General features: G+C 73.9%; 49 protein-coding genes. 15 read left to right on the top strand and 34 right to left on the bottom strand.

The genetic code is table 11. From position 1 onward, the window contains the following. Window positions 1-140: 140 nt before the first annotated feature. Window positions 141-740: a mycothiol-dependent nitroreductase Rv2466c family protein gene (locus DLJ47_RS22995; RefSeq protein WP_396775804.1), complete on the bottom strand. Its 600-nt coding sequence runs from the start codon at window positions 738-740 to the stop codon at window positions 141-143. Window positions 741-984: 244 nt separating this feature from the next. On the opposite strand from DLJ47_RS22995, the gene pepN reads away from it, so the two are divergent. Together pepN and DLJ47_RS22985 are read left to right on the top strand one after the other, a co-directional pair. Then, entirely contained in the window at window positions 985-3,534 is a 2,550-nt protein-coding gene (gene pepN / locus DLJ47_RS22990) for an aminopeptidase N (protein WP_109902610.1), read from the top strand. An 82-nt stretch (window positions 3,535-3,616) separates the two neighbouring features. After that, the gene (locus DLJ47_RS22985) at window positions 3,617-4,180 is read left to right on the top strand and encodes a Uma2 family endonuclease (protein ID WP_109902632.1); all 564 of its coding nucleotides are present in this window, start codon (window positions 3,617-3,619) and stop codon (window positions 4,178-4,180) included. Between the two features lie 101 nt (window positions 4,181-4,281). Here DLJ47_RS22985 and DLJ47_RS22980 read toward each other — a convergent pair whose 3' ends face one another. From DLJ47_RS22980 to DLJ47_RS22905, 16 genes are all read right to left on the bottom strand, one after another. Continuing rightward, complete coding sequence (locus tag DLJ47_RS22980) at window positions 4,282-4,689, bottom strand: DUF5130 family protein (protein ID WP_109902608.1); 408 nt, start codon at window positions 4,687-4,689, stop codon at window positions 4,282-4,284. Continuing rightward, the gene (gene ctaJ / locus DLJ47_RS22975) at window positions 4,676-4,984 is read right to left on the bottom strand and encodes an aa3-type cytochrome oxidase subunit CtaJ (RefSeq protein WP_446723590.1); all 309 of its coding nucleotides are present in this window, start codon (window positions 4,982-4,984) and stop codon (window positions 4,676-4,678) included. Before ctaJ ends, DLJ47_RS22980 begins: the two co-directional genes overlap by 14 nt. A 48-nt stretch (window positions 4,985-5,032) precedes the next feature. Beyond that, window positions 5,033-6,496, bottom strand: coding sequence for an amidase (locus tag DLJ47_RS22970; RefSeq protein ID WP_109902606.1), 1,464 nt, complete (start codon window positions 6,494-6,496; stop codon window positions 5,033-5,035). A gap of 50 nt (window positions 6,497-6,546) precedes the next feature. Then, window positions 6,547-6,972 carry a PIN domain-containing protein gene (locus tag DLJ47_RS22965; protein ID WP_109902604.1) on the bottom strand — a complete coding sequence of 142 codons (426 nt, stop codon included), beginning with the start codon at window positions 6,970-6,972 and terminating at the stop codon, window positions 6,547-6,549. Beyond that, window positions 6,969-7,187 carry a type II toxin-antitoxin system VapB family antitoxin gene (locus DLJ47_RS22960; RefSeq protein WP_109902602.1) on the bottom strand — a complete coding sequence of 73 codons (219 nt, stop codon included), beginning with the start codon at window positions 7,185-7,187 and terminating at the stop codon, window positions 6,969-6,971. Before DLJ47_RS22960 ends, DLJ47_RS22965 begins: the two co-directional genes overlap by 4 nt. 28 nt (window positions 7,188-7,215) lie before the next feature. Beyond that, window positions 7,216-8,274, bottom strand: coding sequence for an amidohydrolase family protein (locus tag DLJ47_RS22955; RefSeq protein ID WP_109902600.1), 1,059 nt, complete (start codon window positions 8,272-8,274; stop codon window positions 7,216-7,218). Beyond that, a complete protein-coding gene (locus DLJ47_RS22950) occupies window positions 8,274-8,798 on the bottom strand; it encodes a 3-hydroxyanthranilate 3,4-dioxygenase (protein ID WP_088992337.1) in 525 nt (174 codons plus the stop codon). The genes DLJ47_RS22955 and DLJ47_RS22950 overlap by 1 nt, the downstream gene beginning before the upstream one ends. After that, a complete protein-coding gene (locus DLJ47_RS22945; protein WP_109902598.1) occupies window positions 8,795-9,223 on the bottom strand; it encodes a RidA family protein in 429 nt (142 codons plus the stop codon). Before DLJ47_RS22945 ends, DLJ47_RS22950 begins: the two co-directional genes overlap by 4 nt. Then, complete coding sequence (locus tag DLJ47_RS22940) at window positions 9,220-9,993, bottom strand: 2-keto-4-pentenoate hydratase (RefSeq protein ID WP_109902596.1); 774 nt, start codon at window positions 9,991-9,993, stop codon at window positions 9,220-9,222. Before DLJ47_RS22940 ends, DLJ47_RS22945 begins: the two co-directional genes overlap by 4 nt. After that, window positions 9,990-11,054 carry a 4-hydroxy-2-oxovalerate aldolase gene (dmpG, locus tag DLJ47_RS22935; protein WP_109902594.1) on the bottom strand — a complete coding sequence of 355 codons (1,065 nt, stop codon included), beginning with the start codon at window positions 11,052-11,054 and terminating at the stop codon, window positions 9,990-9,992. Before dmpG ends, DLJ47_RS22940 begins: the two co-directional genes overlap by 4 nt. Continuing rightward, window positions 11,051-11,995 carry an acetaldehyde dehydrogenase (acetylating) gene (locus tag DLJ47_RS22930; RefSeq protein ID WP_109902592.1) on the bottom strand — a complete coding sequence of 315 codons (945 nt, stop codon included), beginning with the start codon at window positions 11,993-11,995 and terminating at the stop codon, window positions 11,051-11,053. The genes dmpG and DLJ47_RS22930 overlap by 4 nt, the downstream gene beginning before the upstream one ends. A gap of 50 nt (window positions 11,996-12,045) precedes the next feature. Then, the gene (locus tag DLJ47_RS22925; RefSeq protein WP_109902590.1) at window positions 12,046-12,843 is read right to left on the bottom strand and encodes a 2-keto-4-pentenoate hydratase; all 798 of its coding nucleotides are present in this window, start codon (window positions 12,841-12,843) and stop codon (window positions 12,046-12,048) included. A 76-nt stretch (window positions 12,844-12,919) separates the two neighbouring features. Further along, window positions 12,920-14,401 carry a 2-hydroxymuconic semialdehyde dehydrogenase gene (locus DLJ47_RS22920; RefSeq protein WP_109902630.1) on the bottom strand — a complete coding sequence of 494 codons (1,482 nt, stop codon included), beginning with the start codon at window positions 14,399-14,401 and terminating at the stop codon, window positions 12,920-12,922. A gap of 26 nt (window positions 14,402-14,427) precedes the next feature. Further along, on the bottom strand, window positions 14,428-15,759 hold the full coding sequence (locus tag DLJ47_RS22915) for an FAD-dependent oxidoreductase (protein ID WP_109902588.1): 1,332 nt from the start codon (window positions 15,757-15,759) through the stop codon (window positions 14,428-14,430). After that, window positions 15,756-17,054: a kynureninase gene (kynU, locus tag DLJ47_RS22910; RefSeq protein WP_109902628.1), complete on the bottom strand. Its 1,299-nt coding sequence runs from the start codon at window positions 17,052-17,054 to the stop codon at window positions 15,756-15,758. Before kynU ends, DLJ47_RS22915 begins: the two co-directional genes overlap by 4 nt. 14 nt (window positions 17,055-17,068) lie before the next feature. Beyond that, window positions 17,069-18,004 (bottom strand): tryptophan 2,3-dioxygenase, encoded by a 936-nt coding sequence (locus tag DLJ47_RS22905; RefSeq protein ID WP_396775798.1) that lies wholly within the window; start codon window positions 18,002-18,004, stop codon window positions 17,069-17,071. Window positions 18,005-18,117: 113 nt separating this feature from the next. On the opposite strand from DLJ47_RS22905, the gene DLJ47_RS22900 reads away from it, so the two are divergent. From DLJ47_RS22900 to DLJ47_RS22890, 3 genes are all read left to right on the top strand, one after another. Beyond that, window positions 18,118-18,585, top strand: coding sequence for an Lrp/AsnC family transcriptional regulator (locus DLJ47_RS22900; RefSeq protein WP_109902584.1), 468 nt, complete (start codon window positions 18,118-18,120; stop codon window positions 18,583-18,585). A gap of 85 nt (window positions 18,586-18,670) precedes the next feature. After that, complete coding sequence (locus DLJ47_RS22895; protein WP_233257964.1) at window positions 18,671-19,210, top strand: hypothetical protein; 540 nt, start codon at window positions 18,671-18,673, stop codon at window positions 19,208-19,210. A gap of 11 nt (window positions 19,211-19,221) precedes the next feature. Beyond that, window positions 19,222-20,058, top strand: a complete 837-nt coding sequence (locus DLJ47_RS22890; RefSeq protein ID WP_109902582.1) for a class F sortase — start codon at window positions 19,222-19,224, stop codon at window positions 20,056-20,058. 6 nt (window positions 20,059-20,064) lie between these two features. Here DLJ47_RS22890 and DLJ47_RS22885 read toward each other — a convergent pair whose 3' ends face one another. Further along, window positions 20,065-20,598, bottom strand: a complete 534-nt coding sequence (locus DLJ47_RS22885; RefSeq protein WP_109902624.1) for an HNH endonuclease — start codon at window positions 20,596-20,598, stop codon at window positions 20,065-20,067. A gap of 389 nt (window positions 20,599-20,987) precedes the next feature. On the opposite strand from DLJ47_RS22885, the gene DLJ47_RS22880 reads away from it, so the two are divergent. The 5 genes from DLJ47_RS22880 (at window position 20,988) to DLJ47_RS22860 (ending at window position 26,106) form a co-directional block, all read left to right on the top strand. Further along, on the top strand, window positions 20,988-21,674 hold the full coding sequence (locus DLJ47_RS22880; RefSeq protein ID WP_109902580.1) for a HEAT repeat domain-containing protein: 687 nt from the start codon (window positions 20,988-20,990) through the stop codon (window positions 21,672-21,674). Continuing rightward, complete coding sequence (locus tag DLJ47_RS22875) at window positions 21,668-22,723, top strand: HEAT repeat domain-containing protein (protein WP_109902578.1); 1,056 nt, start codon at window positions 21,668-21,670, stop codon at window positions 22,721-22,723. Before DLJ47_RS22880 ends, DLJ47_RS22875 begins: the two co-directional genes overlap by 7 nt. A 157-nt stretch (window positions 22,724-22,880) precedes the next feature. Next, window positions 22,881-23,927 (top strand): mechanosensitive ion channel family protein, encoded by a 1,047-nt coding sequence (locus DLJ47_RS22870; RefSeq protein WP_109902622.1) that lies wholly within the window; start codon window positions 22,881-22,883, stop codon window positions 23,925-23,927. Between the two features lie 235 nt (window positions 23,928-24,162). Further along, on the top strand, window positions 24,163-25,611 hold the full coding sequence (locus tag DLJ47_RS22865; protein ID WP_109902576.1) for an MFS transporter: 1,449 nt from the start codon (window positions 24,163-24,165) through the stop codon (window positions 25,609-25,611). Window positions 25,612-25,674: 63 nt separating this feature from the next. Then, window positions 25,675-26,106, top strand: coding sequence for a globin (locus DLJ47_RS22860; RefSeq protein WP_088992324.1), 432 nt, complete (start codon window positions 25,675-25,677; stop codon window positions 26,104-26,106). 121 nt (window positions 26,107-26,227) lie between these two features. Here DLJ47_RS22860 and DLJ47_RS22855 read toward each other — a convergent pair whose 3' ends face one another. From DLJ47_RS22855 to ettA, 4 genes are all read right to left on the bottom strand, one after another. Further along, window positions 26,228-26,812 (bottom strand): YbjN domain-containing protein, encoded by a 585-nt coding sequence (locus DLJ47_RS22855; protein ID WP_109902574.1) that lies wholly within the window; start codon window positions 26,810-26,812, stop codon window positions 26,228-26,230. Between the two features lie 131 nt (window positions 26,813-26,943). Beyond that, window positions 26,944-27,639 carry a hypothetical protein gene (locus DLJ47_RS22850; RefSeq protein WP_109902572.1) on the bottom strand — a complete coding sequence of 232 codons (696 nt, stop codon included), beginning with the start codon at window positions 27,637-27,639 and terminating at the stop codon, window positions 26,944-26,946. Then, a complete protein-coding gene (locus DLJ47_RS22845) occupies window positions 27,636-28,079 on the bottom strand; it encodes an acyl-CoA thioesterase (protein WP_109902570.1) in 444 nt (147 codons plus the stop codon). Before DLJ47_RS22845 ends, DLJ47_RS22850 begins: the two co-directional genes overlap by 4 nt. A gap of 1 nt (window position 28,080) precedes the next feature. Next, entirely contained in the window at window positions 28,081-29,757 is a 1,677-nt protein-coding gene (gene ettA / locus DLJ47_RS22840) for an energy-dependent translational throttle protein EttA (RefSeq protein WP_109902568.1), read from the bottom strand. 303 nt (window positions 29,758-30,060) lie between these two features. Here ettA and DLJ47_RS22835 point away from each other — a divergent pair, with 303 nt between their 5' ends. Together DLJ47_RS22835 and otsB are read left to right on the top strand one after the other, a co-directional pair. Further along, window positions 30,061-31,461 carry an alpha,alpha-trehalose-phosphate synthase (UDP-forming) gene (locus DLJ47_RS22835; RefSeq protein ID WP_088992319.1) on the top strand — a complete coding sequence of 467 codons (1,401 nt, stop codon included), beginning with the start codon at window positions 30,061-30,063 and terminating at the stop codon, window positions 31,459-31,461. Between the two features lie 41 nt (window positions 31,462-31,502). Then, window positions 31,503-34,064, top strand: a complete 2,562-nt coding sequence (gene otsB, locus DLJ47_RS22830) for a trehalose-phosphatase (protein ID WP_109902620.1) — start codon at window positions 31,503-31,505, stop codon at window positions 34,062-34,064. Between the two features lie 140 nt (window positions 34,065-34,204). On the opposite strand, the gene cobA is transcribed toward otsB, so the two are convergent. From cobA to cobC, 3 genes are all read right to left on the bottom strand, one after another. Further along, window positions 34,205-35,434 carry a uroporphyrinogen-III C-methyltransferase gene (gene cobA / locus DLJ47_RS22825; protein ID WP_109902566.1) on the bottom strand — a complete coding sequence of 410 codons (1,230 nt, stop codon included), beginning with the start codon at window positions 35,432-35,434 and terminating at the stop codon, window positions 34,205-34,207. Window positions 35,435-35,569: 135 nt separating this feature from the next. Next, window positions 35,570-36,640 (bottom strand): nicotinate-nucleotide--dimethylbenzimidazole phosphoribosyltransferase, encoded by a 1,071-nt coding sequence (gene cobT / locus DLJ47_RS22820; protein ID WP_109902618.1) that lies wholly within the window; start codon window positions 36,638-36,640, stop codon window positions 35,570-35,572. Next, entirely contained in the window at window positions 36,640-37,737 is a 1,098-nt protein-coding gene (gene cobC, locus DLJ47_RS22815; protein WP_109902564.1) for an Rv2231c family pyridoxal phosphate-dependent protein CobC, read from the bottom strand. Before cobC ends, cobT begins: the two co-directional genes overlap by 1 nt. Window positions 37,738-37,859: 122 nt before the next feature. Here cobC and DLJ47_RS22810 point away from each other — a divergent pair, with 122 nt between their 5' ends. Beyond that, entirely contained in the window at window positions 37,860-39,992 is a 2,133-nt protein-coding gene (locus tag DLJ47_RS22810) for a transglycosylase domain-containing protein (RefSeq protein WP_109902562.1), read from the top strand. Between the two features lie 129 nt (window positions 39,993-40,121). Here the strand turns inward: DLJ47_RS22810 and DLJ47_RS22805 are convergent, their stop codons facing one another. Further along, window positions 40,122-40,691 carry a GNAT family N-acetyltransferase gene (locus DLJ47_RS22805; protein ID WP_109902560.1) on the bottom strand — a complete coding sequence of 190 codons (570 nt, stop codon included), beginning with the start codon at window positions 40,689-40,691 and terminating at the stop codon, window positions 40,122-40,124. Beyond that, the gene (locus tag DLJ47_RS22800) at window positions 40,688-42,079 is read right to left on the bottom strand and encodes a cobyrinate a,c-diamide synthase (protein WP_109902558.1); all 1,392 of its coding nucleotides are present in this window, start codon (window positions 42,077-42,079) and stop codon (window positions 40,688-40,690) included. Before DLJ47_RS22800 ends, DLJ47_RS22805 begins: the two co-directional genes overlap by 4 nt. A gap of 175 nt (window positions 42,080-42,254) precedes the next feature. Between DLJ47_RS22800 and DLJ47_RS22795 the strand changes: the two genes are divergently transcribed. Next, complete coding sequence (locus DLJ47_RS22795; protein ID WP_199235973.1) at window positions 42,255-43,079, top strand: SURF1 family cytochrome oxidase biogenesis protein; 825 nt, start codon at window positions 42,255-42,257, stop codon at window positions 43,077-43,079. 81 nt (window positions 43,080-43,160) lie between these two features. Here the strand turns inward: DLJ47_RS22795 and DLJ47_RS22790 are convergent, their stop codons facing one another. The 4 genes from DLJ47_RS22790 to DLJ47_RS22775 form a co-directional block, all read right to left on the bottom strand. Further along, entirely contained in the window at window positions 43,161-44,744 is a 1,584-nt protein-coding gene (locus DLJ47_RS22790) for an ATP-dependent DNA ligase (protein ID WP_109902556.1), read from the bottom strand. A gap of 120 nt (window positions 44,745-44,864) precedes the next feature. Further along, entirely contained in the window at window positions 44,865-45,071 is a 207-nt protein-coding gene (locus DLJ47_RS22785; protein ID WP_109902554.1) for a hypothetical protein, read from the bottom strand. Window positions 45,072-45,148: 77 nt separating this feature from the next. Beyond that, entirely contained in the window at window positions 45,149-46,498 is a 1,350-nt protein-coding gene (locus DLJ47_RS22780) for a dipeptidase (protein WP_199235974.1), read from the bottom strand. Between the two features lie 74 nt (window positions 46,499-46,572). Continuing rightward, the gene (locus DLJ47_RS22775; RefSeq protein WP_109902614.1) at window positions 46,573-47,196 is read right to left on the bottom strand and encodes a uridine kinase family protein; all 624 of its coding nucleotides are present in this window, start codon (window positions 47,194-47,196) and stop codon (window positions 46,573-46,575) included. Window positions 47,197-47,384: 188 nt separating this feature from the next. Here DLJ47_RS22775 and DLJ47_RS22770 point away from each other — a divergent pair, with 188 nt between their 5' ends. Beyond that, window positions 47,385-47,786 carry a rhodanese-like domain-containing protein gene (locus DLJ47_RS22770; protein WP_109902550.1) on the top strand — a complete coding sequence of 134 codons (402 nt, stop codon included), beginning with the start codon at window positions 47,385-47,387 and terminating at the stop codon, window positions 47,784-47,786. Window positions 47,787-47,921: 135 nt separating this feature from the next. On the opposite strand, the gene DLJ47_RS22765 is transcribed toward DLJ47_RS22770, so the two are convergent. From DLJ47_RS22765 to DLJ47_RS22755, 3 genes are all read right to left on the bottom strand, one after another. After that, on the bottom strand, window positions 47,922-48,965 hold the full coding sequence (locus DLJ47_RS22765; RefSeq protein WP_146228169.1) for a hypothetical protein: 1,044 nt from the start codon (window positions 48,963-48,965) through the stop codon (window positions 47,922-47,924). A 329-nt stretch (window positions 48,966-49,294) separates the two neighbouring features. After that, on the bottom strand, window positions 49,295-50,845 hold the full coding sequence (locus DLJ47_RS22760; protein ID WP_109902546.1) for a cobyric acid synthase: 1,551 nt from the start codon (window positions 50,843-50,845) through the stop codon (window positions 49,295-49,297). Continuing rightward, on the bottom strand, window positions 50,842-51,840 hold the full coding sequence (locus DLJ47_RS22755) for a cobalamin biosynthesis protein (protein WP_109902544.1): 999 nt from the start codon (window positions 51,838-51,840) through the stop codon (window positions 50,842-50,844). Before DLJ47_RS22755 ends, DLJ47_RS22760 begins: the two co-directional genes overlap by 4 nt. Window positions 51,841-51,978: the final 138 nt, after the last annotated feature.

Genomic DNA, 51,978 nt, shown 5'->3' with positions numbered 1-51,978 from the left:
GCCCCACACGCGCCCGACCCCCTGCCCACGCTCCCCGGCCTTCGCCGTTGATCAAGGGGTTCGTGTCAGGTTCCGGCGCGGACCCGACCCGAACCCCTTGATCAACGCGGACAGCGCGGGAGCGGCGGCGGGGGCAGGGCTCAGTCGAAGATGGGGTCGACGTCGCGGGAGCGCTTCAGCTCGAAGAAGCCGGGGGTGGCGGAGACCAGCAGGACCCCGTCCCAGAGGCGGCCGGCGGCCTCGCCCTTCGGCGCCGGGGTGACCACCGGGCCGAAGAAGGCGACCTGGCCGCCGTCCGGGCCCGGTGCGTGGATGACCGGGGTGCCCACGTCGGTGCCGACCGGCCGCATCCCCGCCTCGTGGCTGGCCCGCAGCGCCTCGTCGTACTCGGTGCTCCCGGCCACCTCGGCCAGCGCCGGGTCCAGCCCGGCGTCGGTCAGCGCGGCGGCGTACAGCTCCGGCCCGAGGTTCTGCTTGCCCAGGTGGATCCGGGTGCCGAGGGCGGTGTAGAGCTTGCGCAGCACCTCGGAGCCGTGCCGCTGCTCCGCGGCGATGCAGACCCGCACCGGGCCCCAGCCGGTCCGCATCAGCTCCTGGTACTGCTCGGGCAGTTCGCGGCCCTCGTTCAGCACCGACAGGCTCATCACGTGGAAGCGGATGTCCACGTCCCGCACCTGCTCGACCTCCAGCAGCCAACGGGAGGTGATCCACGCCCACGGGCAGAGGGGGTCGAACCACATGTCGACGGCGGCACGCTCGGTCACGGTGAGGTCCCTTCACGACGGGTGACGCCGGGGTTCCGGCGCCTCACCCCGATCTTCGCCCCCGGCGCCGCGGCGTGGTACCGGAACGAGAGCGTGACCTCGACCACCGCGGGCCGCCGGTGCATGCAAGACTCGGTTCCGACCGGCCGCCACGAGCGGCCGGCGGACGGGCGCCGCCGCGGCGTACGGCGAGAGTGGGATGGAGACGAACGTGCCGGGAGTGCGCAACCTGACGCAGGTCGAGGCGACCGAGCGGGCCCGCCTGCTCGACGTGACCGGGTATGACATCAGTCTGGACCTGTCGAGCGCCGTCCAGGCGGCCGAGGGCCGCACCTTCCGATCGACCACCGAGGTCCGGTTCCGCTGTACCGAGCCGGGCGCGAGCACCTTCATCGAGGTGGCCGCCGACTCGGTGCGCTCGGCGACGCTGAACGGCGAGCCGGTCGACCTGGGCGACTGGTCCGCCGAGAAGGGCCTGACGCTGTCCGGCCTGGACAGCGAGAACGTCCTGGTGGTCGACGCCGACTTCGCGTACTCCAACAGCGGGCAGGGGCTGCACCGCACGGTCGACCCGGTCGACGGCGAGACCTACCTCTACAGCCAGTTCGAGACGGCCGACGCGCAGCGGGTCTACGCCTGCTTCGACCAGCCCGACCTGAAGAGCGTCTACACCTGGCGGGCCACCGTCCCCGACCACTGGCGGGTGGTGTCGAACATGCCGGTGGCGCGCGAGGAGCCGGCCGGCGAGGGCCTGAAGACCGTCCACTTCGCCGAGTCGGCCCGGATGAGCACCTACATCACCGCGCTCTGCGCCGGCCCGTACCACGAGGTGCGGGACAGCCACGACGGCATCGAGCTGGGCGTGTTCTGCCGGGCGTCGATGGCCCAGTACCTGGACGCCGACGACCTCTTCCTGATCACCAAGCAGGGCTTCGACTTCTTCCACGAGAAGTTCGGCGTCCGCTACCCGCTGCCCAAGTACGACCAGCTCTGGGTGCCCGACTTCAACGCCGGCGCGATGGAGAACTTCGGCTGCGTCACCCACGCCGAGTCGCACTACATCTTCCGCTCCCAGGTCACCGACTTCGAGTACGAGCAGCGGGCGAACACGATCCTGCACGAGCTGGCGCACATGTGGTTCGGTGACCTGGTCACCATGCGCTGGTGGAACGACCTGTGGTTGAACGAGTCGTTCGCCGAGTGGGCCAGCCACTGGTGCAACACCCACGCCACCCGGTTCACCGACGCGTGGACGACCTTCCTGTCCATCCGGAAGAACTGGGGCTACCGGCAGGACCAGCTCTCCTCCACCCACCCGGTCTACTGCGAAATGCCCGACCTGGAGGCGGTCGAGGTCAACTTCGACGGCATCACCTACGCCAAGGGCGCCAGCGTGCTCAAGCAGCTGGTCGCGTACGTGGGCGAGGAGCCGTTCCTGGCCGGTCTGCGGACGTACTTCGGCAAGCACGCCTGGGGCAACGCCACCTTCGACGACCTGCTCTCCGAGCTGGAGGCGGCCTCCGGCCGGGAGCTGCGCAAGTTCGCCGCCCAGTGGCTGGAGACCGCGCAGGTCAACACGCTGCGCCCCGAGGTGACGATCGACACCGACGGCGCGTACCAGCAGGTGGTGATCCGGCAGGAGGCCCCGGCCGGGCACCCGACGCTGCGTACCCACCGGATCGGGGTGGGCCTCTACGACCTCACCGACGGGCGGCTGGTGCGCCGCGAGCGGCTCGAGGTGGACGTGACCGGCGAGCGGACCGAGCTGGCCGAGCTGCGCGGGGTGCGCGCCGCCGACGTGCTGCTGCTCAACGACGACGACCTCACCTACACCAAGCTGCGGCTGGACGAGCGGTCGATGGCGACAGTGGTGCAGCACATCGCCGGCCTGGAGTCGTCGCTGGCCCGCGCACTCTGCTGGACGGCGGCCTGGGACATGACCCGGGACGCCGAGCTGGCCGCCCGCGACTACGTGGCGCTGGTGCTGGCCGGGCTGCCCGCCGAGACCGACATCAACCTGGTCACCGCGACGCTGCGCCAGGCCACCACCACGCTCACCTTCTATGCCGACCCGGCCTGGGCGCCGACCGGCTGGGCCGAGCTGGCCCGTACCGCCCGCGCGGCGCTGGCCGCCGCGGAGCCGGGCAGCGGCTTCCAGCTCGCCTGGGCCCGGGCGTACGCCTCGGCGGCCCGCTCCGCGGAGGACCTGGCCGCGCTGCGCGGCTGGCTGGCGGGCGGCGAGGTGCCGACCGGCCTCACCGTCGACACCGAACTGCGCTGGGCAGTCCTCGGTGCGCTGGTGGCCAACGGCGCGGCCGGCCCGGCCGAGATCGAGGCCGAGCTGGCCGCCGACCGCACCGCCAGCGGCGAGCGGGAGGCCGCGTACGCGCACGCGCTGGTGCCGACGGCGGAGAACAAGGCCGCCGTCTGGGCGCAGCTGACCGGCCCGGAGGCGCTGCCGAACTGGCGGCACCGGGCACTGCTGCAGGGCCTGACCCACCCGGCGCAGGTCGAGCTGGTCGCGCCCTACCGGGAGAAGTACTTCGCCGCGGTGGGCCAGGTGTGGGCCAGCCGGGACAGCGAGCCGGCCCAGGAGTTCGCGCAGCTGGCGTACCCGGCGTACCTGGTCGAGGACGACACGGTGGCGGCCACCGACGCCTGGCTGGCGGCCGACGGCCACCCGGGCCCGCTGCGCCGGCTGGTCGCCGAGGGCCGCGACGGCGTGGTCCGCGCTCTCAAGGCGCGCGCCAAGGACGCCCGGAGCGCCTGAGTCGGCGTGACCGGCCGGGGCCGGCGTGGGCGGAAGCCCCCGCCGGCCCCGGCCGTTATCGTGTCGGGAGGAGGTGGACGTGATGGCCCAGCCGAGCTACGAGTGGCGCCCACCCGAGCGCGGGTGGCGGGAGCAGGATCTCCTCGACCTGCCAGACGACGGGAACCGCTACGAGATCATCGACGGGAGCCTGCACGTGACCCCACCCGCCGGGCCCGACCACCACGAGCTGGCGGACGACATCCGGATGGCGTTGCGCCAGGTGGCGCCGCCGGCATGGCGGGTGATCCGGGAGATCGGCGTACGGGTTCCGGGCGGCAACCTCATCCCGGACGTCACGGTCCTGAAGCCCGGTGCGCCGCGGGAGCGGATGTGGGCCGAGGCGACCGACATCGGGCTCGTCGTCGAGGTCGAGTCGCCGGGCAGCCGCCGGCACGACCGGTTCACCAAGCCCGCGCTGTACGCCGAGGCCGGCATCTCCTTCTACTGGCGGGTGGAACGCAGCGACTTCGGGCCGGTCGTCTACCGCTACGAGCTCGGCAAGGACGACCACTACGTGCTGCTCGGCACGGTGGGGCCGGACGACCCGGTCGAGGTCGCCGAGCCCTGGCCGATGAGGCTCGACCCGGGCCTCTGGCCGCGCTGATCGCCGCACCCGCGCGTGTGCCGAGCCGGTCACCCGGTCCGCGACACTGCGAAGCCCGGCCCGCGTCGGACGCGGGCCGGGCTTTCGTCGTACGGGTGGGCTCAGCCCTTGCCGGCGTGGCTGGCCAGCTGGTCCAGGCCGTTGATGATGCCGCCGGCCAGGTCACCGCCGCCGAACGCCGCGACCATGGAGAGTGCGGCCAGCTTGGCGTACGTGTCCGGGATGCGCTTGCGCGCGTACCGGCCGGTGACGATCTCCAGCTGGCGCTGGTTGGGCGAGACCGCGATCAGCACCGACTTGTCGGGCTCGGCGAGCTGGCGGTGCAGCCGCTCGGCGTGCTCCCGGCTCGGCTCGTCGAGACCGCCGACGAAGACCGAGAAGACCAGGCCGGTGTTCTGGTCGGCCAGTCGGAGCGCCTCGTCGATGCGCAGCAGCTGCCGGGTCGAGAACGGCCCGTCCAGCACCTCGGGCGGACTGTCCGGCCCGGCCTGCTTCTCACCAACGGTCACTTGCGCCTCCGGTTCCACCGGCCGGCGCCATCTCGCCGGCCTGCTCCTGCTTGCGACTGGTCAGCGCCGGCGCCTGGGCGCCCGCTGCCAGGGCGGTGCCGGCCGAGTCGGCCAGCTGCTCCGGACGGGCCAGGAACCAGACCGGAGTGAAGTCGAAGGGCCGACCCGGCCGGTAGCGCTTGGCGCCGCCACCGCCGCCACGGCTACCGGCGTACGCCAGACCGGCGATCACCAGCACCGCGGCCGCCGGGATGCCGACGAAGACCAGCAACGTCTCGGTAACAGACAATCCCAACGCCCCCAGGCGGAAAGAGAGACCAGAGCATCCGGGTCGGGTGGACGATCATGGCGCCGACCGCCCGACTCCGCTGCCATTCACGTTAGCGGAGCCGACGGCCCGCCAGATTGCGGGGTGGCGATCCCACCCGCCACTGGAGTTCTCCAGTTGCGCAGCCGTGGCGATCAGCCGCGCGTCGTCGCCGTACCGACCGGTCAGCAGCACCCCGACCGGCAGTCCTTCGGCGGTCACGCCCACCGGCAGCGAAACGGACGGATCGCCGGTGACGTTGAAGATGGCGCAGTACGGCGAGAACCGGCGTTGCCGGTCGAAATCCTCGGCCGGGTCGCCGCCCTCGGTGAACCACCCAACGGGCGCCTGCGGCGCGGCGAGGGTGGGGCAGAGCAGCAGGTCGCAGCCGGCGGTGCGGTGCACCCCGAGGCGTACCTGTGCCTGGAGTTCGCCGAGCGTGGTGGTGAGGGTGGCCGCGGAGATCTCCGCGCCCCGGGCCCGCAGGTGGCGGGTCAGCGGCAGCAGCCGGCTCTCCAGCTCCGGCGGCACCGGGGCGAGCGCCAGGACGTACCAGACGATCTCGAACAGCGGCCACGCCGCCGGCCCGAGCGGCGACGGCACCTCGACCACCTCGTGCCCGGCCGCGGTGAGCAGCGCGGCGGCCCGGTCCACGGCGGCCACGCAGTCCGGGTGGACCGGCTCGTCGGCGAGCATCGGGGCGGTGAACCGGCCGACCCGCAGCCGGCCGGGAGCGGCCTGCCGGGCCGCGGCCAGGTAGCCGCCGGCGGGCGGCAGCGGCGGCAGGTACGGCTCCCCCGGCACCGGCTGCGCCAGCACGTCGAGCAGCGCCGCCACGTCGGCCACGGTCCGCCCGATCGGTCCGCTGGTGGGCAGCCCGAACGCGCCGAAACCGAGCGGGCCGCCGGAGACCAGGCCGCGGCTGGGCTTGTAGCCGATCAGGCCGCAGAGCGACGCCGGGATGCGCAGCGAGCCGCCACCGTCGGAACCCTGCGCCACCGGCACCAGCCCGGCCGCCACCGCCGCAGCCGCGCCCCCGCTGGAGCCGCCCGCGGTGTACGCCAGGTTCCACGGGTTGCGGGCCGGCGGCGCGACCAGCCCCTCCGAGTAGAGCGAACAGCCCAGCTCGGAGGTGGTGGTCTTGCCGAGGCTGACCAGCCCGGCGGCGCGCATGAAGCGGACCACGTCGGCGTCCACCGGCGGCACGAAGTCGGCGAAGGCGGCCGACCCGAAGGTGGTCCGCACCCCGGCGGTGAGGGTCAGGTCCTTGATCGCGGTGGGTACGCCGTGCAGCGGCCCACGCCGGTCGACCGGCACCGCGTCGGCGGCCCGGGCGGCCGTCCGGGCCAGCTCCGCCGTGACGGTGACGAACGCCCCGACCGTGTCGCCGAGCGCGGCGACCCGGTGCAGGTGGTGCTCGACGAGTTCCACGCTGGACAGCTCGCCGCCGGCGATCGCGGCGGCCTGCTCCAGCGCGGTCAGGTCGTGCGGCTCGGCCATCCCCTCATCCTGCCCGGTTCCTCCCGTCTTTGCCGCGCTGACACGGCGTGCTAAAGGGTCCCGGGCGGGGCCACCCATTCGGAGCGCGGGCCCCCTACCTCGGCCAGCAGGTCGAAGTCGCGGTCGTAGTGCAGAACCGTTGCGGAGTATTCAGCCGCGACCGCGGCGACCGTGAGGTCGACCGGACTGGCGGCGCGGTGATGACCTCGTGCGGTCAACGCCAGCTGAAGGTCACGGGCGCGGGTCGACACCGCGGCCGTGACGGGCAGGTCCACCATCAACTGGGCGCGGCGGGCGCGGATCGCCATGGCGTCGCGGGAGTCGCGGGCGCTGCGGCCGTCCTCGAGGTCGAGCGGCAGACAGGTCGCGGCCAGCCCTTCCTCCAGGACGGCGGTCACCCGCTTGCGGACCACAGGCAGGCGAAGGCGAGCCCAGGCCGAGGTGTCGATCAGGTAGAGCCCTCCCGGGACCGTCACGCCGCATCCTTCTCGCCGTCGGGCACCTTGTCGTCGTCGACGATGCCCGTCCAGTCGCGGTCGATCGACAGCAGTTCCCGGATCGCCTCCAGCCGCTCGCCCCGTTCCGCCACGAGCCGGAGGGCCGCGTGAATGGTGTCCTTCTTGCTCTTCGTGCCAAGCTCCCGTCGGGCGCGTTCGAGCAGCTCATCGTCAAGATCGATGACAGTCTTCACGCCGTGAGTATATACCAACCCTCTGCTCTTATATACCCAACGTACCGAGAAAGCGCAGGGCGTTGCCGCCGAGGAGCTTGTCGCGCTGCTCGGGGGTGAGGAAATCGGCCTTGCGGACGACCTGGCCGACCGGGCGTTCGCCCAGCGGGTACGGGTAGTCGCTGCCGACCAGCACCCGGTCCTCCCCCATGGTGTCGACCAGCAGCCGCAGCGCGGCCGGCTCGAAGACCACCGAGTCGACGCAGAACCGGTCGACGTAGGCGCTGGGCGGGGCGGTCGAGGAGCCCCGGACGAGGTCGCCGCGGCGGTGCCAGGCGTTGTCGGCCCGGCCCAGCCAGAACGGGAAGCTGCCGCCGCCGTGCGCGAAGCAGATCCGCAGTGTCTCCGGCACCCGGTCGAAGACGCCGCCGAGGATCAGCGCCAGCACCGACAGGTGGGTCTCGGCCGGCATGCCGGTGAGCCAGCGGGCCATCCACCGGTCCAGCCGGGGGCCGCCGGGCATGTCCCACGGGTGAACGAAGACCGGCGCGCCCACCCGGGCGCAGTGGGTGAGGAACTCGACGATGCCGCCGTCGTCCAGGTCGCGGTCACCGACGTGGTTGCCGATCTCGACGCCGACGTGCCCGGCGGCCAGGCAGCGGTCCAGCTCGGCGCAGGCGGCCGCCGGATCCTGCAACGGCACCTGGCAGAACGGCACCAGCCGCCCGCCGCCGGCCGCGGCGACCTCCAGGGCGAGGTCGTTGAAGATCCGCGCCACCTTCGCCGCCTGGTCGGCGGGGCGGTCGTAGCTGAAGAAGACCGGGGTGGGCGAGACGACCTGCAGGTCGACGCCGTCGGCGGCCATGTCCGCCAGCCGGGTCGGCGCGTCCCAGCAGGACGCGCCGATCGGGCGGAACTCCGTCTCGCCCACCATGATCATGGCGGCGCGTTCGGAGTCGACCCGCAGCCAGGGCCAGCCGGACCCGCCGCACGCGACGCCGAGGTCCGGCCATCCCTTCGGTACGACGTGCGTGTGCACGTCCACCACCGGGGACCGAACCGGCCGAACCTCGTCGGCTGACCGGTCGACCGAGCCGGCAGCGGCCATCAGCCCTTCCCCGGATGCAGCGCGCCGCAGTTGTCGCAGGTCCGCGCGTTCTCGTCGGTGTAGAAGGCCTGGAAGACCGGGGGCAGGTCGGCGGCGATGTCGCGTACCTGGAGCTCCACCTCGTGCACCTTGTGCCCGCACTCGGGGCAGTACCACTGGAACTTCTCCAGCGTGCCCTCCTCGCGGACCCGCTCGATCACCATCCCGATCGAGCCGGCCTCCGGCCGCTGCGGCGAGTGCGGCATGTTGCGCGGCAGCATCCACATCTGACCCTCGCGGATGTGCACCGTCCGCGGCCCCTCCGGGGTCATCAGGTTGACGTGCATGTTGCCCTTGACCTGGTAGAAGAACTCCTCGTACGGGTCGACGTGGAAGTCGGTGCGCTGGTTCGGGCCGCCGACGACCATGACGATGAAGTCGTCGCTGCCCGGCAGCATCTCCTTGTTGCCCACCGGTGGCTTGAGCAGGTGCTGGTGCTCCGCGATCCACCCGGGAAAGCTGAACGGTTCGGCGATCTCGCTCACGACTGACCTCCTGAGGGAAGAAGGGCCACGGCCTGAATCTCGATGAGCAGGTGCGGGTGCGGCAACTGGTGCACGGCGACGGTGGTGCGGGTCGGCCCGGTGGCGTCGAAGTACTCGGCCCACACCTCGTTGTAGCCGCCGAAGTCGTTCATGTTCACCAGGTACGAGGTGACCTGCACGAGGTCGGACAGGTCGGCGCCGACCGAGCGCAGCAGGTCCCGGATGTTCTCGATCACGGCCCGGGTCTGCACCCGGATGTCCAGGTTGGTGGTGCCGAACTCGTCCACCTCGACGCCGGCGAAGGTGTTGTCCGGCCGCCGGGACGACGTACCGGAGACGAAGACGAACCCACCCGCCACCTTGACGTGCGGAAAAGCCCCTCGCGGCACGGCCTTGCCGGCCACCACCTTCGCGCCGTCGCTCATGACGACGCCCGCAGCGACGCGGTGCCGAGCTTCTCGACGACGGCCCGGACGTGGGCACCAGGACGCAGCGGCACCGCGGCGGTGGCCGCCCCGGCCAGGAAGACCCAGCCGGAGTGCATCCGCACCCCGTGCCGGCCGGCCAGCCGGATCCCCTCGTCCAACGCCCGGCGCGGGTCGCCGAGGATGGCCGCGGTCGAACCGACCTGCGCCACCCGGCCGTCGACCTCCAGCAGCACGCCGAGGTTGTCCAGCCCGTCCGGCACCGGTGACCACGGGCCGACCACGAACGCGGCGGCCGAGGTGTTGTCGGCGATCACGTCGGGCAGCGAGAAGGTGAAGTTGGCGTACCGGGAGTCGATCAGCTCGATGGCCGGCGCGACCGCGCGGACCGCGTCCCGGAACTCGCCGACCGGCTCGCCCGGTTGCGGCATCCGGTCGAGCAGGAACGCCACCTCCGGCTCGACCCGCGGGTGGATGTAGTCGGCCGGGTCGACGGTGCCCCCGTCGGGCACCCGCATCACGTCGGTGAGCCGGCCCCAGATCACCTCGTCCACGCCGACCTGGGCCATCTTCGCCTTGCTGGTCAGCCCCATCTTCAGCCCGACCAGCCGCTCACCCCGGTCGATCCGGCGTTGCAGCAGCGCGGTCTGCACCGCGTACGCGCCGTCGACGTCCAACCCGGTCTCGGCGGCGAGCTGCGGGATCGCGGTGGCGGTGTCCGCCGCCACACCCAACCGCTCGGCGATCCCGGCGGTGTCCGGACCGATCATGCCGTCCCCTCCTCGCGGCGGCCGGCCAGGTCCAGCGCCACGTCCACGATCATGTCCTCCTGGCCGCCCACCATCCGGCGCCGGCCCAGCTCGACCAGGATCGACCGGACGTCCACGCCGTACTTCGCCGAGGCGCGCTCGGCGTGCCGCAGGAAGCTGGAGTAGACCCCGGCGTAGCCCAGCGAGAGCGTCTCCCGGTCGACCTGCACCGGCCGGTCCTGCAACGGACGGACCAGGTCGTCGGCCGCGTCCATCAGGGCAAACACGTCGCAGCCGTGCTTCCAGCCGTGCAGCTCGGCGACCGCGACGAAGACCTCCAGCGGAGCGTTGCCGGCCCCGGCGCCCTGGCCGGCCAGCGAGGCGTCCACCCGGACGGTCCGCCCGTGCGGCGACCCGAGCGGCCCGGTGCCGAGGATCCGGCCGTGCTCCACCGCCACCACGCTGTTGGCCACGCCCAGCGACAGGTTGTGGTGCGCGTGGATGCCGATCTGCGTCTCCGGCTCCAGCACCTGCCGGTACGCGTCGATCCGCTCGGCCACGTCGGACATCAGCAGCCGGCCGCCGGAGTCGGTGACGTAGACGCAGTGCGCCCCGTACGACTCCATCAGCTTGGCCTGCCCGGCCAGCCCGGCCGGGTCGTTCATGTGCGACATCATCAGGAAGCCGGCGACGTCCATGCCGTTCTCCCGGGCCCAGGAGATGTGCTGGGCCGAGATGTCCGCCTCGGTGCAGTGGGTGGCGATCCGCACGCTGGTCACCCCGAGCGCCTTCGCCGCCTTCAGGTCGGCGATGGTGCCGATGCCGGGCAGCAGCAGCGTGGTGAGCTTCGCGTTGGTCATCACCTCGGCGGCCGCCGCGATCCACTCGGCGTCGCTGGCCGCGCCGTGGCCGTAGTTGACGCTGGAGCCGGCGAGGCCGTCGCCGTGCGCCACCTCGATGGCGGCCACCCCGGCCGCGTCCAGCGCGGCGGCGATGGTGCGCACCTGCTCGACGGTGTAGCGGTGGGCGATGGCGTGCATGCCGTCGCGCAGCGTCACGTCCTGGATGTAGAGATCGGTCATCGCGCGGCCACCTCCGTCGTGGGCGCCGTCCGCAGGGCGACCAGCCGCTCGGCGGTCCGCAGCGCGGCCGAGGTCATGATGTCCAGGTTCCCGGCGTACGCGGGCAGGTAGTGCCCGGCGCCGGAGACCTCCAGGAAGACCGAGACCTGCAACCCGGTCAGCTGCCGGCCCAGCGCCGGCACGTAGCTGTCCACCCGGTCGAACTGCACGTCCTGCTTGAGCCGGTAGCCGGGGACGTACTCCTGGACGGTCGCCACCATCTCGGCGACGGAGGCGGCGATCGCGGCCCGGTCGGCGTCGGCGTCCGGGCAGAGGCAGTAGACGGTGTCCCGCATCAGCAGCGGCGGGTCGGCCGGGTTCAGCACGATGATCGCCTTGCCCCGCTCGGCGCCACCGACCACCTCGATCGCCCGGGCGGTGGTCTCGGTGAACTCGTCGATGTTGGCCCGGGTGCCCGGCCCGGCCGATTTCGAGGCGATCGAGGCGACGATCTCCCCGTACGCCACCGGGGTCACCCGGCCGACCGCGGCGACGATCGGCACGGTGGCCTGCCCGCCGCAGGTGACCATGTTGACGTTGGTTTCGTGCAGGTGCTCGTCCAGGTTGACCGGCGGCACCACGTACGGGCCGACGGCGGCCGGGGTCAGGTCGATCAGCGTCCGGCCGTGCGCGCGCAGCACCTCGTGGTGGCGCCGGTGCGCGCCGGCCGAGGTGGCGTCGAAGACCAGGTCGACGTCGGCGAACTCGGGCATCGCCACCAGGCCGTCCACGCCGTCGGCGGTGGTGGCCACGCCGAGCCGCCGGGCCCGGGCCAGGCCGTCCGACCCGGGGTCGATGCCGGCCATCGCCACCATCCGCAGCGACTCGGAGAGCCGCAGCACTTTGATCATCAGGTCGGTGCCGATGTTGCCGGACCCGAGCACCGCCACCCCGACGGTCATGCTGTGCCCTCCGTTCGCGACCGCGGGGCTCGCGGACTCACTTCGCGCGCTCACGACGCCCCCTCCGACGACGAGAAACAGGTCCGGACCGAGCCGAGGCCGGAGATCCGGGCCTCGTACGCCGCCCCGGGGGTGACCGGCACCATCGGGCCGAGTGCCCCGGAGAGCACCACGTCACCGGCGCGCAGCGGGTCGCCGGAGCGGGCCATCGTGCGGGCCAGCCACTCCAGCGCGTGCAGCGGGTTGCCCAGGCAGGCCGCCCCGGCGCCGACCGAGACCGGCTCCCCCGCGTGTTCCAGCACCATCCCGCAGAGCCGCAGGTCCACGTCGGTGAGCCGGCGCGGCGTGGTGCCGAGCACGAACAGCCCGCTCGAGGCGTTGTCGGCGACGGTGTCCACGATGGAGATGTCCCAGCCGGCCACCCGGGAGTCGACGATCTCGATCGCCGGCAGCACGTGGTCCACCGCGCGGGTCAGGTCGGCCGTGGTGACCCGCTCGTCGGGCAGGTCGGCGCCGAGCACGAAGGCGACCTCCGCCTCCACCCGGGGCTGGAGCAGCCGGTCCAGGCCGACCTCCGCACCGTCGGGCACCGCCATGCTGTCCAGCAGCACGCCGAAGTCCGGCTGGTAGACGCCGAAGCTCTCCTGCACCGCCCGGGAGGTCAGCCCGATCTTCGCGCCCACCCGCCGGTGGCCCCGCTGCAGCCACTGCCGCACCTGGAGCTGCTGCACCACGTACGCGGACGTGACGTCCCCCTCGGGCAGCAGCCGCCCGCGCAGCGGCGGGCAGGGCTTGCCGCTCTCCCGCGCCGCGACCAGTTCCCGGGCCGCGGCCTCGTAATCGCTCATGTCGGCTCCTCGCTCCGCTCGGAGCCGACATGAGGCTCCACCGCACTGCGCCGGATGATTCGCTCGCTGCGCTCGCTCATGACAGGTCCACGCAGACGTTGGTGAGTTCGGAGTAGAAGTCCAGCGAGTGCACGCCGCCCTCGCGCCCGATGCCGGACGCCTTCACCCCGCCGAACGGGGTGCGCAGGTCGCGCAGGAACCAGGTGTTCACCCAGACGATGCCGGCGTCCAGCCGGGCCCCGGCCCGGTGCGCGCGGCCGACGTCCCGGGTCCACACCGCCGCCGCCAGGCCGTACTCGGTGCCGTTGGCCAGCGCGTACGCCTCCTCCTCGGTGTCGAACGGGGCCACGTGCACCACCGGGCCGAAGATCTCCTCGCGGTTGGTCCGGGCGTCCGGGCCGAGCCCGGTGAGCACCGTCGGCTGCACGTACGCCCCGCCGTCGCGGGCGTCGCCGAACGCCGGCACCCCGCCGCCGGTCAGCACCTCGGCGCCCTCGGTGCGGGCCAGGGCGTAGTGGCCGAGCACCTTGTCCCGGTGGGTGTGCGAGATCAGCGGCATGTTCACCGTGGCCTCGTCGGCCGGCCACCCGTACGCCAGATCCGCGGCCCGCTTCGCCAGCCGCTCGGTGAACTCGGCGAAGACCGGCCGCTGCACGTAGATGCGTTCGGTGCAGAGGCAGACCTGACCGCCGTTGGTGAAGCTGGACCGCACCGAGCCGGCCACCGCCGCGTCCAGGTCGGCGTCCGCGAAGACCAGCCCGGCGTTCTTGCCGCCCAGTTCGAAGGAGACCGCCTTCACCCCGTCGGCGGCGGCCCGCATGATGGCGCTGCCGGTGGCCGACTCGCCGGTGAAGGTGATCGCGTCGACGTCCGGGTGCCGGGTGAGGAACTCCCCGGCCGAGTCCGGGCCGAAGCCGTGCACCAGGTTGAACACCCCGGCCGGCACCCCGGCGGCGGCCATCACCTCGGCGAGCAGCGCCGCCGAGGCGGGCGTCTCCTCGCTCGGCTTCACCACCACCGCGTTGCCGCAGGCCAGCGCCGGGGCGACCTTCCAGGTGAGGAGCAGCAGCGGCAGGTTCCACGGCACGATGACCGCGACCACCCCGACCGGCTTGCGGACCGCGTAGTTCAGCGCCCGGCCGCCGGTCGGGGTGACCGTGGTGAACGACTCGGTCGGCGCGGTCGCCACGATCTCGGCGAAGGCCCGGAAGTTGGCCGCCCCGCGCGGGATGTCCAGGGTGCGGGCCTGCGAGATGGCCTTGCCGGTGTCGGCCACCTCCGCGGTGACCAGGTCGTCGAAGCGGCGTTCCAGCTCGTCGGCGACCCGGCGCAACACCTCGGCCCGCTCCCGCTCGCCGAGGCGGCCCCACGGCCCGCGCAGCGCCGCCCGGGCGGCGGCCACCGCGTCGTCCACCGTGGACCGGTCGGCCTCGGCCACCTCGAAGACCGGTTCCCCGGTCACCGGGCTGGCCTTGGTGAAGGTCTTGCCGGCCGCGACGAACTCGCCGCCGACGAAGTTGCGCAGCAGGCCCGGCCCGTCCGGCGCGTGACCGGTCATCAACCGGGGATCCCAGAGCGTCGTCATCAGCGCCTCCCTCGGCTGACCGCGGCACCGACCGCACCCACGAGCGCCGCCACCGCACCCGCGGCCACCGCCCCCAGCACCCGGTGCTGCCGGCGCACCCGCCGCCGCACCTGGGCGTACGGGGTGGTGGAGAACGAGACCAGCTCGTACTGCGAAACGTACCGGCCGGGCAGCGCCCGTTCCAGTGCGTGCTCCACCCGCCGCCACAGCTGGAACACCGGCGAGGCGACCTTGTCCCGCATCTCCACGAAGTTGGTCAGCGCCATCCGGGCGATCGCCTCGGCGTTGTCCTGCCGGCGCTGCTGGAACAGCGGCAGCGCGGCCGACCAGTCGTCGGCGCACTCGTCCAGGCAGCGGTCCAGCTCGACCACGTCCTCGAACGCGCAGTTCGCACCCTGGCCGTAGAACGGCACGATGGCGTGCGCCGCGTCGCCGAGCAGGCCGACCTTGCCGCCCACCTGCCACGGGGTGCAGCGCACCGTGCCGAGCACGCCGACCGGGTTGTGCTGGTAGTCGTCGACCAGGTTCGGCGCCAGCGGCGGCAGGTCCGGGTAGTGGGTGGCGAAGTGCCGCTCGATCGCGGCCGGGCTGCCCAGCGAGGCGAAGCTCGCGGTGCCGTGGGTGGGCCAGAAGAGCGTGCAGGTGAACGACCGGTCCGGGTTGGGCAGGGCGATCATCATCGAGGTGCCGCGCGGCCAGATGTGCAGCGCCTCGGGGTCGAGGGCGAAGTCGCCGCCCACCGGCGGGATGGTCAACTCCTTGTAGCCGTAGTCGAGGAAGTCGAGGCTCTCGGTGAGCAGGCCGTGGCCGAGCAACTGGCCGCGTACCGCCGAGCCGGCGCCGTCGGCGCCGAGCACCACCGGCGCGACGGCGGTCGTCTTGCCCGTCGGCGTCTCGAAGGTCATCTCGCCGGTGGCCGGGTCGAGGCCGACCAGCCGGTGGTCGAAGGCGATCCGCACCCCGGGCAGCACGGCCGCGGCGTCCAGCAGGGCGTTGTTCAGCGCGCCCCGGCTGATCGAGTTGATCGCCAGGGTGCCGGCCGCGCTGTACGACTGGAACTGCGGCTCGCCGTCCACCGGGTGGATCATGCGGCCGCGCATCGGCAGCGCGTCCGCCATCACCTGCTCGGCCAGCCCTATCCGGCGCAGCGCGTCCAGGCCGCGCTCGGAGAGCGCCAGGTTGATCGAGCGGCCTCGCTCGACCCGCCCGGTACGCGGGTCGGGCCGCCGCTCGTAGAGCGCCACCCGGTAGCCGCGCCGGGCCAGGAAGCAGGCCAGCAGGCAACCGGCCAACCCGGCGCCGACCACCGCGATCTCGTCCCGCTCGGTCATGCCGGCACCTCCCCGACGGTCGCCGCGAGCGCAGCGGCGACCCGCCAGCAGTCGTGGTACGTGGAGTAGAGCGGCACCGGGGCGAACCGGACCACGTCCGGCTCCCGGGCGTCGGCGATCACGCCGTGCTCGTAGCGCAGCCGCTTGGTCAGCTCGGCGGCGCTGCCGGCGCCGATCCGCACGGACAGCTGGCAACCGCGGCGCTCCGGCTCGCGCGGGGTGACCACGGTCAGCGGCCGGGTCACGGTCACCTCGTCGAGCAGCCGCTCCAGGTAGCCGGTGAGCCGGACGCTGCGCTCGCGCAGGGCGGGCATGCCGACGGCGTCGAAGATCTCCAGCGAGGTCCGCACCGGGCCCATCGCGAAGATCGGCGGGTTGGAGATCTGCCAGGCCTCCACGGTGGCCGGTGGCCGGGAGACCGGGGTCATCTCGAACCGGGTCGCCGCCTCGGTGCTCCACCAGCCCTCGAAGCGCGGCAGGTCGAGGTCGCCGAGGTGCCGCTCGTGGACGAAGACGCCGGCCAGCGCGCCGGGGCCGGAGTTGAGGTACTTGTACGAGCACCACGCGGCGAAGTCGACGTCCCAGTCGTGCAGGGCCAGCGGCACGTTGCCGGCGGCGTGCGCCAGGTCCCAGCCGACCACCGCCCCGGCGGCCCGGCCGGCGGCGGTGATCGTCGGGATGTCCATCAGCTCGCCGGTGAGGTAGTTGACCCCACCGAGCAGCACCAGCGCCACCCGGTCGCCCTCGGCGGCGAGGTAGCCGGTGACGTCCTCGGTGCGCAGGGTGTCCTCGCCCGGGCGGGGCCGGAGCCGGACCACCGTCTCGTCGGGGTCGAGCCCGTGGAACCGGGCCTGGCTGCGCACCGCGTAGCTGTCCGACGGGAAGGCGCTGTCCTCGATGACGATCCGGGTCCGGGCGCCGGCCGGCCGGTAGAAGCTGACCATCAGCAGGTGCAGGTTGACGGTGAGCGAGTTCATCACCACGGTCTCCGCGGGCCGGGCGCCGACCAGTCGCGCGGCCGGCCCGGTGAGCAGTTCGTGGTACGGCAACCAGGGCCGCTCCGCCTCCAGATGCCCCTCGACGCCGAGCCGGCTCCACGCGTCGAGGTCGGCGAGGAGTTCGGTGCGGGTGGCCCGGGGTTGCAGCCCGAGCGAGTTGCCGGCCAGGTAGGCCACCTCGGGGTACCGGCCGCCTTCGGCCGGCGGCACGTGGAACAGGTGGCGGTGGCCGGGGTCATCGGCGTCGAGGCGCCGCGCCTCGGCCTCGCCGGCGGCGAGGGGTGCGGGGGTGTCCATGTCGCGTTCTCCGGTCACATCGCGGTCCGGGCCGACCACAGCTCGGGGAAGACCACCCGGGCCATGCTGCGCTGCAACCACGCCAGACCGGCGGAGCCGCCGCTGCCGACCTTGGCGCCCATTGTCCGCTGTACGGCCTTGATGTGGTGCTGCCGCCAGTCACCGAACTGCTCCGCCACCTCGGTCAGCGCCTCGCCCAGCAGCCGCAGGTGGTTCTCCGGTCCGGCGTCGGCGTAGATCCGCACCCAGGCCGCCTCCACCGCGGGGTGCGGCTCGTGCTCGACGGCCACGTCCCGCTCCAGCAGCTCGGCCGGGAGGTCGTGGCCGTGCCGGGCGAGCAGGGCGAGCACGTCGTCCCAGACGCTCGGCGCGGCCAGGGTGGCGGTCAGTTCGGCGTACACCTCGGTGTGCCGGCGGAACGGCCGGATCAGCGCCGGGTCCCGGAGCCCGAGCAGGAACTCCAGGTGGCGGTACATCGCCGACTGGAAGCCGGAGCCCTCGCCGAGCAGGTTGCGGAACCGGTTGAAGTCGGCCGGGGTCATCCAGCGCAGCCCCTTCCAGGCCGCGTTCAACCCCTCCAGGTGCAGGGCGGCCCGGCGCAGCGGGGCCAGCGCGTCCCAGACCCGGTCGGCGCGCAGCAGCCGCTGGGTCTCCCGCAGCTCGTGGCAGGTGAGCTTGAAGTACAGCTCCATGATCTGGCTGACCACCAGGAACGACATCTCGCCCGGGTCGTCGCTGAGCGGCTCCTGCAACCGGTGCAGGGTGCTGGCCCGGACGTACGCGTCGTAGGGCACCCGCTCGGTGAACTCCAGCGTCGGTTTGCCACCGTTGCGCTGCGCCCGAGCGGCCCGCTGCTGCGGGGTGGTGGGGCGCACCACCGCGGCCGGCGCGGGCGCCGGCAGCTCCGTCTGCTTCACCTGTCGTCTCCTCCGTGAGCCGGGTGGCGACATGATCTCCCGGTCGCAGCGCTGATCGGAATGCCTGTTCAACGGCGCTGCGGCCGGACGACCTGCCGTCGGAAAGGCGGTTCGGGGGTTCCGGTTGGAGAACGTAAGGTCTGCTCATGGACGACATGGACTGGGCGCTGCTGCGCGAACTGCAGGCCGACGCGCGGCTCTCCTTCAGCGAGCTGTCCCGGCGGGTGCACCTGTCACCACCGGCGGTGGCCGAGCGGGTCCGCCGGCTGGAGGAGTCCGGCGTCATCACCGGCTACCACGCGCATGTCGACCTGACCCGGGCGGGGCGCACAGTGGTCGCGCTGATCCGGATGTCCTGCTACGGCGCCCGGTGCATCCTGCACGACCCGGAGGTCGCCGGCTGGCCGGAGATCCTGGAGATCCACCGGATCACCGGCGACGCGTGCAGCATGCTCAAGGTCGCGGCCGGCTCGATCGACGAGTTCGAGGCGGTGATCGACCGGCTCGCCCCGTACGGCCAGCCGTCCAGCACGATGGTGCTCTCCACCCCGCTGGACTGGCATCCGGTCACCCCGCTGCCGCCCGCCGACGGCCCCGCCGCCCGCCGCCGCTGACCGGACCGGTTAGCCCCGCACGCAGGGGGAAAGCACGCCGGGTCGCCCCAGCAGGACCGGTACACCGGTGCCGGGAGGGAGGATCATGCGGGGTCTGCGACCGTACGGAGGCGCGCTCCGCGCCCCGTCGACCATCATCCGACTGCTCGGGGCCTTCGTCCTGATCGGGGCTTTCGTCCTGGTCGGCGCGGTGCCGGCCCGGGCGGGCGAGAACGCCTTCGTCGAGGTGACACCGAACAGCGTGCAGGCGGGCAGCCGGGTGAACATCCGGGCCAGCTGCGACGACGGCAACAACCGGGAGGCCGAGGTGCAGTCGGACGCGTTCGGCCGGGTGGTGCTCCGGCCGGACAACGGCTTCCTGACCGGCAAGGCGACCGTTCCGAGCGGCAAGGAGCCCGGTGAATATCCGGTCAACCTGCGCTGCCAGAACAACAACACCGCCACCACCACGTTGACAGTGCTCGACATGGAACAGCCCACCAAGGGGCCGGCGACCGGGGGCGGGGGCACCTCTGGCGGACGGGGCACCGGCTCGCTGCTGCTGGTCGGCGGCGTCGCCGCGGTCGCCGTGGTGGTCGCCTTCGGGCTGTTCGGCAACCGTCGTCGGACCGGGGCCGGTTCCTGACCGCCACCGCCATGGCCGGTTCTCGCGCGCGTAACCCGCGACCGGATCCGCGCCGGGCGGCCGCCCGGCGGGCGCTGCGGGCGTCCCGCCGGGTGGTGGTGGCCGCCACCGGCCGGCTGCGCCGGGTGGCCGGGCAGGCCTTCACAGCCAGCGTGGCCACGCCCGACCCGGCCGCCCGGCCGCTGCCGCCCCGGCCGCGGCACCGCTGGGCCGCCGGCCGCCGGCTGGCCGACGCCGGGCCCGGGCTGCCGGTGCTGGTGATCGGCACCCTGATGGTGCTGATCATCGCGATGCTCGGGGTGGAGCGGGTCACCGGGATCCACGTCCTGCCCGACCGGTTCACCGCGGGGTTGCGGCCACCGCCGAAGAAGTTCCCGGTGCTGGCGGCCAGCCGACCGGTGGGCATCAGCAGCCAACCGATCGACCTGGCGGCGCCCGTGCACAACGTGGGCATCGCCCCGGACGGCAGCATCGCCGTGCCGGACGCCGCCCGCGCCCAGGAGGCCGGCTGGTACGACCAGGGCCCGACCCCGGGCCAGTACGGACCGGCCGTCATCGTCGGGCACGTCGACACCAACACCGGTCCGGCGGTGTTCCACCAGTTGCGTGAGCTGCGCGCCGGCGATCCGGTCGAGGTCAGCCGCGAGGACGGCTCGGTGGCGGTCTTCGAGGTGAACTCGGTGGAGCGGTTCGACAAGGAGCGGTTGCCGGTGGACGAGGTGTACGGCGACTTCAGCCGCCCCAACCTGCGCCTGATCACCTGTGGCGGACGCTGGATCGGCGGCGAGACCGGTTACGCCGACAACGTGGTGGTCTTCGCCACCCTGGTGCGGGCGCGCACCGGATGAGCGGGATCAGGCCGCCTCGGGCTCGCGCAGGTCGAGCCAGTCGGCCCAGCGCGGATCGGGCGCCCGGTGGCCCAGCACCCGCCAGGCGACGCCTTTCGGGGCGGCCGGCAGTGCGTGCAGCCGCCAGCCCAGCTCGGCCGGGGTCTTGTCGCCCTTGGTGTGGTTGCACTTCGCGCAGGCCGCCACCACGTTCTCCCAGGCGTGCCGGCCACCCCGGCTGCGCGGGAAGACGTGGTCGATGGTCTCCGCCGGCCCCCGGCAGTACGCGCACCGCCAGCCGTCCCGGGCGAAGATCGCCCGGCGGGACAGCCCGACGTGGGTGCGGTAGGGCACCCGGACGAACCGGGTGAGCCGGACGACCGACGGCACCGGTAACGCGTTCCGGGCGCTGTGCAGGACGCCGTCACCGTCGGCGACGCAGACGGCCTTGGCGGAGAGCACGAGGATGGCGGCACGACGGACGGACACGACACACAGCGGCTCGTAGGTGGCGTTGAGGACCAGCGCGCCGGAGCCCACCGTGGGTCGTATGTCAGGCATCGCGCTCACCCTCCCGGTCCAGCGGCCCCCACCTCGCCACCATCGACCGGGATCGGGCACAGCGCTCACCGCGGCCGACGCCGGCCGGATCACCGACATCCGTTGCGCCAATAGTCCCTGATCGGAACCGGGATTGCACGTACTAATCTCTCTTCTGGTACGAGGATCATCCGCGCTGGCCCGGATCACCGTTCCGGCCTGGGCGAACTCTCCACTTGCCCGACAGTGGCCGACGGCCACCACCGGCCTCGGCCGGGCCGGGTCCACGCCTGATGATCTTCGGTTCGCGCTCCCCGGCCGCACCCCTCGGGCCGTTGCGCCGGCATCGCCCGGCGTCCCGCCCGCACTTGACATTGCCACTGTGACAAGGCCTTGACTGGCGGTCGGAGGTGGTCCCCATCGACTCGGCACACAGAGACGTCCAGGACACGCGACTGCTGGACGCGCTGGCCGCTGGCAACTCGTCGACGCGGCTGAAGGCGGCCCTGGCGATCGGTAGCCGGCCCGAGCCCGGTCTCGTCGACGCGCTCGTAGCCCGGTGCGCGGTCGAGCCGGACTTCTTCGTGCGCGACATGCTCACCTGGGCGCTGACCCGGCTCCCGGCGCAGATCACGGTGCCGAAGCTGCGCGCGGAACTCCGCTCCGCGCGGGCCCAGGCCCGTAGCCAGGCGCTGCACACGCTGTCCAAGATCGGAGACCGGAGCGCGTGGCCGGCGATCACGCCGTCCTTGCTGCACGACACCGACGACGAGGTCGCCCGGACCGCGTGGCGGGCGGCCGTCGTCCTGGTGCCCGACGAGGAGAAGGGGGCGCTGGCCGCGGAACTGGCGACGCAGTTCGGCCGCGGTGACCGGCAGGTACGGCTGAGTTTGAGCCGTGCCCTCGCCGCGCTCGGCGACGTGGTCGAGCCGATCCTGCGAACGGCGATGGCCCATCACGATCCGACGGTGCGGGCGCACGCGGGGGCCACCGAACGGCTCCTCCGCGACCCGGACGCCGGATTCGACCTGGCCGTCGACGAAGCGAGACGGGTCGTCGCGCTCGGCCCGCACCGGGAGGAGACCAGCGAGTGCTGATCGGTGAGGTGGCCCGCCGCTCGGGGGTGAGCGCCCGGATGCTCCGGCACTACGACTCCCTCGGGCTGGTACGGCCGACGGGCCGCACCGTGGGTGGCTACCGGGAGTACACGCCCGACGACATCCGGCGGATCTTCTACGTGGCGGGTCTGCGGTCCCTGGGACTGTCGCTGCGTCAGGTCGCACGCACTCTCGACGATCCCGGGTTCACCCCGTCCGCGCTGGTCGGCGACCTCATCCGGAAGACCGAGGAACGACTGAACCGGGAGCACGAGCTGCTCGATCGGCTCCGTACGGTCGATGCGGCCGAGCCCGCCGGCTGGCAGGACGTCGCGCGCATCGTCGATCTTCTGCACGGGCTGGGTTCGCCGAGCGCCGCGCGGCGACAGCAGGCCGTCCTGGCCCCGACCGAGCACGCGGCGGTTCCCGCCGAGCTGTTGGCCACCGCGATCCTCACCGAATCCGATCCGAACGTCGCCGGGGCCCTGCGCTGGGCCCTCGCGCGAGCCGGCGGCGCCGGTGTGGCGAACCTGGCATCCGGCCTGACCTCCGACGACGTCGACGTCCGGCGGCGCGCGGTCCTGGCGCTCGCCGAGCTGCCCGACGACGAGGCGACCGCGACGCTCACCGACGCCCTCGGCGACCCGGACCCGACGATCCGCGGCCATGCCGCGCTCGCTGTGGGAGCACGGGGCGGGACGCGAGCCGTCCCGACGCTCGTCGGCATGGTGGTCGAGGGCCGCAACGATGTCGAGGCGGCCGAGACGCTGGGGACGTTGGCGCGGGACGCGGCGTGGGCAGACCGGATCCTGGGCGCGCTGGCCGACGAGCTCGCCGCACACACCGCGGATTCGACGGTACGGGTGCGCCTGACCCAGGCCCTCGCCGAGCTGCCGGGCACCATGGCGCTGGGCACCCTCCGGCAACTGGCACACGACGACGACCGGCCCGTGGCAATCGTCGCCTCGGCCCTCGTGACGGTATTGGAAGACCGGTCCGACGAGCGGACCCGGGACGCCGCGGCCGGTGGCTCCCACCGCCACGGCTGAGGCGTTCCGGCACGATCGACGCCGTCGCCCGACCGCACCCCGCAACGGTTGCGCACCTGTCGGTGGCCGTGCCGGTGGCCGTGCCGGCGGGCGGATCCGGTCACCCGGATGGTGGGTCGGCGGGGGCGGCCCGCCCGGGGTGCGGTACGAAGACATCGTGCGTACCGTCAGCCTGTTCCTCGCCGAGCCCGCGCCGAGCCCGGACCCGTCGCCGAGCCCGGAGTGCCTGGAGGAGGCGCTCTGCAAGGCGGCCTGGGAGATCACCAACTCGGTGTGGTTCGCCGAGGGCAGTTACTGGATCCTGCTCAAGCCGCTGCGGATCATGCTGATCCTGCTGCTGGCCGTCGCCGCCCGGTGGCTGGTGCACCGGACCATCCGCCGGCTGGTGCGCACCACCACCGCCGCCGGGGTGCCCACCATGCTGCGGCCGCTGCGCGAACGGATCCCCACCGCCGCGGCCGAGCCGGGCGAGTTCGTGCCGGAACGGCGGCGCCAGCGCGCCGAGGCGATCGGGTCGGTGCTGCGCAGCCTGAGCACGGCGTTCATCTTCGGCATCGCGCTGCTGATGGTGCTCAAGGAGTTCAGCTTCGACCTCGCCCCGCTGCTGGCCAGCGCCGGCATCGCCGGGGTGGCGCTCGGCTTCGGCGCGCAGAGTCTGGTCAAGGACCTGATCGCCGGCCTGTTCATGCTCATCGAGGACCAGTACGGCGTGGGCGACACGGTCGACCTGGGCGAGGCGACCGGGGTGGTGGAGGCGGTCGGGCTCCGGGTCACCACCGTCCGGGACGGGCGCGGGGTGCTCTGGTACATCCGCAACGGCGAGATCGTCCGGGTGGGCAACAAGAGCCAGGGCTGGGCCCTGGTCGTGGTCGACCTGCCGATCGGCTTCGCCGGCACCGAGGAGGCCAGCGCGGTGCTGCGTACCGCGGCCGCGTCGGTCGCGGTCGACCCCGAGCTGGCGCCGGAGATCGTGGAGCCGCCCGAGGTGCTCGGCGTGGAGCAGATGACGGTGGAGGGCGCGGTGATCCGGACCGTCGTCAAGACCACCGCGGACGGGCAGTTCGCGGTCGGCCGCGAACTGCGCCGCCGGCTGACCGAGGCGCTGGAGAACTCCGGGATCACCGCGCGGATCGCGGCGGCACGCCTCTACCCGGGAATGCCCGCCGGTGGTCCCGGCGAGACCGGTCAGGGCGGCGCTACCTGACGGTACGAATGACCGGCCAGCGCGGGGGTCGCGGGCCGGCCGGCCCCTCGGGTATCGTCCGTTCGTTCAGTCGGGGATGCGACGATCAAGCCGTTCGCCCTAGCCAGTTGTCAGACGATCGGGCAGAATCCGGTGCACGCGTTCCCCCCGGAACGTGATCACGTCCTCGCTGATCCGTAGATCTGACGATGGTTTCCCGGGCACCTACGCCACGAGCGGCAGCACCCGGGAAACGATGGAGGCGACGGTGTCCGACGAGCGACCCTCTCCGGAAGGGCCGGCCACCTTCCATGAGGTGTTCGCCCAGCGCGAGTATCGGGCGATCTTCGCGGCCAGCGCACTGTCCTGGGTCGGTGACTACATCGCCAAGGCGGCGGTCACCCTCCTGGTCTACCAGGAGACCCGGTCGGTGGCCCTCTCCGCCGCCGCGTTCGCGATCAGCTACCTGCCCTGGCTGGTCGGCGGCCCGCTGCTGTCCACCCTCGCCGAGCGGCACCGCTACCGGCAGGTGATGGTCGCCTGCGACCTGATCCGGATGGCGCTGATGGTGGTCATCGCCATCCCGAACATGCCGGTCAACATGATCCTGGTGCTGCTCTTCGCCGCCACCCTGGCCAATCCGCCGAGCCAGGCCGCGAAGTCCGCGTTGATGCCGCTGGTGCTGACCGGCGACAAGCTGGTCCTCGGGCTCTCCCTGAACGCCAGCACCGGCCAGGCCGCCCAGGTCGTCGGCTACCTGATCGGCGCGTCCGTGGCGGCGTTCAACCCGGCGTTGGCCCTGCTGATCAACGCGGCGACGTTCGCCGTCTCGGCCGCGCTCACCCGCTTCGGCGTCGCCGACCGGCCGCCGGCGATGACCGCCGCGCACCGCAGCCATCTGCTCCGGGAGACCGGCCAGGGGTTCCGGCTCGTGTTCGGCACGCCGGTGCTGCGGGCCATCGCCGTGCTGGTGTTCAGCGCCATGCTCTTCTCGATCGTGCCGGAAGGGCTGGCCGCGGCCTGGGCGAGCGAGCACGGCGCCGGCGGGATGGACACCGGCGTCGCGCAGGCCGTCATCATGGCCGCCAACCCGGTCGGCTTCATCCTCGGCGGGCTGGTGGTCGGGCGGGCGTTCGGGCCCGACCGGCGACTGGCGCTGATGCGGCCCCTCGCGGTGCTCGCCCCGGCGGTGCTGGTGCCCGCCCTGTTCGACCCGCCACCGGCGGTGGTGGCGCTGCTCGCCGGGGCCTGCGGGTTCGCGGTCGCCGGCATGCTGCCGATGGCCAACGGCCTGTTCGTCCGCGCCCTGCCCAGCGGCTTCCGGGCCCGGGCGTTCGGCGTGATGGCCAGCGGGGTGCAGGTGATCCAGGGCGTGGCGGTGCTGGTCACCGGGCTGCTCGCCGAGCGGTTCCCGATCCCGGCCGTGGTCGGCTGGTGGAGTGCGGCGGGGGTCCTGCTGATGGCCCTGGTGGCGCTGCGCTGGCCGAGCCGGTCGAGCGTCGACGCGGCGGTCACCGCGGCGGAACGGGCCGGCGGCGCCGGGGTGGTGCCGGCCGAGGACGCGACCAGGGAGCAGACCGGTGGCGCGCCGGACCGGGGCGAGGGCGCGGCGGACGAGCGGCCGCCGACGCAGGACGGCCCGGGCGGCGGTCCGGTCGCCGGCCGGCCCGGTGAACCGGGGCGACCGCGCCACGCGGTGAGGTGAGTTACACCCGTACCCCGGTCCCTCCCCCGGGGTGCGGCCGCGGGCACCTGGCAGGATGGAACGGTGAATCCCGCTGCTGAGTCCGGCCGTCCCCGGCCGTCGATGACCCTCTTCGAGGCGATCGGCGGTGAGCCCGCCTTCCGCAAGCTGGTCGACGAGTTCTACGCGGGGGTCGCCGACGACCCGCTGCTGCGCCCGATGTATCCGGAGGAGGACCTGGGCCCGGCGGCGGACCGGCTGACGCTGTTCCTGATGCAGTACTGGGGCGGCCCGAACACCTACTCGGCCCAGCGGGGGCACCCGCGGCTGCGGATGCGGCACGCGCCGTTCCGGATCGGCGCCGCCGAGCGGGACGCCTGGCTGCGGCACATGCGCACGGCGGTCGACAGCCTCGACCTGCCGCCGGAACTCGCCACCGCGCTCTGGGACTACCTGGAGCGGGCGGCGTACTTCATGGTCAACGTGATGGAGGACCCGGCCGCCGGGACGCCGTAGCCGTCAGCATGGCGGCGGTGCCGTGCCCGGCGCCCGGTCGACACCGGTGCGGTCGACCGCGGCACGGCGGACCGCGGCACGGCGGACCGCGGGCGGGGCGGGCGACCGGTCTGGCGACGGCTCAGAGCAGGGCGCCCTCGTCGTGCAGCCAGTCGACGAAGCTGGTGGCCACCGCGGCGCCACAGTCGAGCATCTCGACCAGGAGCGCGTCGTGCGTTCCGGCGCCGAACGGCACCTGGAGCTCGGCGTAGATGGGCAGCTGGCCGCGTTCGGTGGGGTCGCCGACGTAGGCCTTGCAGAACCGGCGGGTGTGGTTCCACTCGTTGACCACCCGGTAGGCCCGGTCCGCCCAGTCGGGCGGGACGGTCGCGTGTGGACGCGCCCGCATCACCAGGATCTCGTCCTCCGGGCCTTCGAGGGTGACCAGGACCGCGTGCCGCTCCCACATGGCCAGCAGGTTGCCGTCACCGTCGGCCAGGTAGCGCACGTCGAGCAGGTCGAGCGCCTCGCAGACCCGGCCCAGGGTGACCGGCTCGACCGTGGCCCGCATCTCCGGCATGGCGGGCCGGTCGACGGCCGGGGAGTCGTCCTCCGGCTGCCGGGGGGCCGGTGGCCCGACCCGGACGGTGCCCTCCACTGTGATCCCGCTTCGAGTTTCCGGGTCGCCGCCGTTGGCGGGACCGGGGCGCCATGACCACCACGGCATCGCTCGCGCACCTCACTCCCCAGCGGATCCAGTCGCCTACGGTGCGTTGGATCCGAGGATGGACGGTACCCGGACAGCCGGGTTGAAGCATCCCCCCAACGGGAGCCCCAAACCAGAAGAATGACCGGTGGTCATCCGAACGGATGACCACCGGAGGGTCGTACGGCAAGATCAATGGCCGTCTGCGACCAGGTCGCTCCGTATGGTCCCACCAGGCCGACCCAACGTCCGGCCGTCCGCACCTGGACGGCGGCGGCGTCGGCGGTGCCGGAACCGACTCCCGGGGCGCCCAGGAAGCCCATCCGGACCAGACCCTGGACCAGCCGCTGGTTCACCTCCACCGGTTCGCCCGGCGGGTCGTCCGGGGTCACCACCACCGGCACGTGGTCGAGCAGCGCGTCGCGCAGCGCCCGCTGCCCCACCGCCCGTCCGGCCACGCCGTGCGTGCTGGCGGCGCGCAGCGTGCCCGCCGCCGCCTCGGCGATCCGGCGCAGCTCACCGCCGGGCAGCGTCTCTACCCGGCGGCTCGCCGCCGGCGGCAGCGGCCACCGCCACTGCGCGTCGCGCCGGGCCGGCAACTCCTGCCGCTCCTCGGTGAGCGCCGCGAGCAGAGCGTCCGCGCCGACCGTGACATCGCCCGGCGCCGCGCCGGCCACCGTGCGCACCACCAGCACCCCCCACGGCAGGCGGGCCCAGAGCGCGGTACGCGCCGGCGCGCCGGCCGGCCGGAGCCGGACCAGGGCACCCCGGTCCAGCCGGACCAGCCGGGCCAGGAAGGCGCCCGCGTCGGCGACGTCGGCGATCCCGTGCCCGCCGGCCGCGGTCACGCCGCGCCCCGCGGGGCGTACGTCAGGAGGAACTCACGCTCCTCGGCGCTGATCCGGCGCGGCACCTGCCGGTCGAGGTCGAACGGGACCAGCACCGAGCGGGCCCGGCTGGCCAGCACGTCCCCGTCGTACAGCTCGTAGGCGACGGTGAACGAGGCGGCCCGGATCTCCTCCACCCACAGTTCGATCCGGACCGTCGGCGCCGCCTCCGCGGTGGCCCGGCCGAGCGCGTAGTCGACCGGGCGCAGGTAGTCCACCTCGTGCCGACGGATCACCACGCCGTCGGCGAACGAGCCCACTCCCCACGCCCGGCCGCCGGCGAACATCAACGCCACCCGGGCCTCCTCGTAGAGGGTGAGGAAGCGCGAGTTGTTGACGTGGCCGTACGCGTCCAGGTCGGACCACCGCAGGGTGCAGTGGTAGACGAAGCGGTCGGCCACGTCAGTCGCGGGTCAGCTTGCGGTAGGTCACCCGGTGCGGCCGGGCGGCCTCGGCGCCGAGCCGGTCGATCTTGTTCTTCTCGTACGCCTCGAAGTTGCCCTCGAACCAGAACCACTTCGCCGGGTTCTGGTCGTCGCCCTCCCAGGCCAGGATGTGCGTGGCGACCCGGTCGAGGAACATCCGGTCGTGCGAGATGACCACGGCGCAGCCGGGGAACTCCAGCAGCGCGTTCTCCAGGCTGCCGAGCGTCTCGACGTCGAGGTCGTTGGTCGGCTCGTCGAGCAGGATCACGTTGCCGCCGATCTTCAGCGTCAGCGCCAGGTTGAGCCGGTTGCGCTCGCCGCCGGAGAGCACCTTGGTCGGCTTCTGCTGGTCCGGGCCCTTGAACCCGAACGCCGCGATGTACGCCCGGGAGGGCATCTCGACCTTGCCCACCAGGAGGTGGTCCAGCCCGTCGGAAACGGTCTCCCAGACCGTCCGGTCACCGGCCAGCCCCGCCCGGCTCTGGTCGACGTACGACAGCGAGACGGTGTCGCCGACCTTCACCGAGCCGGAGGTCGGCTCCTCCAGCCCGACGATGGTCTTGAACAGGGTGGTCTTGCCGACGCCGTTCGGGCCGATCACGCCGACGATGCCGTTGCGCGGCAGCGAGAACGACAGGTCGTCGATCAGCACCCGGTCACCGAAGGCCTTGGTGAGGTGGCTGACCTCGATGACCGTGCTGCCCAGGCGCGGGCCCGGCGGGATCTGGATCTCCTCGAAGTCCAGCTTGCGGGTCTTCTCCGCCTCGGTGGCCATCTCCTCGTACCGGTCGAGGCGGGCCTTGGACTTGGTCTGCCGGGCCTTGGCGTTGGAGCGGACCCACTCCAGCTCCTCGCTGAGCCGCTTCTTCATCTTGGCGTCGCGCCGGCCCTCGACCGCCATCCGGGCGGCCTTCTTCTCCAGGTAGGTGGAGTAGTTGCCCTCGTACGGGTACGTCCGGCCGCGGTCCAGCTCCAGGATCCAGTTGGCCACGTTGTCGAGGAAGTACCGGTCGTGGGTGATGGCGATGACGGTGCCGGCGTACTTGGCCAGGTGCTGCTCCAGCCACTGCACGCTCTCCGCGTCCAGGTGGTTGGTGGGCTCGTCGAGCAGCAGCAGGTCGGGCGCCTCCAGCAGCAGCTTGCACAGCGCCACCCGGCGGCGCTCGCCACCGGAGAGCGTGGTGACGTCGGCGTCCGGCGGCGGGCAGCGCAGCGCGTCCATGGCCAGTTCGAGCTTGGAGTCGATGTCCCAGGCGTCGGCGTTGTCCAGCTCCTCCTGGAGCTTGCCCATCTCCTCCATCAGCGCGTCGGAGTAGTCGGTCGCCATCTGCTCGGCGATCTTGTTGAACCGCTCCAGCTTCGCCTTGGTCTCGGCGACCGCCTCCTCGACGTTGCCGAGGACGGTCTTGGCGTCGTTCAGCGGCGGCTCCTGGGCCAGCATGCCCACGGTGTAGCCGGGCATCAGCCGGGCCTCGCCGTTGCTCGGCCGGTCCCAGCCTGCCATGATCTTGAGGAGGCTGGACTTACCGGCGCCGTTCGGACCGACCACACCGATCTTGGCCCCCGGCAGGAAGTTCAGCGTCACGTTGTCGAGCACGACCTTGTCGCCGTGCGCCTTGCGCGCCTTTTCCAGGACGTAGATGAACTGGGCCACGGTGCGGGCTACCTCCGTACGTTGCGACTGGGAGCCGGCGGGCGAGGGCACGGGCTGGTCGTCACCCGCGGCCGCCGGCCGGGGCCGGCCGCACGCACGCCGCTGTCAATCCTGACAGGTACGCGTCGCAACGCCCACATCACCCCGCCCGCGGCGTGCGACGGCCGGTATGTTGACAAGATCACCTCCACGCTTCGGCGGGCGTGGGACGGGTAGGGAACTCCGGCACGGGGCCCCAGACGCCGCAGCTACGCTCAGTACGCTCATCGCGGTTGACCCGTCAGCACCCGGAGGTGGCCGAACGTGACCGTCCGCAGCTCCTTTGTCGTAGTGGCGAACCGCCTGCCGGTCGACGAGGTGAGCACACCCGAGGGACGGCAGTGGCGACGCAGCCCCGGCGGGCTGGTCACCGCCCTGCATCCCGTCCTCGCCGAGCACCAGGGCACCTGGGTCGGCTGGGCCGGCGGCACCGGCGCCGCCCCGGAGCCGTTCGACCTGGAGGGGATCCGGCTGCACCCGGTGCCGCTGAGCGCCGAGGAACTGGAGCGCTACTACGAGGGGCAGTCCAACGCCACGATCTGGCCGCTCTACCACGACGCGGTGGAGACCCCGGCCTACAAGCGGCGCTGGCGGGAGGCGTACCGACTGGTCAACGCCCGGTTCGCGGAGGCCGCGGCGGACGTCGCGGCCGAGGGGGCCACCGTCTGGGTGCAGGACTACCAGCTCCAGCTGGTCCCGGCCATGCTCCGCGAGCTACGGCCGGACCTGCGGATCGGCTTCTTCCTGCACATCCCGTTCCCGCCCATCGAGCTGTTCATGCAGATGCCGTTCCGCACCGAGATCCTGCGCGGCCTGCTCGGCGCCGACCTGGTCGGCTTCCAGCAGCGGCTGGCCGCGCAGAACTTCGTCCGGCTGGCCCGGCACCTGCTCGGGCTCCGCTACGAGGGCCAGATGATCCAGGTCGACGGGCGGCAGGTGAAGGCCGGCGCCTTCCCGATCAGCATCGACACCAAGGAGATGGAGCGGATGGCCGCCGACCCGGCGGTGCAGGCCCGGGCCAAGGAGATCCGCGAGGAGCTGGGCAACCCGAAGACGATCATCCTGGGCGTCGACCGGCTCGACTACACCAAGGGGATCGAGCTGCGGCTCAAGGCCTTCCGCGAGCTGCTGGCTGACGGAAAGTTGACAGTGCCGGAGGCCGTCATGGTGCAGGTGGCCACGCCGAGCCGCGAACGGGTGGAGCACTACCAGGCACTTCGGGTCAAGGTCGAACGTGAAGTTGGTCGGATTAATGGCGAATTCGGCAGGGTCGGCGTGCCGGCAGTGCATTATCTGCATCAGTCGTACAGTCGCAGTGAACTGGCCGCGATGTACGTCGCTGCCGACGTGATGATGGTGACCCCGCTGCGAGACGGAATGAATCTGGTGGCCAAGGAGTACGTCGCATCGCGCGCCGACCAGGGCGGCGCGCTCGTGCTCAGTGAGTTCGCCGGCGCCGCCACCGAGCTGCGCCAGGCGTTTCTGTGCAACCCGCACGACCCGGACGCGGTCAAGGACGCGCTGCTGCGAGCGGTGCACGTGGAGCGGGCCGAGGCCCGCCGGCGGATGCGGACGATGCAACGCCACCTACGCACCCACGACGTGGGGCACTGGGCCAAGTCGTTCCTCACCGAGCTCGGTGTGCCCGAGGCGGAGGCCGCGTGAACACGTCCGTCAGCGACGGAGCGCCCATCGTCACCGGAGTGATGGACGCTGAGCTGCGCACCGCCATCGGCCGGATCGCCCGGGTGCCGCAGCTCCTGATCGCCTGCGACTACGACGGCACGCTGGCGCCGATCGTCGAGGACCCGAGCAAGGCCGTACCGCTGCCCGAGTCGGTGGCGGCGGTGCGCGCCCTCGCGGCGCTGCCGCAGACCACCGTGGCGGTGGTCTCCGGGCGGGCGCTGCGCGACCTGGCCGCGCTCTCCCGGCTGCCCAGCGAGGTCCACCTGGTCGGCAGCCACGGCTCCGAGTTCGACATCGGCTTCGTCGAGCGGCTCTCCCCCGAGCTGATCGCGGTGCGCACCCGGCTGCGCGACGCGCTGCGCGAGATCGCCGCCGCCCACCCGGGCATCCGGCTGGAGCGCAAGCCGGCCAGCGTCGCGGTGCACACCCGCGGGGTGGACCCGCAGGTCGCCGCGGCGGCCATCGAGGCGGTCCGCAGCGGCCCCGCCACCTGGGACGGCGTGACGGTCACCCAGGGCAAGGAGGTCATCGAGCTGTCGGTGGTGGCCACCCACAAGGGCACCGCCGTCGACCAGCTGCGCACCCAGCTCTCCGCCAGCGCCGTGCTCTTCATCGGCGACGACGTCACCGACGAGAACGCCTTCGGCAACCTGCACGGGCCGGACGTCGGCATCAAGATCGGGCCCGGCGACACCCGGGCGCAGTACCGGGTCGCCGAACCGATCGAGGCGGCGCGGGCCCTCGGGCTGCTGCTGGAGACCCGCCGGCACTGGCTCTTCGGCGAGCGGGCGGTGCCGATCGAGCGGCACTCGATGCTGGCCAACGGTCGTACCGTCGCGCTGCTCACCCCGGACGCCAAGGTCACCTGGCTCTGCCACCCCAAGCCGGACTCGGCGGCGATCTTCGCCGACCTGGTCGGCGGCAGCCCGGCCGGCCACTTCAGCGTGGCGCCGGAGCGCGGCGGCATCCCGCTCGGCCAGCGGTACCGCTCCGGCACGATGACCGTGGAGACCCGTTGGTCGGGCCTGACGGTCACCGACTGGCTCGACACGCCGGACAGCGAGACCACCCCGGACGGCCCGGCCATCCTCAGCGGCGACTCGACCCTGATCCGGGTGCTCACCGGCACCGGCCGGGCCCGCCTGGAGTTCGCGCCCCGGCCCGAGTTCGGCCAGGTGGCCGTCCAGCTGCAACCCCTCGGTGACGGCCTGCTGGTGCTCGGCTCCAACGAGCCGGTCGCGCTCTACTCCCCCGGCGTCGAGTGGGAGGTGACCAGCGACGGCGTCTACGAGACCGCCAAGGCGGTGGTCGACCTGCGCGCCGCCGGCGGGCAGGTGGTGCTGGAGATGCGCTTCGGCACGCAGAGCCTGGAACACCACCGGCTGCCGATCCACGAGCGGCAGGCCGCGGCCGAGCAGCCTTGGAAGGACTGGGTGGCCTCGCTGCGGCTGCCGAACACCGCGCGGGATCTGGTCGCCCGCAGCGCACTGACCCTGCGTGCGCTCTGCCACCAGGCGACCGGCTCGATCCTGGCCGCGGCGACCACCTCGCTGCCGGAGGAACTGGGCGGGGTCCGCAACTGGGACTACCGGTACTGCTGGCTGCGCGACGCGGCGCTGACCGCCCGGGCGCTGGTCGACCTCGGTTCGATCGAGGAGGCCGAGGGGCTGCTGCGGTGGATCGACGGCGTGGTCGAGCGCACCGGCGGGCACCCCGAGCGGCTGCACCCGCTCTACACAGTGGACGGCTACGAGCTGGGCGCCGAGGCGGTCATCGACACCCTGCCCGGCTATGCCGGCTCCCGGCCGGTGCGGGTCGGCAACCTCGCCAACCACCAGCTCCAGCTGGACGTCTTCGGCCCGGTGGCCGACCTGATCGCCGCCGTCGCCGACGCCCGCGGCTCGGTGCGCGACGACGAGTGGCGGGTGCTGGAGAACATGGTCGAGGCGGTCCGCCGCCGCTGGCACGAGCCCGACCACGGCATCTGGGAGGCCCGCCTCCCGCCGCGGCACCACATCTTCTCGAAGACGATGTGCTGGATGACCGTCGACCGGGCGCTGCACGTGGTCCGCCAGCACGGCGGCGACGACCGGCCCGAGTGGGTGGAGCTGCGCGACCGGATCGGCGCCAACGTGCTGGAGTACGGCTGGCACGAGCACGCGGAGGCGTACAGCGTCGCGTACGGGGACGAGGACATGGACGCCTCGTCGCTCTGGATCGGCCTGTCCGGCCTGCTCCCCGGCGACGACCCGCGCTTCCTCTCCACGGTGCTCAAGATCGAGGCCGACCTGCGCAGCGGCCCCGTGGTCTACCGGTACCACTGGGACGACGGCCTGCCCGGCCGCGAGGGTGGCTTCCACATCTGCACCGCCTGGCTGGTCGAGGCGTACCTGCGCACCGGCCGGCGGGACGACGCCGAGGAACTGTTCGCCCAGATGATCGACACTGCAGGGCCGACCGGGCTGCTCCCCGAGCAGTACGACCCGCTGGCCGAGCGCGGGCTGGGCAACCACCCGCAGGCCTACAGCCACCTCGGCGTGGTCCGCTGCGCCCTCCTGCTCGACAACATGCTCAAGCAGTAACCCCAAGCACCAACCACGGCGGCCGGAGACCCAGTCTCCGGCCGCCCCCACATGTGCGGGCTACCGACAACGGGCCCAGACGGACCACGCCGACGACCCCCGACCTCAGCCGACGACGACCAGAACCGGGACAGCCATGATCAGTCGAGCGAGGCCGAGGAGAGCACCGGGACGACGTCGCCGACCACCACCACTGCCGGCGGCCGCAGCCCCGCCCCTGCCACGTCCGCCGCCACCGCGGCGAGGGTCGACCGGAGCACCCGCTGGGCGCCGGTGGTGGCCTCCTGCACCACCGCCGCCGGCGTCGCCGCGGGCCGGCCGTGCGCGATCAGCGTCGCGGTGATCTCGGCCAGGTTCTTCAGGCCCATCAGGATCACCAGGGTGCCGCGCAGCCCGGCCAGGTGCTCCCAGCGCACCAGCGAGGCCGGCGAGTCCGGCGCGACGTGCCCGGACACCACGGTGAACTCGTGCGCCACCGCCCGGTGGGTGACCGGGATGCCGGCCACCGCCGGCGCGGCGATCGAGCTGGTCACCCCCGGCACCACGGTCACCGGCACGCCGGCCGCCGCGCAGGCCAGCAGCTCCTCACCGCCCCGCCCGAAGACGTACGGGTCGCCGCCCTTGAGCCGGACCACGAACTTCCCGGCCAGCGCCCGGTCCACCAGGATCCGGTTGATCTCCTCCTGCGCGCGGGCCGGCCCGTACGGGATCTTCGAGGCGTCGACCAGTTCCACGTCGGCGCGCAGTTCGTCGAGGAGCAGCCCGGGGACCAGCCGGTCGGCGACCACCACGTCGGCCGCGGTGAGCAGTCGCCAGCCCTTGACGGTGATCAGCTCCGGGTCGCCCGGCCCGGCACCGACCAGCGCGACCCGGCCGGCCGCGGCACCGGTCGCCGTCCCGACCGGGGCCGGCTCGATCCGGGCGGTGAGCAGGTCCCGCACCGCGTCCCGCACGCTCATCGCCCGGCGCGGGTCGCCGCCGCCGAGCACGGCCACGGTGACCGGGCCGTGCCGGGTCACCGCCGGGGTCCACGCGGTGGCGGCCGCCCGGTCGTCGGCGCGTACGCAGAAGATGCGCCGCTCGGCGGCGGCCGCGCTGACCGACGCGGCGGCGATCGGGTCGTCGACCGCGACCTGGACCAGCCAGGCCCCGTGCAGGTCGTCGGGGGCGAACCGGCGCGGCGCCCAGTGCAGCCGGCCGGCGTCGGCGTGCGCCCGCAGCGCCGGGGTCAGCTCCGGGGCGACCAGCAGGACGTCGGCGCCGGCGTCGAGCAGGGCCGGCACCCGTCGGGTGGCGACGGTCCCCCCGCCCACCACGACCACCCGCCGCCCGGCCAGCCGCAGCCCGAGCGGGTAGGGGTTGCCGCTCATGCCGGCACTCCGCTGCGCTCCGTGCCGCCATGAGGCACTTCCGCGCTGAGTTCGATGGTTCGCTCGCTGCGCTCGCTCATGCCTGGGCCCCGCTCCGCTGCCCGGTGGCGCGCGGCGCCACGCTGCCCAGCGCGCTCACTTCTCGGCCACCCCGGCCGAGTCGAAGGTGGCCACCTCGTGCAGCACCCGGACCGCGCCGGTGACCACCGGCAGCGCGAGCAGCGCGCCGGTGCCCTCGCCCAGGCGCAGCCCGAGGTCGATCAGGGGATCGAGGCCGAGCCGACGCAGCGCGACCGTGGCGCCCGGCTCGGCGGAGCGGTGGCCGGCGACCATCGCCCCGCTGGCGTCCGGCGCGAAGGCGGCGGCGGCGAGCGCGGCGGAGACCGCGATCACCCCGTCCAGCAGTACCGGCGTGCGGCGGGCGGCGGCGCCGAGGATCAGCCCGGCGAGGGCGGCGTGCTCCAGGCCGCCGACGGCGGCCAGCACGCCCAGCGGGTCGGCCGGGTCGGGCCGGTGCCGGCGCAGCGCGTCCCGCACCACGCCGATCTTCCGCTGGTACGTCGGGTCGTCCACACCGGTGCCCCGGCCGGTCGTCTCCGCCGGGTCGACTCCGGTGAACGCGGCGATCAGCGCGGCCGCCGGCGTGGTGTTGCCGATGCCCATGTCACCGGTGAGCAGGATGCCCGCCCCGGCGTCGATCAGTTCGCCGGCCACCCGGATGCCGGTCTCCACCGCGGCCCGGGCCTCCTCCCGGGTGAGCGCGGCGGTCACCGCCAGGTCCCGGGTACCGGCCCGGACGTTCGCCGCCACCAGCCGGGGCGCGCCGGCGTCGCTCGCCGGGGCGGCGGGCACCGGGGTGGCCACTCCGACGTCGACCACGGTGACCGTGGCGCCGGCCTGCCGGGCGAACGCGTTCACCACCGCGCCGCCGGCCAGGAAGTTGCCGATCATCTGGGCGGTGACCTCCTGCGGCCAGGGGGTCACCCCCTGGGCGTGTACGCCGTGATCGCCGGCGAAGATCGCCACCGCGGCCGGCTCCGGCAGCGGCGGCGGGCAGGCCCCGGCCAGGCCGGCGAGGCGTACCGAGAGTTCCTCCAGGGCGCCGAGCGAACCGGCAGGCTTGGTCAGCCGACCCTGCAGTTCCCGGGCGGCGGCCATCGCCGGCTCGTCCAGCGGCCGGATCGCCGCGATCGTGGTCTCCAGCATCATGCCTCCAGGATCTGCGCCAGTACCTCGGTGAACGCGTCGGTGGTGGCCGGGTCGCGGACGGCGATCCGCAGCCAGTCGGGGCCGAGGCCGGGGAAGGTGTCGCCCCGGCGTACCGCCCAGCCGCGCTCGCGCAGGGCGGCCCGTACGGCGGCGGCACCGGGCAGTTGGACCAGCACGAACGCGCTGGCCGGGCGGCCGGCGACGCGTACCCCCGGCAGGGCCGACAGGCGGGCGACCAGGTGGTCGCGGTCGGCCGCGAGCCGGGCGGCGATCGCGCGCTCGGCCTGGACCGCCGCGGGGCCGGCGCAGGCGGCCGCGGCGGCCAGCGCGGGGGTGGAGACCGCCCAGAGCGGCTGCACGGCGGCCAGCCGGTCGAGCAGCGGTGCGGCACCGAGCAGGTAGCCGATGCGCAGCCCGGCCAGTCCCCAGGTCTTGGTGAGGCTGCGCACCACCAGCAGGCCGGGCAGGTCCCGCCGGGCGGCCAGGGACTCCGGCTCGCCGGGTGCGCCGGGCGCGGCGGTGGTGTCGGCGAACGCCTCGTCGACCACCAGCACCCGACCCGGGCGGGCCAGCGCGGCCAGGTCGGCGGCGGGGTGCAGCACCGAGGTCGGGTTGGTGGGGTTGCCGATCATGACGAGGTCGGCGTCCGTGGGCACCCGGGCCGGGTCGAGCCGGAAGCCGTCGGCGGGGTCGAGCAGCACCCGTTCGACCTGGTGGCCGGCGGCCCGGAGTGCGGCCTCCGGTTCGGTGAACTGGGGGTGCACCACCACCGGCCGGCGTACCCCGCGCAGCGCCTGGGCGAGCAGCACGAAGCCCTCGGCCGCGCCGGCGGTGAGCAGCACCTCCGCCGGGGGCCGGCCGTGCCGGGCGGCGACGGCGGCCCGGGCGGGCGCGGGGTCGGGATACCGGGCGAGGTCGGCCAGCGACGCGGTGATCGGCTCGGCCAGCCAGGGCGGCATCGGGGCGCGGCGGACGTTGACGGCGAGGTCGACCAGACCCTCGCCCACCTCCGCGTCGCCGTGGTGGGCGAGGTCGGGTTCGTGGGCGGGGTCGGGCCGGACGCCGGTGGGCGCCCCGATCGGCTGACCGCGCATGACCGCGATCCTGCCGGGAAGGCGGCTCACGGGACAGCGTGTCCCGGCGTAAGACGCGTCACCACTCACGGCGTTCATGAATACTTCTCATGGATGAATCGGAAATGTCATAACTTGGCCGTGTGAGCAACCGACCCCTTGCTGCCGCTGGTCACCTCCTTCCCCTCGTCCGCGCCGGGCTGATCGCCGGCATCGTGATCGCCGCCGTGGCCTATCCGTTGGCCGCCGCCACCGGCATCGGCGCCAAGGTCACCGCGCACGCGCTGGAGCACAAGACCAAGATCCTGACCGTCGCGCTGCCGGCCGAGACGTCGTACCTGTACGCGCCGGACGGCAAGACCGTGCTGACGATGTTCTACGAGGAGTACCGGCAGTACACCAAGCTGGCCGACATGTCGCCGAACATCCAGCAGGCGATCGTCGCGGCCGAGGACTCGCGGTTCTACCAGCACCACGGCGTCGACCCGAAGGGCGTCGCCCGCGCCTTCGTGGCCAACGCCCGCTCCAGCGGCGTCTCCCAGGGCGCCTCCACGCTGACGATGCAGTACGTCCGGATGGCGCTGCGGGACAGCGCGAAGACCCCGAAGGAGGTCCAGGAGGCCACCCAGCAGACCAGCCTGCGCAAGGTCCGCGAGATGCGGATGGCGCTCGACCTGGAGAAGGAGCTGAGCAAGGAGGAGATCCTGGAGCGCTACCTGAACTCGGCGTACTTCGGCCACCGGGCCTACGGCATCTACGCGGCCAGCGAGATCTTCTTCTCCAAGACCCCGAAGGACCTCACCCCGGTCGAGGCGGCCACCCTCGCCGGCCTGGTCAAGTCCCCGTCCGAGTACGACCCGGCCAGCTCGGACCAGAAGGACGCCACCGCCCGGCGCAACTACGTGCTGGACCGGATGGCCCAGCTCGGCTACCTCTCCGCCAACGACGCGGCGCGGGCCAAGAGCGAGCCGATCCGGCTCAAGCTGAGCTACCCGCCGAACGACTGCGCCTCGATCCCGGAGAAGTGGAACAGCTGGGGCTTCGCCTGCGACTACCTGAAGAACTGGTGGAGCGCGCAGCCCGCGTTCGGGGACAACCGGCTGGAGCGGATGGACAAGCTGCGCCGGGGCGGCTACCGGATCGTGCTGAGCCTGGACCCGAAGATCCAGGAGGCGGCCGAGAAGAACGTCGGCGCGAAGGAGGGCACCGGCAGTCCGTTCGCCAACGGCATAGTGGTCTCCGAGCCGGGCACCGGGCGGGTGAAGGCGATGGCGGTGAACCGGACCTACTCGCTGGACCTGGCCGAGAATCCGCCCAGCTCCAACCCGGAGGCCAGCCCGACGACGAAGGCGAACTACCCGAACACGGTGGCGCCCCTGCTGGGCGGCGGCAGCCTGCCGGGCTACCAGGCCGGATCGACGTTCAAGATGTTCCCGATGCTGGCCGCGCTCAACGCGGGAATGCCGCTGTCCACCTCGTTCAACGCCCCCTACCGCTACCGCTCCGAGGTCTACGACGGCTGGGCGCCGTCCAACGCCAGCGGCGCGATGTCCGGTAACCAGACCATGTGGTCCGGCTTCGGCAAGTCGGTGAACACGTACTTCGTCTGGCTGGAGGAGCAGGTCGGCGCGGACAAGGCGGTCCGCCTCGCCGAGCAGCTCGGGCTGCGCTGGCGCACCGACGTGGACCGGGAACACGCCTCCCCGAGCAAGGCGCCGAAGTGGGGTGCGTTCACCCTGGGCGTCTCCGACGCCACCCCGCTGGAGATGGCCAACGCGTACGCGGCCATCGCCGCGGACGGGCGGTACTGCGAGGCGATCCCGGTGCAGTCGATCCACAACCGGGACGGCACGCCGACCACCTACCGGACCGCCGGCGGGATCGAGCGCGAGGTCGCCAAGCCACGCTGCCGGCAGGTGGTGAGCGCGGACGCGGCCCGGGCCGCCACCGACGCCGCCCGCTGCCCCACCGGGGACACCCCGGCGCGCGGAAGCTGCGGCGGCTGGTCGACGGCGGACAGCGTACGGGGCACGGTCGGGCGTCCGGTCGCCGGCAAGACGGGTACCACGGACAGCACCCGGTCCGCCTGGTTCGTCGGCTACACCCCGGAGCTGGCGGCGGCGAGCTTCATCTCCGACCCGGACAACCCGTTCAACGCGGTCGGCGACGGCCAGTCCCAGATCCCGATCGCCGCGGTCGCGGAGACCCTCCGCGACGCCCTCAAGGGCAAGCCCACCCGCCAGTTCACCCCACCCTCCGACCGCATGGTCGGCTGACCAGCCTCGGCTCGGGTGGTCCGGGGGATCGGGTCCGCGACCGCCCGACCCCCTCGACCACTGCGACGGCGCCGGCCCGCCCGGCCCCTCGGCCACGGCGACGGCGGTCGGCCCGGCGGCGGGTCAGTGTCAGTGAAGGTCGGCGGTCACGAAGGACCAGACCTCCAGGTCGACCCGGCCGCCACGGGCGTAGCCGGCGTTGCGGAGCAGGCCCTCGTAGCTGAACCCGGCCTTCTCGGCCACCCGGCGCGACGCCAGGTTGCCCGGCGCCACCCGCAGCTCGACGCGCTGGAAGCCGTGCTCCAGGATCAGCGCGATGGCCAGCGCGTCGACCGCCTCGGCGGCCAGCCCGAAGCCGCGGGCGTGCGGCGCGATCGCGTAGGAGACCTCGGTGCACCGGGCACCCCAGTCGGTGCGCCGGGTCCAGAGGCAGCCCACCACCCGGTCGTCCTCCCGGCGGACCACCCCGTAGTGGTCGCCGTCGCCGGCGTCCCGCCGCTGCCGGGCCAGGTCGGTGCACCAGGCGTGGCCGTCGATCTGCCCGGTGGCATCGGCCAGCGGCAGCCAGCGCTGGGTCTGCTTGTCGGCGAAGACCTCCTCGGCCGCCGGCGCGTCCGCGGCCACCAGCGGGCGCACCTCGGTGCGCGGGGTGGAGACGGTCAGCGCCGGGAACCGGCGGACCGCCACCTGACCGATCACGCCGGCACTCCGCCGGGCCGCGCCTCCTCGACCGCCGGCTCCGCCGCCGCGGCGGCCACCAGCCGGGCGGCGATCTCCCGGTCCGCGGCCCAGTGCACCACCAGCTGCGAGGCGTGCACGCCCCGCCAGACGAAGCCCTCCGGCGCGCCGCCCGACCAGCTCCAGACCGGGCGCTGCCCGGCCCGCGGGGTGAGCACCGCCCGGTGCGCCTTGTGCCCGGCCAGCACGGCGCCGGCCGGCGCGACGACGGTGCCGGTCAACGCGGTCGCCTCCCGGTAGCCGACCACCATGCCCTCCCGGCTCGCGCCGACCGCGTCGAGCACCCCGCACATCGGCAGCCCGTCCAGCTCCCGGGCCAGCCAGAGCAGGCCGGCGCCCTCGGCGACCACCGGTCGCCCGGTGCGGGCCAGCTCGGCGACCGCTATGCAGAGCCGGCGGTTGGCGGAGAGCTGCTCGGCGTACGACTCGGGCAGGCCGCCGCCGACGACCAGCGCCCGGCTGCCGGCCGGCAACGCCTCGTCGCGCAACGGATCGACGGTGACCACCTCCGCCCCGGCCGCCCGCAGCAGCTCGGCGGTCTCGGCGTGGCTGTAGCTGCCGCCCGGTCCGCCAGCCAGCGCCACCACCGGGCGCTCCCCCGCCGGCGGCTCCCCGCCCGGGCTCGGCGACCAGGGCTCGGCGGGCAGCGGCGGGGCGGAGCGGGCCAGCCCGAGCAGCCGGTCCAGGTCGACGGTGGCGGCGACCGCCTCGCCGAGCCGGCGCACCGCCCGGGTGGCCTCACCGGAGCCGGCGAGCGCGGGAACGGCGCCCAACCGGCGCGCCGGCAGCACCGGCGGCAGGTCCTGGCGGCGCAGCACGCCGTAGACGGGCACGCCGATGTCGTCGAGCGCCTCGCGCAGCAGCGCCTCGTGCCGGGCCGAGGCGACCCGGTTGAGGATCACCCCACCCAGCCAGATCTGCTCGTCGTACGACCGGAAGCCGTGCACCAGCGCGGCCACCGACTGCCCGATGGCGGCCACGTCGACCACCAGCACGACCGGGCTGCGCAGCGCGATCGCGACGGCCGCCGTCGACTCGGTCTCGGGACGGCCGGCGAGGCTGTCGTAGAGGCCCATGCTGCCCTGCACCAGGGCGAGTGTGGCCCCGGCGGCGCCGTGCCCGAGCAGGGGGGCGATCCGGTCCGCGCCGACCAGCCGGGGATCCAGGTTGCGCCCGGGCCGCCCGGCGGCGAGCCCGAGGTAGGCCGCGTCGACCTGGTCGGGGCCGATCTTGAACCCGGCGACGTGGTCGCCCCGGTCGGCGAGCGCGGCGAGCAACCCGATCGCCAGCGCGTTCTTGCCGTGCCCGGAGGACGGCGCGCTGAGCACCAGGCGCGGCACGACGGTCATCATCGACTCCCTCGCGGCTGCGGGTACGCGGCCACGGACCGCAGCCGCGGTCCGCCCGCGTGACGATAGCCGAACCCGCCGCCGGGCGAACGCCGGCGACCGGGCGGGTCGCGGTCGCCGGCCGCACCAGCGGCACCCGGTCCGGCACAGTGGCCCGGGTCATACGGGTAGCCTCGTGGTCGTGTACCGGTTCCTGCTGACGCCGCGCTGGCTGGGCATCCTCGCGCTGACCCTGGTCGCCGCGACGGTGATGGTGCTGCTCGGCAACTGGCAGCTGGACCGCTACCGGGGTCGCACCGAGGTCAACGAGCGGATCGACGCCGGCCTGCGGATGGCCCCGGTGCCGCTGCGGGAGGCGGTGCCCGCGCCGACCGGTGGCAGCGGCACGGCCGGCCCCCCGCCGGCCGAGGAGAAGGTGTGGAGCCGGGTCACCGTGACCGGCCGGTACGACACCGCGAACGTGGTCCTGGTCCGCGGCCGGACGGCGGAGCGGAACGTCGGCTTCGAGGTGCTCACGCCGCTGGTGCTGGCCGACGGCACGGCGGTGCTGGTCGACCGGGGCTGGATCCCGCCGGCGCCGGGTGGCGCCACCGCCCAGCCGCAGGTGCCGGACGCCCCGACCGGCGAGGTCACCGTGGTGGGCCGGGTGCACGAGAGCGAGAGCGGCTCGGTCGCGGTGTCCCGGCGCGAGGGCCGGCTGGAGACCCGGCGGATCGGCGTCCCCCAGCTCGCCCGTGAGCTGCCCTACCCGGTGCACGGGGCGTACCTGCTGCTGGACGAGCAGACGCCGGCGGCCGATCCGGCCTTCGTCGCGGTGTCGGTCGGGCACGCCAACAACTGGCAGAACTTCGGCTACGTCGTGCAGTGGTGGCTGTTCGCCGGGATGACGCTGGTCGGCTACGTCTGGGTGGCCCGCCGGGAGGCCCGCCGGCTGTCGGGGGCGACGCCGCAGGGGCCGGTCGACCGGGCCGCCGAGCCCGCCCCGAGCACCCCGGCCTGACCCTGCCGGCGCGCTGCTCAGCGCTCCGGCGGGACGCTCGCCGCCGGCCGCGGGCGCGCCCGCGACGGCTGGGCGGTGTGGTCAGCCGGTGGGGCGGCCGGCGTGGATGGCGCGTACCGCGTCGATGGTGTCGGCCTCGGCGGCGGTCTTGTCGTCGCGGTAGCGCACCACCCGGGCGAAACGCAGGGCCATCCCGCCCGGATAGCGGGAGCTGGTCTGCACCCCGTCGAAGGCGATCTCCACCACCTGCTCGGGGCGGACCCGCACCACCCAGTCGCCCTTCTCCACCGCGAGGTCGAGGAAGCGCTCGGTCTGCCAGCGCAGCAACTCGTCGGTGAGCCCCTTGAACGTCTTGCCGAGCATCACGAACTCGCCGGTGCGCGGGTCGCGGGCGCCGAGGTGCAGGTTCGACAGCCAGCCGGTACGCCGGCCACTGCCCCACTCCACCGCGAGCACCACCAGGTCGAGGGTGTGCCGGGGCTTCACCTTCACCCAGGCGGCGCCACGGCGGCCCGCGTCGTAGGGCGCCTCGGGCGACTTGACCACGACGCCCTCCTGGCCGGCGTCGACCGCCGCGGCGAACGCCACGCCGGCCTGCTCCGGCCCGTCCACCTCCATCCGCCCGACCAGCAGCGAGGCGTCGACCGCGCCGGCCAGCGCGGCCCAGCGGTCCCGGCCGGGCAGGTCGATCAGATCCGCGCCGTCGAGGTGCAGCAGGTCGAAGAAGTACGGCGTGAGCACCGGCTGGCCGGTGGTCTCGGCGGCGGCGAGCACCGCCGGGGCGACCGGGGCGCGGCCGGTGGTGCTCGGGGTGGTGCGCCGGGCCGCCCGGCTGGCGGTCTCCTGGAACGGCAGCGGCCGCCCGGTCGCGTCCAGCCCGATGGCCTCGCCGTCGAGCACCAGTTCGCGGGCGGGCAGCGCGCGTACGGCGGCGACCACCTCGGGCACCCGCGTGGTGATGTCGTCGAGGCTGCGGGTGAAGACGGCGATCTCCGACCCGGAGCGGTGCACCTGGATCCGGATGCCGTCGAGCTTGACGTCGACCACGGCCGGGGTGCCGGTGGCGGCGAGCGCCTCGTCGACCGAGGGGGCGCTCTGGGCCAGCATCGGCGCCAGTGGGCGCCCGACCCGCAGACCGAAGGTGGCCAGCGCGGCGGCGCCGCCGGTGAGCGCGGCCACCGCCACGGCCCGCAGGTCACCGGCGAGCAGCAGGGCCCGGCGAACGGCGGTGAGCGGCACGCCGGCCGCCTTGGCCACGGCGTCGGCGAGCAGCCCCGCCTGGGCGCCCTGCCGCAGCTCGCCGCTGAACAGCGCGGTGAGAAGGCGCTGCTCGTCGGCGGTGGCAGCGCCGAAAAGCGCCCCGAGCAGCGCCCGGCGGCGGGCCTGCGAACCGGGGCCGTGCACCGCGGCGATCTCGTCGATCGCCGCGTCGACAGCGGTCACCGTCAGCGTGGGCTGCTCGGCGGCCGGCGGCAGGTCGCGCAGGCTCGCCCAGCCCACCCCGGTCTGCCGCTGGCGCAGCTCGCCGGCGAGCCAGCCGGCGCCGGCCGCGATCTCCGCCGGGTCGAGCCGGCGCAGCGCCTCGGCGAGCAGCTCCACCTTGGCGCGCCGGCCGCTGGTGGCGCCGACGGCGGCGGAGGTGGCTGCCAGGTCGATGAACCGCACGGGTTCATCCTGCCAGCCACCCCCGACACCAGCGCGGCATCGCCGTGCCCGGGCCGGCGCGGCCCCCAGGACCAACCGCCCCGCCGGCCGGGACACCCGCCGCGCGAACCGGGATGCCGGTCAGGCCGAGACGGGTTCCTCGATGCGCAGGCCGCGGGCGCGGACCTCGTCGGCGACCCGGGAGAGCACCGCGTCCAGCGCGACCAGGGCGGCGGACAGCTCACCGAGCTGTTCCTTGAGCGTGTCCTCGGGCCACGCGGAGACGTCGACGTCCCCCAGAGCGCTGACGGCGGCCCCCAGCCGGGCCATCACCTCGTTCGTACTCATGTTCGAAAGGCTATAACAGCCCCGCGCCCGACACACCGCAAACTCCGACATCGATCGGGAAGTTACGGTTCCGACGCCTACCGGCCCTTCGCCGCCTCGGCCACCTTGGCCAGCAGCAGCGTCTCGGCCAGGCAGACCCGGGCGAACTCGCCCAGGTGCAGGCTCTCGTTCGGGCCGTGCGCCCGGGCGTGCGGGTCCTCCACGCCGGTCACCAGGATCGCGGCCTGCGGGAACATCTCCTGGAAGGTGGCGATGAACGGGATCGAGCCGCCGACGCCGATGTCCACCGGGTCGGTGCCGTCCCAGGCGGTGCGGAAGGCGGATCGGGCCGCGTCGAACATCGGGCCGGCGGCGTCGATGACGCACGGGAAGCCGTCGTGCTCGAAGGTGACCTCCACCCGCGCCCCCCACGGCACGTGCTTCTCCAGGTGGGCGCGCAGCGCCGCGTACGCCCGCTTGGGGTCGTCGCCCGGCGCGAGCCGGATGCTGAGCTTGGCCTTGGCCGCCGGCACCAGGGCGTTCGGCGCCTCGCCGGTGGCCGGGGCGTCGATGCCCAGCACGGCCAGGGCCGGCTTGGTCCAGAGCCGGTCGGTGATCCGGCCGGTGCCGATGAACGACACGCCCTCGATCATCCCGGCCTCGGCGCGGAACCGGTCCTCCGGGTAGTCGACGGTGGCGCCGTCCCGCCCGACCAGGCCCTCCACGGCAACGTCGCCGGCGTCGGTGTGCAGGGTGGCCAGCAGCCGCACCAGGGTGGTGAGCGCGTCCGGCACCGCGCCGCCGAACATCCCGCTGTGCACCGCGTGGTCGAGCGTGCGCACCTCGACGAAGCAGTTCACGATGCCGCGCAGCGAGGTGGTCAGCGCCGGCACGCCGATGTCCCAGTTGCCGGAGTCGGCGATCACGATCACGTCCGAGGTGATCTCGTCACGGTGCTCGGCGAGCAGCCGCTCCAGCGAGTCGGAGCCGTACTCCTCCTCGCCCTCGATGAAGAGCACCACGCCGACCGGGAGGGCGTCGCCGAAGGCGCGCAGCGCGGCCACGTGCGCCATGATGCCGGCCTTGTCGTCGGCGGCACCCCGGCCGTAGAGGCGGCCGTCCCGCTCCACCGGCTCGAACGGGTCGGACTCCCACAGCGACAGGTCGCCGACCGGCTGCACGTCGTGGTGGGCGTAGAGCAGCACCGTCGGCGCGCCGGGCGGGGCCGCCTTCTTACCGATCACGGCCGGTTGCCCGCCGGAGCGCACGATCTTCACGTCGAGGCCGCAGCCGCGCAGCAGCTCGGCCACCGCCTCGGCGGAACGCTCGACGTGCGAGTGGTCGAAACCCTCGAACGCGATGCCGGGGATGCGCACGAGGCGCTCCAGGTCGGCGCGGACGCCGGGCAGTTCCCGCTCGACGGCGGCCCGCAGGTCGGACTCGGACATGGTCGGTGTGGTCATGACCGGCATCGTATGCCGGCCTTACCTGGCGGCACCGCCCGAGGCGGCAGGGACGCTGGTCAGGGCAACCGCAGGTAGTAGCGGTCGGCGTCGTGCGGCAGCCTCGGCGCCCCGTCGACCACCACGTCGGCCCGCGCCCGGGTGCGGTCGGCGGCGAAGTGCGCCCGCTCGCCGGCGTGCCAGCGGCGCAACTCCGGCAGGATCTGCGCGCCGTCCCGCTCGACCGCCCGGGCCAGCCGCAGCGGCGCCGGGGCGGTGACGAAGACGGCGAGCGTGAGGTCCGGCCGCGCCGCGGCCCGGGCCGCGCTCACCCCCTCGACGAGCAGCACCGGCGTCACCGGCACCGGCACCGGACGCGGCAGGAAGCGCTGCCGCACCCAGCTGTACCGCTGGTAGGCGCCCGGCCGGCCGGCACGCAGCGGCGCCAGCACGCACGCCTCCAGGCGGGTCCAGAAGGTGAGCTGGTCGGCCCAGCCGTCGAGCAGGTCGTCGGTGTGCACCACGGGCGGCCGCCGGCCGCCGGGCAGCCCGGCGAGCGCGTCCGCGAGGCGCGCCGCGAAGACGCTCTTGCCCGCGCCGCTGGGCCCGTCGACCGCCACCAGCCGGGTCCGCCCCAACCGCGCCGGCGCGGCCAGCACGCGGCGGGCCAGTTGGGCGTACGCCTCGACCACGACCACCGCCACCCGCCGACGGTAGCCGGCCCACCCGGCCGTCGGGGCGGGCCGGTACCCACGGGTGCCGGCGTCCGGCGCGCCCCGGCCGGCGCGTACGCGTGCGGTCGCCCGTTCGGGCGGTCGTGGCACGGACCGGGGCCGTTCCCCGGCCGGACACCGGGACGGGACGGGATGATCGGCTGGTGTCCCACAGCGTGATGAGTCCGGGCGTCGACGCCCTGCTGGAACAGGCCCGCGCCGGGGTACGCCGGCTGACCCCGCACCAGACCGTCGAGGCGGTCCGCACCGGGTCGTTGCTGATCGACACCCGCACCGAACGGCAGCGGCAGGAGCAGGGCGAACTGCCCGGCGCCATCGTCATCGACCGCACCGTGCTGGAATGGCGGCTGGACCCGGCCAGTGCCTGGCGGATCCCCGAGGCCACCGGCTACGACCTGCGGATCGTGCTGGCCTGCCGACACGGCTACAGCTCCAGCCTGGCGGTGGCGAGCCTGCGGGCGTTGGGGCTGCACCGGGCCACCGACATGATCGGCGGGGTGCAGGCGTGGCTGGCCGCCGGGCTGCCGCTGTCCGACCGCCCGGCTGACGTCCGCTACTGACCGGGCGCCGGTGCGGCCCGCGGGGACGTGGACCGGATCGGCTGGGCGAGCCACCCGGGCCGCGCGTCGCCGGGCGGGATCCAGGCGCCCGGCTCGCCCTGCTGCGGAGCAGCCCCGCCACGCCGCCGGGTGGTGTCAGTCGTCCACCGGGTTCCCGGCGGGCGCGACCCGGGCCAGCCAGGCCGCCGCGTCGGCGGGGCCGAGTTCCCCGTCCACCGTCAGCGAGCCGGGCACCGTCGGGTACCGGCGGACGTTCTCCCAGCTGCGGGTGTAGGACGGCGGGTCGAGCACGACGACCCGGACCCCGTCCAGCAGCGGGATGTCGGCCGGAAGTCCCTCGTTCCAGATCCACCCGCCGTGGCCGTCCACCAGGTTGAAACTGCCGGTGACCATGCCGCCGAACCGCTCCGGCGGCGCGTCGGTGGCGACCGCGACCCACGCCGGGTCGACGGTGAGCCCGGCGATCCGGCCCGGTTGCGCCAGCGCTCCGGCCAGCAGGGTGTGCAGCTGGAAGTTGTCGCCCACGCCGTCGACGGTGACCCACCAGCCCCGGCGGGTCTCCCGGTGCAGGACGAGCAACCGCTCGGCGTCGAGCAGTCGCAGCAGCCCGAGCATGCAGTCCAGGTCACCGCGGACGTCGGCCAGCCCGCTGCCCAGCTCACGCAGCCGCGCCCGGTGCGGGAACGTCTCCCGTAGGGCCGTCGAGTGCTGCAGCAGCGTCGTCGCCGGCATCGCCCAGTTGCCGGCCGAGAGCCAGCCCAGCGCCGCCCGGAGGGCGCCGTCCTCGTCGCCGCCGGCCGCGGTCATCGCCGCGGTCGCCGGCTCCAGCGCGGTGGGGTCACCCGGTTCGGGCAGTTCCTCGTCGGGGTGGACCCGTTCCCAGGCGGCCCGGAACCGCTCGGCCTCGGTGAGCGCGTCCAGCAGCCCCTCGGCGACGGCGGGGACCAGCGGGTCCGGCCCGGCGCCCAGCTCCACCAGCGCGCCGCAGAGCACCGCGAACTGCCCGCCCGCGCTGATTCCCAGCTCGGGCAGGAGCGCGACGCAGCGGGACAGCGCCTCGTCCAGCTCGGCGGGCGGGGCCTGCTGGGCGGCCTCCCACAACCGCGGCACGGCTTCGGTCATCCGGGCGCTGTCGTGCCCCCGCACGGCCGCCTCCACCTCGGCGCAGCGATCAGTCAACTTTCCGGAACTATTCAAGAACACCGGCGCACTCTAGCGATCCCGCCGCCCGCACGGTGTCCCGCTGGCGTCCGCGCCGGCCGTCGTCGGCCGCCCGTTGCTTCGCAGGCCACCGCCGGTTCCGCCACCGGCCGGAACGACAGGTCAGTGCTCGCCACGGGCCGGAGCACCGCCGCTGGCCGTCTTCCGGAGGCATTCCGGAGGTCTGCCTGAGGTCTGCCTGACGCTGCACGCCGGCCGGTGCTGGTCTGGGTCCGCGCTGGTCTGGGTCCGCGCTGGTCTGGGTCCGCGCGACGCCTGCCCCGGCGGCCGAACGGCCGGACGGCCGGTCAGTGGCCGGCGCCGGGCGGGGCGCCGGGCGGGATGAAGGGCAGGCCGGGCGGCGGCCCGGTCTCGACGAGTCGCCAGAGGGCGTCGGTGTCCAGGTGCTCCTCGACCAGGTCGCCGAGCAGGTCCAGGGACCGTTCCCGGGCGGCGGCGAACGAGGTGTCCGGCGCGACCCGGAAGCCGTGCCGGCCGGCCATCCGGGCGGCCTCGGTGAGGAACCGCCGGCGGAACTCGTCGGACTCGAACGCGCCGTGCCAGTGGGTGCCGTGCACGGTACCGGCGACGGCACCCTCCGCGGTGCCGTCCGCGTAGCTGAGCAGCGGGGTCAGGCCGGGTTCGGTCGATGAGACGTAGCCGTGGTGGATCTCGTAGCCGCGCACCGGCACGTCCGGGCCGGCCGTGCCGGCGGACTGCCGGACGGTCTTGCGCGGGTCGAAGGTGATCTCGACGGGCAGCAGGCCGAGGCCGGGCACGCTGCCCCGCCGGCTCTCCACCGGGTCGTGGATCGCCCGGGCCAGCATCTGGAAGCCGCCGCAGATGCCGAGCAGCGGCTTTCCCGCCGCCACGTGCGCCAGCACGGCGTCGGCGAGCCCGGTCTCCCGCAGCCAGGCCAGGTCGGCCACTGTCGACTTCGAGCCGGGCAGCACGACCAGGTCGGCGGCGGCCAGTTCGGCCGGTTCAACGGTGAGCCGGACCCGTACGCCCGGCTCGGTGGCGAGCGCCTCCACGTCGGTGGCGTTGCTGATCCGGGGCAGCCGGACCACTGCCACGTCGAGCCAGTCGGTGCCGTGCGGGGCGGCCGGCCGGCCGAGCATCCGGCCGTAGGCGAGCGAGTCCTCCGCGTCCAGCCACAGGTCCAGCGACCAGGGCAGCACCCCGTACGTCGGGCGGCCGGTGACCCGGTGCAGCATGTCCAGCCCGGGCTGGAGCAGCCCGCGGTCGCCCCGGAACTTGTTGATCACGAAGCCGGCGATCAGCGCCTGGTCGGCCGGATCGAGCAGGGCGACGGTGCCGAACATCGAGGCGAAGACGCCACCCCGGTCGATGTCGCCGACCACGATGGTGGGGAGCCCGGCGTGCCGGGCCAGCCCCATGTTGACGTAGTCGCCGGCACGCAGGTTGATCTCGGCCGGGCTGCCGGCGCCCTCGCAGATCACCACGTCGTAGGCGGTGCGCAGCTCGGCGAGCGCCGCGTACGCCGTCTCGGCGAGCCGGGGGCGCAACTGGCGGAAGTTGCCGGCGGTGACCGTGTCCACCGCCTGGCCGAGCAGCACCACCTGACTGGCCAGGTCGCTGCCGGGCTTGAGCAGCACCGGGTTGAACCGCAGGTCGGGGGCGAGACCGCAGGCGGCGGCCTGCATCGCCTGCGCCCGGCCGATCTCGCCGCCCTGGCCGTCCGCCCCGACCACCACTGCCGAGTTGTTGGACATGTTCTGCGCCTTGAACGGCGCCACCTTGACACCGCGGCGGTGCAGCCACCGGCAGATGCCCGCGGTGAGCACGCTCTTGCCGGCGTCCGAGGTGGTGCCGGCGACCAGCAGCCCTCCGCTCACCGCGCGCTCCCCCGCCCGCCGAGCACCCGGCGCCCTGCGGCGGTCACCAGCCGGCCCACGGTCAGCGGGTACGCGGCGGCCAGCCCCAGCGCGGCCAACCCGACCGCGCCGGAGATCCGGGCCGCCCGCCTCAGGTGCCGGGCCTCCGGTCGGGGACCGTCACCGAGGAACGGGCGCACCTCCGAACGCCCGAAGTAGACGTTGCGCCCACCCAGCCGTACGCCGAGCGCCCCGGCCATCGCCGCCTCGCACTGCCCGGCGTTCGGGCTCGGGTGGTCGTTGCGGTCCCGCCGCCAGACCCGCCAGGCCCGGTCCCGATCGCCGCGCCCGACCGGTGCCAGCGCGACGGTGAGCAGCCCGGTCACCCGGGCGGGCACCAGGTTGAGCAGGTCGTCGAGGCGGGCGGCCGGGGTGCCGAACCGGGCGTACCGCGGCGAGCGGTGGCCGACCATCGCGTCGAGGGTGTTCGCCGCGCGGTAGCCGAGCAGGCCGGGCAGCCCGGCGACCGCGCCCCACAGCAGCGGGGCGACGACCGCGTCGGAGGTGTTCTCGGCCACCGACTCGACAGTGGCGCGGGCCAGTTCCGGCTCGTCGAGCGCGGACGGGTCCCGCCCGCAGAGGTTGCCGAGCCGCTGCCGGGCCGCCGGCAGGTCACCGTCGCGCAGCGCCCGGCCCATCACGGTGGCCTCGGTGCGCAGGGTGCGCCCGCCGAGCACGGTCCAGGTGCCGGCGGCGACCAGCACCGCCCGGGCCACCGGCCGGCGTCGGGTGGCGATCGTGGCGGCCGCGCCGAGCAGCACCGGCATGCCGACCGCCATCGCCGTGAACGCGCCGCCGGCCGGCCGGTCCGGTCGGTACACCCGCCGTTCCAGGGCACCCGCCGCGCGGCCGAAACCCGCCACCGGGTGCCACCGCCGCGGGTCACCGAGGAGCGTGTCCAGGGCGTACCCCGCGGCCAGTCCCACCGCGTTCGCCACCGGCGCAGCCTGCCGCACCCGTCACCACCTCCGGCCGGCCAGCCTAGACCAGCCCCACGCTCCCACCCTCGCCCCGCGCACCCGCCCGGCACGCTCCCCGCCGCACGGGACATCCCGTGCTCGGGCCGGCCGGGCCCAGGACGGCCGGGTTTGGGA

Source organism: Micromonospora sp. S4605, assembly GCF_003176715.1.
Classification (GTDB): Bacteria; Actinomycetota; Actinomycetes; order Mycobacteriales; family Micromonosporaceae; genus Micromonospora; species Micromonospora echinaurantiaca.
This window is presented reverse-complemented; position numbering and strand designations above follow the sequence as displayed.

Coding starts and splice junctions, on each gene's coding strand:
- DLJ47_RS22940 (WP_109902596.1), bottom strand. CDS start 9,993: ATGATCGGTCCGGACACCGCCGGGATCGCCGAGCGGTTGGGTGTGGCG.
- DLJ47_RS22985 (WP_109902632.1), top strand. CDS start 3,617: ATGGCCCAGCCGAGCTACGAGTGGCGCCCACCCGAGCGCGGGTGGCGG.
- DLJ47_RS22925 (WP_109902590.1), bottom strand. CDS start 12,843: ATGAGCGATTACGAGGCCGCGGCCCGGGAACTGGTCGCGGCGCGGGAG.
- DLJ47_RS22855 (WP_109902574.1), bottom strand. CDS start 26,812: ATGCCGTGGTGGTCATGGCGCCCCGGTCCCGCCAACGGCGGCGACCCG.
- DLJ47_RS22915 (WP_109902588.1), bottom strand. CDS start 15,759: ATGACCGAGCGGGACGAGATCGCGGTGGTCGGCGCCGGGTTGGCCGGT.
- DLJ47_RS22770 (WP_109902550.1), top strand. CDS start 47,385: ATGAGTCCGGGCGTCGACGCCCTGCTGGAACAGGCCCGCGCCGGGGTA.
- DLJ47_RS22785 (WP_109902554.1), bottom strand. CDS start 45,071: ATGAGTACGAACGAGGTGATGGCCCGGCTGGGGGCCGCCGTCAGCGCT.
- DLJ47_RS22930 (WP_109902592.1), bottom strand. CDS start 11,995: ATGACCGTCGGGGTGGCGGTGCTCGGGTCCGGCAACATCGGCACCGAC.
- DLJ47_RS22800 (WP_109902558.1), bottom strand. CDS start 42,079: ATGACCGTCGTGCCGCGCCTGGTGCTCAGCGCGCCGTCCTCCGGGCAC.
- DLJ47_RS22955 (WP_109902600.1), bottom strand. CDS start 8,274: ATGGCCGCTGCCGGCTCGGTCGACCGGTCAGCCGACGAGGTTCGGCCG.
- DLJ47_RS22885 (WP_109902624.1), bottom strand. CDS start 20,598: ATGCCTGACATACGACCCACGGTGGGCTCCGGCGCGCTGGTCCTCAAC.
- DLJ47_RS22920 (WP_109902630.1), bottom strand. CDS start 14,401: ATGACCGGTCACGCGCCGGACGGGCCGGGCCTGCTGCGCAACTTCGTC.
- cobA (WP_109902566.1), bottom strand. CDS start 35,434: ATGAGCGGCAACCCCTACCCGCTCGGGCTGCGGCTGGCCGGGCGGCGG.
- DLJ47_RS22995 (WP_396775804.1), bottom strand. CDS start 740: ATGTGGTTCGACCCCCTCTGCCCGTGGGCGTGGATCACCTCCCGTTGG.
- otsB (WP_109902620.1), top strand. CDS start 31,503: ATGGACGCTGAGCTGCGCACCGCCATCGGCCGGATCGCCCGGGTGCCG.
- cobT (WP_109902618.1), bottom strand. CDS start 36,640: ATGCTGGAGACCACGATCGCGGCGATCCGGCCGCTGGACGAGCCGGCG.
- DLJ47_RS22895 (WP_233257964.1), top strand. CDS start 18,671: ATGCGGGGTCTGCGACCGTACGGAGGCGCGCTCCGCGCCCCGTCGACC.
- DLJ47_RS22900 (WP_109902584.1), top strand. CDS start 18,118: ATGGACGACATGGACTGGGCGCTGCTGCGCGAACTGCAGGCCGACGCG.
- DLJ47_RS22780 (WP_199235974.1), bottom strand. CDS start 46,498: ATGTCCGAGTCCGACCTGCGGGCCGCCGTCGAGCGGGAACTGCCCGGC.
- DLJ47_RS22905 (WP_396775798.1), bottom strand. CDS start 18,004: ATGTCGCCACCCGGCTCACGGAGGAGACGACAGGTGAAGCAGACGGAG.
- DLJ47_RS22890 (WP_109902582.1), top strand. CDS start 19,222: ATGGCCGGTTCTCGCGCGCGTAACCCGCGACCGGATCCGCGCCGGGCG.
- DLJ47_RS22970 (WP_109902606.1), bottom strand. CDS start 6,496: ATGGCCGAGCCGCACGACCTGACCGCGCTGGAGCAGGCCGCCGCGATC.
- DLJ47_RS22945 (WP_109902598.1), bottom strand. CDS start 9,223: ATGAGCGACGGCGCGAAGGTGGTGGCCGGCAAGGCCGTGCCGCGAGGG.
- cobC (WP_109902564.1), bottom strand. CDS start 37,737: ATGCGCGGTCAGCCGATCGGGGCGCCCACCGGCGTCCGGCCCGACCCC.
- dmpG (WP_109902594.1), bottom strand. CDS start 11,054: ATGACCGATCTCTACATCCAGGACGTGACGCTGCGCGACGGCATGCAC.
- kynU (WP_109902628.1), bottom strand. CDS start 17,054: ATGGACACCCCCGCACCCCTCGCCGCCGGCGAGGCCGAGGCGCGGCGC.
- DLJ47_RS22865 (WP_109902576.1), top strand. CDS start 24,163: ATGGAGGCGACGGTGTCCGACGAGCGACCCTCTCCGGAAGGGCCGGCC.